52 protein-coding genes (1 of these 52 cut by a window edge) are annotated in these 56,506 nt (G+C 71.6%); 42 read left to right on the top strand and 10 right to left on the bottom strand.

Going from position 1 to position 56,506, the window contains the following annotated elements:
* From GON04_RS26800 to GON04_RS14155, 12 genes are all read left to right on the top strand, one after another.
* Positions 1–85, top strand: an 85-nt coding sequence (locus GON04_RS26800) for an NAD(P)(+) transhydrogenase (Re/Si-specific) subunit beta (RefSeq protein ID WP_232533124.1), incomplete at its 5' end; no start/stop codon positions are given.
* A 170-nt stretch (positions 86–255) separates the two neighbouring features.
* Positions 256–1,929, top strand: a complete 1,674-nt coding sequence (locus tag GON04_RS14105) for a long-chain-fatty-acid--CoA ligase (RefSeq protein WP_157398719.1) — start codon at positions 256–258, stop codon at positions 1,927–1,929.
* Between the two features lie 56 nt (positions 1,930–1,985).
* Entirely contained in the window at positions 1,986–2,681 is a 696-nt protein-coding gene (locus GON04_RS14110; protein ID WP_157398720.1) for a 5'-methylthioadenosine/adenosylhomocysteine nucleosidase, read from the top strand.
* Positions 2,682–2,801: 120 nt separating this feature from the next.
* Positions 2,802–4,049, top strand: a complete 1,248-nt coding sequence (locus GON04_RS14115) for a TolC family protein (RefSeq protein WP_157398721.1) — start codon at positions 2,802–2,804, stop codon at positions 4,047–4,049.
* 22 nt (positions 4,050–4,071) lie between these two features.
* Entirely contained in the window at positions 4,072–5,283 is a 1,212-nt protein-coding gene (locus GON04_RS14120) for an efflux RND transporter periplasmic adaptor subunit (RefSeq protein WP_338050970.1), read from the top strand.
* Positions 5,280–8,393, top strand: coding sequence for an efflux RND transporter permease subunit (locus GON04_RS14125; RefSeq protein ID WP_157398723.1), 3,114 nt, complete (start codon positions 5,280–5,282; stop codon positions 8,391–8,393). Before GON04_RS14120 ends, GON04_RS14125 begins: the two co-directional genes overlap by 4 nt.
* A 52-nt stretch (positions 8,394–8,445) precedes the next feature.
* Entirely contained in the window at positions 8,446–8,835 is a 390-nt protein-coding gene (locus tag GON04_RS14130; protein ID WP_157398724.1) for an S-adenosylmethionine decarboxylase family protein, read from the top strand.
* Between the two features lie 43 nt (positions 8,836–8,878).
* On the top strand, positions 8,879–9,925 hold the full coding sequence (locus GON04_RS14135) for an SPFH domain-containing protein (protein ID WP_157398725.1): 1,047 nt from the start codon (positions 8,879–8,881) through the stop codon (positions 9,923–9,925).
* A gap of 66 nt (positions 9,926–9,991) precedes the next feature.
* Entirely contained in the window at positions 9,992–11,491 is a 1,500-nt protein-coding gene (locus GON04_RS14140; RefSeq protein WP_157398726.1) for a DUF4178 domain-containing protein, read from the top strand.
* 37 nt (positions 11,492–11,528) lie between these two features.
* Complete coding sequence (locus tag GON04_RS14145) at positions 11,529–11,747, top strand: DUF350 domain-containing protein (RefSeq protein ID WP_157398727.1); 219 nt, start codon at positions 11,529–11,531, stop codon at positions 11,745–11,747.
* Position 11,748: 1 nt separating this feature from the next.
* The gene (locus GON04_RS14150) at positions 11,749–13,293 is read left to right on the top strand and encodes a polyamine aminopropyltransferase (protein ID WP_157398728.1); all 1,545 of its coding nucleotides are present in this window, start codon (positions 11,749–11,751) and stop codon (positions 13,291–13,293) included.
* Positions 13,290–14,855 (top strand): NAD(P)-binding protein, encoded by a 1,566-nt coding sequence (locus GON04_RS14155; protein WP_157398729.1) that lies wholly within the window; start codon positions 13,290–13,292, stop codon positions 14,853–14,855. The genes GON04_RS14150 and GON04_RS14155 overlap by 4 nt, the downstream gene beginning before the upstream one ends.
* A 9-nt stretch (positions 14,856–14,864) precedes the next feature.
* Here GON04_RS14155 and GON04_RS14160 read toward each other — a convergent pair whose 3' ends face one another.
* Complete coding sequence (locus GON04_RS14160; RefSeq protein ID WP_157398730.1) at positions 14,865–15,854, bottom strand: magnesium and cobalt transport protein CorA; 990 nt, start codon at positions 15,852–15,854, stop codon at positions 14,865–14,867.
* A 132-nt stretch (positions 15,855–15,986) separates the two neighbouring features.
* Positions 15,987–17,186 carry a patatin-like phospholipase family protein gene (locus GON04_RS14165; RefSeq protein WP_157398731.1) on the bottom strand — a complete coding sequence of 400 codons (1,200 nt, stop codon included), beginning with the start codon at positions 17,184–17,186 and terminating at the stop codon, positions 15,987–15,989.
* Between the two features lie 634 nt (positions 17,187–17,820).
* Between GON04_RS14165 and GON04_RS14170 the strand changes: the two genes are divergently transcribed.
* From GON04_RS14170 to hprK, 4 genes are all read left to right on the top strand, one after another.
* Positions 17,821–18,000 carry a hypothetical protein gene (locus GON04_RS14170; RefSeq protein WP_157398732.1) on the top strand — a complete coding sequence of 60 codons (180 nt, stop codon included), beginning with the start codon at positions 17,821–17,823 and terminating at the stop codon, positions 17,998–18,000.
* A gap of 231 nt (positions 18,001–18,231) precedes the next feature.
* Complete coding sequence (gene hpf, locus GON04_RS14175; protein WP_157398733.1) at positions 18,232–18,561, top strand: ribosome hibernation-promoting factor, HPF/YfiA family; 330 nt, start codon at positions 18,232–18,234, stop codon at positions 18,559–18,561.
* A 122-nt stretch (positions 18,562–18,683) separates the two neighbouring features.
* Complete coding sequence (locus tag GON04_RS14180) at positions 18,684–19,151, top strand: PTS sugar transporter subunit IIA (protein WP_157398734.1); 468 nt, start codon at positions 18,684–18,686, stop codon at positions 19,149–19,151.
* A gap of 1 nt (position 19,152) precedes the next feature.
* On the top strand, positions 19,153–20,103 hold the full coding sequence (gene hprK / locus GON04_RS14185) for an HPr(Ser) kinase/phosphatase (protein ID WP_181654072.1): 951 nt from the start codon (positions 19,153–19,155) through the stop codon (positions 20,101–20,103).
* A 39-nt stretch (positions 20,104–20,142) separates the two neighbouring features.
* Here the strand turns inward: hprK and fur are convergent, their stop codons facing one another.
* Positions 20,143–20,577 (bottom strand): ferric iron uptake transcriptional regulator, encoded by a 435-nt coding sequence (gene fur / locus GON04_RS14190; RefSeq protein WP_157398735.1) that lies wholly within the window; start codon positions 20,575–20,577, stop codon positions 20,143–20,145.
* A gap of 72 nt (positions 20,578–20,649) precedes the next feature.
* On the opposite strand from fur, the gene GON04_RS14195 reads away from it, so the two are divergent.
* From GON04_RS14195 to GON04_RS14250, 12 genes are all read left to right on the top strand, one after another.
* Positions 20,650–21,201: an outer membrane protein assembly factor BamE gene (locus GON04_RS14195; RefSeq protein WP_157398736.1), complete on the top strand. Its 552-nt coding sequence runs from the start codon at positions 20,650–20,652 to the stop codon at positions 21,199–21,201.
* 4 nt (positions 21,202–21,205) lie between these two features.
* Positions 21,206–22,030 carry a 4-hydroxy-tetrahydrodipicolinate reductase gene (gene dapB / locus GON04_RS14200; RefSeq protein WP_157398737.1) on the top strand — a complete coding sequence of 275 codons (825 nt, stop codon included), beginning with the start codon at positions 21,206–21,208 and terminating at the stop codon, positions 22,028–22,030.
* A gap of 44 nt (positions 22,031–22,074) precedes the next feature.
* Complete coding sequence (locus tag GON04_RS14205) at positions 22,075–22,740, top strand: MotA/TolQ/ExbB proton channel family protein (protein WP_157398738.1); 666 nt, start codon at positions 22,075–22,077, stop codon at positions 22,738–22,740.
* Positions 22,737–23,153, top strand: coding sequence for an ExbD/TolR family protein (locus GON04_RS14210; RefSeq protein WP_157398739.1), 417 nt, complete (start codon positions 22,737–22,739; stop codon positions 23,151–23,153). Before GON04_RS14205 ends, GON04_RS14210 begins: the two co-directional genes overlap by 4 nt.
* Before the next feature lie 90 nt (positions 23,154–23,243).
* Entirely contained in the window at positions 23,244–25,883 is a 2,640-nt protein-coding gene (gene leuS / locus GON04_RS14215) for a leucine--tRNA ligase (protein ID WP_157398740.1), read from the top strand.
* On the top strand, positions 25,880–26,371 hold the full coding sequence (locus GON04_RS14220) for an LPS-assembly lipoprotein LptE (RefSeq protein ID WP_370530053.1): 492 nt from the start codon (positions 25,880–25,882) through the stop codon (positions 26,369–26,371). The genes leuS and GON04_RS14220 overlap by 4 nt, the downstream gene beginning before the upstream one ends.
* A 91-nt stretch (positions 26,372–26,462) precedes the next feature.
* The gene (gene rocD / locus GON04_RS14225) at positions 26,463–27,707 is read left to right on the top strand and encodes an ornithine--oxo-acid transaminase (RefSeq protein WP_157398742.1); all 1,245 of its coding nucleotides are present in this window, start codon (positions 26,463–26,465) and stop codon (positions 27,705–27,707) included.
* 10 nt (positions 27,708–27,717) lie between these two features.
* Complete coding sequence (gene holA / locus GON04_RS14230) at positions 27,718–28,803, top strand: DNA polymerase III subunit delta (RefSeq protein WP_157398743.1); 1,086 nt, start codon at positions 27,718–27,720, stop codon at positions 28,801–28,803.
* Between the two features lie 107 nt (positions 28,804–28,910).
* Entirely contained in the window at positions 28,911–30,164 is a 1,254-nt protein-coding gene (locus GON04_RS14235) for a glutamate-5-semialdehyde dehydrogenase (RefSeq protein WP_157398792.1), read from the top strand.
* Between the two features lie 8 nt (positions 30,165–30,172).
* The gene (locus tag GON04_RS14240) at positions 30,173–31,186 is read left to right on the top strand and encodes a DUF6352 family protein (RefSeq protein ID WP_157398744.1); all 1,014 of its coding nucleotides are present in this window, start codon (positions 30,173–30,175) and stop codon (positions 31,184–31,186) included.
* Positions 31,187–31,275: 89 nt separating this feature from the next.
* Entirely contained in the window at positions 31,276–32,571 is a 1,296-nt protein-coding gene (gene gshA / locus GON04_RS14245) for a glutamate--cysteine ligase (RefSeq protein ID WP_157398745.1), read from the top strand.
* Positions 32,572–32,699: 128 nt separating this feature from the next.
* The gene (locus tag GON04_RS14250) at positions 32,700–34,568 is read left to right on the top strand and encodes a KUP/HAK/KT family potassium transporter (protein ID WP_181654073.1); all 1,869 of its coding nucleotides are present in this window, start codon (positions 32,700–32,702) and stop codon (positions 34,566–34,568) included.
* A 190-nt stretch (positions 34,569–34,758) separates the two neighbouring features.
* Here the strand turns inward: GON04_RS14250 and GON04_RS14255 are convergent, their stop codons facing one another.
* On the bottom strand, positions 34,759–35,640 hold the full coding sequence (locus GON04_RS14255; RefSeq protein ID WP_157398746.1) for a transporter substrate-binding domain-containing protein: 882 nt from the start codon (positions 35,638–35,640) through the stop codon (positions 34,759–34,761).
* A 181-nt stretch (positions 35,641–35,821) separates the two neighbouring features.
* Between GON04_RS14255 and GON04_RS14260 the strand changes: the two genes are divergently transcribed.
* The 3 genes from GON04_RS14260 (at position 35,822) to ltnD (ending at position 38,452) form a co-directional block, all read left to right on the top strand.
* On the top strand, positions 35,822–36,532 hold the full coding sequence (locus GON04_RS14260; protein ID WP_157398747.1) for a glutathione S-transferase N-terminal domain-containing protein: 711 nt from the start codon (positions 35,822–35,824) through the stop codon (positions 36,530–36,532).
* Between the two features lie 64 nt (positions 36,533–36,596).
* Positions 36,597–37,547, top strand: coding sequence for a glutathione synthase (gene gshB / locus GON04_RS14265; protein WP_157398748.1), 951 nt, complete (start codon positions 36,597–36,599; stop codon positions 37,545–37,547).
* A gap of 14 nt (positions 37,548–37,561) precedes the next feature.
* Entirely contained in the window at positions 37,562–38,452 is an 891-nt protein-coding gene (gene ltnD, locus GON04_RS14270; protein ID WP_157398749.1) for an L-threonate dehydrogenase, read from the top strand.
* A 6-nt stretch (positions 38,453–38,458) separates the two neighbouring features.
* On the opposite strand, the gene GON04_RS14275 is transcribed toward ltnD, so the two are convergent.
* From GON04_RS14275 to GON04_RS14295, 5 genes are all read right to left on the bottom strand, one after another.
* Positions 38,459–39,250: a class II glutamine amidotransferase gene (locus tag GON04_RS14275; protein WP_157398750.1), complete on the bottom strand. Its 792-nt coding sequence runs from the start codon at positions 39,248–39,250 to the stop codon at positions 38,459–38,461.
* Positions 39,251–39,254: 4 nt separating this feature from the next.
* Positions 39,255–40,727 (bottom strand): DHA2 family efflux MFS transporter permease subunit, encoded by a 1,473-nt coding sequence (locus GON04_RS14280; protein WP_338050971.1) that lies wholly within the window; start codon positions 40,725–40,727, stop codon positions 39,255–39,257.
* Positions 40,724–40,873, bottom strand: a complete 150-nt coding sequence (locus GON04_RS14285) for a cysteine-rich CWC family protein (RefSeq protein ID WP_338050972.1) — start codon at positions 40,871–40,873, stop codon at positions 40,724–40,726. Before GON04_RS14285 ends, GON04_RS14280 begins: the two co-directional genes overlap by 4 nt.
* A gap of 119 nt (positions 40,874–40,992) precedes the next feature.
* Positions 40,993–43,314, bottom strand: a complete 2,322-nt coding sequence (locus tag GON04_RS14290; RefSeq protein ID WP_157398752.1) for a DUF1631 family protein — start codon at positions 43,312–43,314, stop codon at positions 40,993–40,995.
* A 106-nt stretch (positions 43,315–43,420) separates the two neighbouring features.
* On the bottom strand, positions 43,421–45,619 hold the full coding sequence (locus GON04_RS14295; protein WP_157398753.1) for a malate synthase G: 2,199 nt from the start codon (positions 45,617–45,619) through the stop codon (positions 43,421–43,423).
* A 276-nt stretch (positions 45,620–45,895) separates the two neighbouring features.
* On the opposite strand from GON04_RS14295, the gene GON04_RS14300 reads away from it, so the two are divergent.
* The 11 genes from GON04_RS14300 to GON04_RS14350 all read left to right on the top strand — a co-directional run bounded on the left by GON04_RS14300 (position 45,896) and on the right by GON04_RS14350 (position 55,931).
* Positions 45,896–46,855: a LysR family transcriptional regulator gene (locus GON04_RS14300; protein ID WP_157398754.1), complete on the top strand. Its 960-nt coding sequence runs from the start codon at positions 45,896–45,898 to the stop codon at positions 46,853–46,855.
* Positions 46,856–46,867: 12 nt separating this feature from the next.
* Positions 46,868–47,320: a DUF2214 family protein gene (locus GON04_RS14305; protein ID WP_157398755.1), complete on the top strand. Its 453-nt coding sequence runs from the start codon at positions 46,868–46,870 to the stop codon at positions 47,318–47,320.
* A gap of 37 nt (positions 47,321–47,357) precedes the next feature.
* Positions 47,358–49,031: an arginine--tRNA ligase gene (gene argS, locus GON04_RS14310; RefSeq protein WP_157398756.1), complete on the top strand. Its 1,674-nt coding sequence runs from the start codon at positions 47,358–47,360 to the stop codon at positions 49,029–49,031.
* Positions 49,032–49,036: 5 nt separating this feature from the next.
* Positions 49,037–49,651, top strand: coding sequence for an SPOR domain-containing protein (locus GON04_RS14315; protein WP_157398757.1), 615 nt, complete (start codon positions 49,037–49,039; stop codon positions 49,649–49,651).
* A 54-nt stretch (positions 49,652–49,705) separates the two neighbouring features.
* Positions 49,706–50,353, top strand: coding sequence for a thiol:disulfide interchange protein DsbA/DsbL (locus GON04_RS14320; protein WP_157398758.1), 648 nt, complete (start codon positions 49,706–49,708; stop codon positions 50,351–50,353).
* Between the two features lie 122 nt (positions 50,354–50,475).
* The gene (lptA, locus tag GON04_RS14325) at positions 50,476–51,090 is read left to right on the top strand and encodes a lipopolysaccharide transport periplasmic protein LptA (RefSeq protein ID WP_157398759.1); all 615 of its coding nucleotides are present in this window, start codon (positions 50,476–50,478) and stop codon (positions 51,088–51,090) included.
* A gap of 44 nt (positions 51,091–51,134) precedes the next feature.
* Positions 51,135–51,881, top strand: coding sequence for an LPS export ABC transporter ATP-binding protein (gene lptB, locus GON04_RS14330; protein ID WP_157398795.1), 747 nt, complete (start codon positions 51,135–51,137; stop codon positions 51,879–51,881).
* Between the two features lie 10 nt (positions 51,882–51,891).
* Positions 51,892–53,451: an RNA polymerase factor sigma-54 gene (locus GON04_RS14335; RefSeq protein ID WP_157398760.1), complete on the top strand. Its 1,560-nt coding sequence runs from the start codon at positions 51,892–51,894 to the stop codon at positions 53,449–53,451.
* Positions 53,452–53,543: 92 nt separating this feature from the next.
* Positions 53,544–54,767, top strand: a complete 1,224-nt coding sequence (locus GON04_RS14340; RefSeq protein ID WP_157398761.1) for a THUMP domain-containing class I SAM-dependent RNA methyltransferase — start codon at positions 53,544–53,546, stop codon at positions 54,765–54,767.
* Entirely contained in the window at positions 54,760–55,173 is a 414-nt protein-coding gene (locus GON04_RS14345) for a putative toxin-antitoxin system toxin component, PIN family (protein ID WP_338050973.1), read from the top strand. The genes GON04_RS14340 and GON04_RS14345 overlap by 8 nt, the downstream gene beginning before the upstream one ends.
* Complete coding sequence (locus GON04_RS14350) at positions 55,170–55,931, top strand: YecA/YgfB family protein (protein ID WP_157398763.1); 762 nt, start codon at positions 55,170–55,172, stop codon at positions 55,929–55,931. Before GON04_RS14345 ends, GON04_RS14350 begins: the two co-directional genes overlap by 4 nt.
* Positions 55,932–55,949: 18 nt before the next feature.
* Here GON04_RS14350 and GON04_RS14355 read toward each other — a convergent pair whose 3' ends face one another.
* Positions 55,950–56,506 carry the 3' portion of an alpha/beta fold hydrolase gene (locus GON04_RS14355; protein WP_157398764.1) on the bottom strand. Its footprint extends 175 nt past the window's final position, so 557 of the gene's 732 nt are visible here — the last part of the coding sequence; its start codon lies off the right edge, out of view; its stop codon occupies positions 55,950–55,952.

A 56,506-nucleotide genomic window follows, 5' to 3' on the forward strand; every position in this document is an offset into this window, starting at 1 on the left:
GCTGTTCTACAAGGACAACAACCGCATGCTGTTCGGCGACGCCAAGAAGATGCTGGACGAGGTGCTGATCGCGCTGCACGCCTGAGCGCGGTGGCCGCGGAACCTGCGGCCACCGCAGCGGCAGCCGGTCCGGGCCGGTCCGGGCCTCGCCCCGGAACCCGCGCGCAGGACGTCCGGCCTAGGGAAAACAGAAGGCTGTCCTGATGAGTCGCGCGACACAATCGCCGTGCCACCAGGACCCCAGGAGACACCAGAATGAGTACTCGCCCCTGGCTGGGCGCCTACCCGGCCGGCGTGCCGGCCGAGGTCGATGCGTCCGCCTATGCCTCGCTGGTCCAGCTGATGGAGCAGAGCTTCGGCAGCTACGCCGACCGGCCCGCCTACAGCTTCATGGGCCAGGACGTCAGCTACCGCCAGGTCGACACGCTCAGCCGCGCGCTGGGCGCCTACCTGCAGGGGCTGGGCCTGGCCAAGGGCGACCGGGTGGCGGTCATGATGCCCAACGTGCCGCAGTACCCGGTGGCGGTGGCGGCCATCCTGCGCGCCGGCCTGGTGGTGGTGAACGTCAACCCGCTGTACACCCCGCGTGAACTCGAGCACCAGCTGCGCGACTCGGGCTCCAAGGCCATCATCATCATCGAGAACTTCGCCGCCACGCTGCAGCAGTGCATCGCCTCCACCCCCGTCAAGCACGTGGTGCTGGCGGCGATGGGCGACCTGCTCGGGCTGCTCAAGGGCACGCTGGTCAATTACGTCGTGCGCAGCGTCAAGAAGATGGTGCCGGCCTACGACCTGCCCGGCGCCGTGCGCTTCCGCGAGGCGGTGGCGCAGGGCGGGCGCGCCGCGCTGCGCCCGGTGGCGCTGGGCCCCGACGACGTCGCGGTGCTGCAATACACCGGCGGCACCACCGGGGTGTCCAAGGGCGCGGTGCTGCTGCACCGCAACGTCATCGCCAACGTGCTGCAGTCGGAGGCCTGGAACCAGCCGGTGGTCGGCCGCGTGGCGCACGAGCAGGTCACGGGCGTCTGCGCGCTGCCGCTGTACCACATCTTCGCCTTCACCTGCTCCATGATGTTGTCGCTGCGCATGGGCGGCAAGCAGATCCTGATCCCCAACCCGCGCGACCTGGCCGGCACGCTCAAGGAGCTGTCGCGCCACACCTTCCACAGCTTCCCGGCCGTCAACACGCTGTTCAACGGCCTGGCCAACCACCCCGACTTCGGCAAGGTGGACTGGAGCAACCTGAAGATCTCGATCGGCGGCGGCATGGCGGTGCAGGGCGCGGTGGCCCAGCTCTGGCTGGACCGGACCGGCTGCCCGATCTGCGAGGGCTACGGCCTGTCGGAGACCTCGCCCTCGGCCAGCTGCAACCCGGTCACGAGCACCCAGTACACCGGCACCATCGGCGTGCCGCTGCCGTCGACCGACATGAAGCTGATCGACGACGAGGGCCGCGACGTCCCGGTTGGCCAGCCCGGCGAGATCGCCATCAAGGGCCCGCAGGTGATGGCCGGCTACTGGCAGCGGCCCGACGAGACGGCCAAGGTCATGACGGCCGACGGCTACTTCAAGACCGGCGACGTCGGCCTGATGGATGAGCACGGTTATTTCAGGATCATCGACCGCAAGAAGGACATGGTGCTGGTGTCCGGCTTCAACGTGTACCCCAACGAGGTCGAGGACGTGGTGGCCCGGCTCGACGGCGTGCTGGAGTGCGCGGTGGTCGGCGTGGCCGACGAGAAGACCGGCGAGGCCGTCAAGCTGGTGGTGGTGAAGAAGGATCCGGCGCTCACCGAGGAGCAGGTACGCGACTACTGCCGCGCCAACCTCACCGGCTACAAGCAGCCGCGGGTGGTGGAGTTCCGCACCGACCTGCCCAAGACCCCGGTCGGCAAGATCCTGCGCCGCGAACTGCGCGAGCGCAGATAGCGCGGAGTAGAGTCTCCAGCACCCGCTCCGCGGGCGGCGCCGGCCGCCCCTGCACCATGCCCCGTCTCGCCATCGTCTCCGCCATGCACGAGGAACTGGCCGCCGTGCTGGCCCTCATGCCCGACGAGAGCCGGCAGGCCGTGGCCGGGCGCGAGTTCTGGGTCGGCCACCTGCACGGCCAGGAGGTGGTGGCGGTGCTGTCGCGCATCGGCAAGGTGGCGGCCGCGACCACGGCGGCGGTGCTGGTCGAGCGCTTCGGCGTCGACCGGATCGTGTTCACCGGCGTCGCCGGCGGGCTGGCGCCGGGGGTCGAGGTCGGCCACGTGGTGGTGGCCGACGCCTTCCTGCAGCACGATCTCGACGCCTCGCCCATCTTCCCGCGCTACGAGGTGCCGCTGTACGGCACCGACCGCTTCGCCACCGACGGCCCGCTGAGCGAACGGCTGGCGGCGGCCGCGCAGCGGGCGTTGCCGGGCACGCGCCTGCACCGCGGGCTGGTGATCAGCGGCGACCGGTTCGTCTCCACCGACAGCGAGAGCCGGCACCTGCAGGCGGTGTTGCCGCAGGCGCTGGCGGTCGAGATGGAGGGGGCGGCGATCGCCCAGGTCTGCCACGACTACGGGGTGCCGTTCGCCGCCGTGCGCACGGTCTCCGACCGCGCCGACGATGCGGCCCACGGCGACTTCACGCGCTTCGTGCGCGAGGTCGCCAGCCGGCACTCGGCCGCCATCGTCCAGGCACTGCTGTCCTGAGGGTGGCGGGATGCGCAGCAGCGGGCCATGTCGGCAGGACCGGGCGCTCGGCCGTTCTACGTGCTTCTACGGATTCAACGGGTCAGGGGAGGGTCAGTGCTTGCCGGTGATAAACAGAGCATGAGATTCGGACAGTGGTGGCTGGCTGCCTGCCTGGTGCTGCCGGCCTGGGCGTGGGCGCAAGCCGCCCCGCAGGTATTGACGCTTGCCCAGGCGCTGCAGGTGGCGCGCGAGAACGTCGACGTGTCGCTGGCGCGACGCGCGCTGGCGTCGGCACGCGCCGACGTGGTGGCGGCCGACCATGCGCCGATCCCGGTGGTCATCGCCAAGGCCTCGCAGCTCGACCTGGCCAACGGCATCGGCAGCGGCAGCGTGCTGGGCAGCAAGCGCATCGACAAGTCGCTCGGCGTCGACTGGACCTACGAACGCGGCAACAAGCGCGAACTGCGCACCCGCGCCGCCGAGGGCGTGGCCGGTGCGGCCCAGCACGACGTCGCCGACGTGGTCGTGCAGCAGCAGATCGCGGTCGCCTCGGCCTACTTCGACCTGCTGGCCGCGCAGGAGCGGGTCGAGCAGGTCGGCGCCATGGAGCGCGGCGCGGCCGAGCTGGCCGGCGCCTCGCAGCGCCGCCAGCGCGCCGGCGACATCTCGCTGCAGGAGAGCCTGCGCACCGAGATCGAGGCGCGCCGGGCCCAGACCGAGCTGCGCGGCGCCCAGGCCGACCGCCAGCGGGCCGCGCTGACGCTGGCTCAGCTGCTCGGCCTGCAGGGCGAGCTGCAGGTCGAGCCGGCCTGGCCACCGCTGGTGGCCGAGCAGCCCGGCCTGCCCGACATCGAGCAGCGGGCCGACGTGCTGGCGGCGCGCCGGCGGGTCGAGGCGGCCCAGGCCGCGTTCGACGCCGCCGCCGCCCTGCGCCGCAACGACCTGACCCTGGGCGCCTCGCTCGACCACTTCCCCGGCACCTCCAGCCGCCTGCTCGAGTTGCGGGTGTCGGTGCCGCTGGGCGGCATGCTCGGCGCCTACGGCTACGACGGCGAGATCGCCCGCGCGCGCGCCACGCTCGACAGCACCCAGGACCAGCTGGAGAAGGTGCGCCGCCAGGCCCGGGCCGAGAGCGGCCGGCTGGCCGAGGACCTGCGTTCCGCCGCTGCCCGTGCGGCCGAGTTCGAGCAGGCCATCGTGCCGCGCGCGCGCCAGGTCGCCGGCATGGCCGAGCTGGCCTACTCGCGCGGCGCACTGCCGCTGGTCGACCTGCTCGATGCCCGCCGCACCCTGCGCAGCGTGCTGCTCGACGACCTCGCCGCGCGCGCCGACTTCGCGCGCGCTTCCACCGCCTGGCAGCTGCGCCAGCAACCGCCGACCCCCTGACTTCCCGCCCCGGACCGCGATCGTGACCCGTTCCCTTCTCTCCCTGCTGCTGCCGGCGGCGCTCGCCCTGGCGGCCTGCCGCGAGGCCCCCGCGCCGGCGGCCGCGCCGCCGACGCCGGTGCTGCAAGGCACCCAGTTCCGCTACCCGCCCGGCCATCCGCAACTGGCCCAGCTGGGCGTGGTGGCGGCGGCCCCGGCCAAGACCCTCACCGTGGAACTGCCGGCGCGGCTGGTCTGGAACGAGGACCGCACCCAGCGCATCTACCCTGCGTTCGCCGGCCGGGTCGTGCGCATCGCCACCGACGTCGGCCAGCCGGTCAAGCCGGGCACGGTGCTGGCGCAGCTGGCCTCGCCCGACTTCGGCGTCGCCCAGGCCGACACCGCCAAGGCCGGCGTCGACGAGCGGCTGGCGCAGAAGACGCTGGCGCGCCAGCGCGAGCTGTTCGAGGCCGGCGTCATCGCCCGCAAGGACCTGGAGCAGGCCGAAGCCGATGCCGCCCGCACCCAGGCCGAGGTGCAGCGCACCGCCGCGCGCACCCGGCTGTACGGCGCCGCCGCCGGCGGCGGGGTCGACCAGCGGCTGGCGCTGGTCGCCGGCATTCCCGGCCTGGTGGTCGAACGCAACCTCACCCCGGGCCAGGAGCTGCGCCCCGACCAGATGGGCCCGGGCGTGCCGCCGCTGTTCGTGGTCAGCGACCCGACCTCGCTGTGGGTGGTGATCGATGCCCGCGAGAGCGAGGCCGGCACCCTGAAGCCGGGCGCCCACTTCGAGCTGGTCGTGCCGACGCTGCCGGGCCAGAAGTTCGAGGGCCAGGTGATCGCGGCGGCCGACTTCATCGATGCCAGCACCCGCACCATCAAGGTCCGCGGCCTGATCGCCAACCCGGAGCGCAAGCTCAAGGCCGAGATGCTGGCCACCGCCCGGATCGAGCGCACGCCGGGCGCCGGCGTGGTCGTCCCGGCCCAGGCGGTCACGCTGTCCGGCACCCGCCATTCGGTGATGGTCGAGGTGCAGCCGGGCGTGTTCGAGCAGCGCGAGGTGGTCCTGGGCTGGCAGGGCCCGACCGAGGCGCTGGTCAGCCGCGGCCTGGAGGCCGGCGAGAAGGTGGTCACCGACAACCTGCTGATGCTGATGCGCCAGTACCGCATCGCGCTCGACGACGCCCGGCCGTCCGATCCGTCGAAGATGGGCGCCGACGGGGCTGCCACCGACAAGGCGGCGGCCGCGCGATGAGGCGCCTGATCCACTTCGCGCTGCACCAGCCCCTGTTCGTGGTGCTGGGCACGCTGCTGTTCGCGCTGGCCGGCGTCATCGCCTTCAGCAACCTGTCGGTCGAGGCCTTCCCGGACGTCACCGACACCCAGGTGACGGTCATCGCCCTGTACCCCGGCCGCGCAGCCGAAGAGGTCGAGAAGCAGGTCACGCTGCCGATCGAGGTGGCGCTGTCGGGCCTGCCGAACTCGATCCGGGTGTTCTCGCACACCCAGTTCGGCCTGTCGTTCACCGTCGTCACCTACGACGACAAGGCCGACGTGCTGGCGGTGCGGGCCCAGGTCAACGAGCGGCTGCGCTCGATCGACCTGCCGCCCGGCGTCGAGGCCAACATCGCGCCCAACGCCACGCCGGTGGGCGAGATCATGCGCTACCGGGTGCGCGGCGACGGCCTGAGCACGACCGAGCTGCGCACCATCGAGGACTGGGTGGTCGAGCGGGCGCTGCGCCAGGTGCCCGGCATCGCCGACGTGGTGGCCATGGGCGGCTTCATCAAGCAGTACGAGGTGCAGCCCGACCTCGACAAGCTGCGCGCCACCAAGCTCACCTTCCAGAACCTGCTCGACGCGCTGGGGCGCGGCAACTCGAATGCCGGCGGCAGCTACGTCGCCCAGGGCTCGCAGCAGTACGCCATCCGCGGCATCGGCCTGCTGCGCTCGCCCGACGACATCGGCCGCATCGTGGTGGCCGCGCGTGGCGGCACCCCGATCCTGGTGCGCGACGTCGCCCAGGTGAACGTCGGCGCGGTGCCGCGCCTGGGCACCGTGGGCCAGGACGGCGACGACGACGTGGTCACCGGCATCGTGGTCATGCGCAAGGGCGAGAACCCGAGCGTGGTGCTCAAGGCGGTGAAGGAGAAGATCGCCCAGCTCAACGCCCGCGGCCTGCCCAAGGGCGTGCAGATCGTGCCGTACTACGACCGCACCTGGCTGATGGGCAAGACCCTGTCGACGGTGTTCCGCAACCTGGTCGAGGGCGCGCTGCTGGTCTCGCTGGTGCTGTACCTGTTCCTGGGCAACGTGCGCGCCAGCTTCGCGGTGGTGGTGGTGATCCCGCTGGCCCTGCTGGCCACCTTCATGGGCCTGAAGATCATGGGCGTGCCGGCCAACCTGCTGTCGCTCGGCGCGATGGACTTCGGCATCATCGTCGACGGTGCGGTGATCGTGATCGAGAACATCATGCACCGGCTGGCCGAGAACAAGGAGGAGCTGCGCGAGTCCGACCGCAAGGCCACCATCATCGACGCCGCCAACGAGGTCGGCCGGCCGACGCTGTTCTCGATGCTGATCATCATCGCGGCCCACATCCCGATCTTCGCGCTGCAGCGCCACGAGGGCCGGATCTTCCAGCCGATGGCGCTGTCGGTCACCACCGCGCTGATCGGCTCGCTGGTGTTCTCGCTCACGCTGGTGCCGCTGCTGGCCTTCTGGATGCTGCGCCGCAAGCTGCCGCACGGCGACAACCGGCTGGTGGCGGCCTGCAAGAACCTGTACGAGCCGCTGCTCGACTGGGCGCTGGCGCGGCGCAAGCTGGTCATGCTGATCGCGCTGGCCACCTTCGGCGCCGGCATGCTGGCGGCCTCGCGGCTGGGGTCGGAGTTCCTTCCCGAGCTGAACGAGGGCACCATCTGGGTCAACCTGCGGCTGCCTTCCAGCATCTCCAACGACGAGGCCGCGCGCGTGCTGCGCAACGTGCGCAAGGCGCTGCTCACCGTGCCCGAGGTGCGCACCACCGTCTCCAAGGCCGGCCAGCCGGAGGACGGCACCGACCCCAAGACCATCAGCATGGCCGAGGTGTTCGTCGACATCAAGCCGGCCGAGGAGTGGCGGCCCGGGCTCACCCACGAGAAGCTTCTCGAGCAGATGGACCGCGCGGTGTCGGCGGTGCCTGGCGTGCAGCCCAGCTTCTCACAGCCGATCCGCGACAACGTGCTGGAGTCGATCTCGCAGATCGACGGCCAGATCGTCATCAAGGTGGCCGGCGACGACCTGGCGGAACTGCGCCGGGTCACCCAGCAGATCGAGCGCGAGATCAAGCAGGTCGCCGGCGTCTACCGGGCCGAGATCGACCGCCAGGGCGAACTGCCGCAGCTGGTGATCGACATCGACCGCGACCGCGCCGCCCGCCTGGGCCTGAACGTGCAGGACGTGCAGGACGTGGTGGAGGCGGCGCTGGCCGGCAAGGCCGCCACCCAGATCTGGGAGGGCGAGCGCAAGTTCTCGGTGGCCGTGCGGCTGCCCGAGCCGCGCCGCGTCATCGCCTCGCTGCCGCAGACGCTGATCCCGACCCCGGACGGCGGCTACGCCCAGCTCGGCGCGGTGGCCGACATCCGCGAGCTCAGCGGCGCGATGAACATCGCCCGCGAGAGCGGCCGCCGCACCATGGCCATCGGCATCTTCATCAAGGACCGCGACATGGGCTCGGTGGTCAAGGACATGCAGGCCCGCGTGAACGGCGCAGTCAAGCTGCCCGAGAGCTACACCGTCACCTGGTCGGGCGAGTTCGAGAACCAGGAGCGGGCCATGAAGCGGCTGTCGGTGGTGGTGCCGATCTCGCTGCTGCTGATCTTCGTGCTGCTGTTCGACGCCTTCAAGTCGGTGCAGCTGGCCACGCTGATCCTGGTCAACGTGCCGCTGGCGCTGATCGGCGGCTTCGTCGCCCTGTGGGTGTTCGGCATCCCGCTGTCGGTGTCGGCGGCGATCGGCTTCATCGCGCTGTCGGGGCAGGCGGTGCTCAACGGGGTGGTGATGCTGTCGGTATTCCAGCAGCTGCGCTCCCAGGGCGCCGACGTGCTGACCGCCGCCCGCACCGGCTCCATGCAGCGCCTGCGCACCGTGCTGATGACGGCCATGCTGGCGGCGCTGGGGCTGTTGCCGATGGCGCTGTCGCACGACATCGGCTCCGAGACCCAGCGCCCGCTGGCCATCGTGGTCATCGGCGGGCTGATCACCGCCACGCTGCTCACCCTGGTGGTGCTGCCGGTGCTCTACGTCGCCTGGTTCAGCCGGCGCGGCGCGGCGGCCCGCGAGGCGGCGGCGACCCCGGCGGCGCTGCTGGAAGAACCGGTCTGACGCGGCGGCGCGGGCCCGCCGCGGCCGCGCCACCGTGGTCTACAGTGCGCCCATGGACGGGCTGCACCTCACCGCCGACCTGCACGGCTGCCGTTGCGACGCGCACTGGCTGACCGATGCGCCGCGCCTGCTGGCGTGGTGCCGGGCGGCGGTGCAGGAGGCCGGCCTGCAACCGGTGGCGGAGCTGGCGCACGCCTTCCCGGCCAGCGCCAGCGGGGCCGGCGGCGTCACCGCCACCGTCCTGCTGGCCGAGTCGCACCTGTGCCTGCACACCTGGCCCGAGCTGGGCGCGGTGACCGCCGACGTCTACGTGTGCAACTTCGGCGCCGACCACTCGGCCCGGGCGCGGGCCCTGATGGACGCCGTGCTGCACCACTTCCGGCCCGCGGCCGTCGACGAGCGCGACCTGCGGCGCGGGCGCGCACCGCGCGCGTTGCCCTGACAAACGGCGCGGGTATCATGGCCCGCACCGCCAAGGAGTGACCATGGGCCTGATGGATTTCGTCAAGAAGCAATTCATCGACGTCCTGCAGTGGACGGAGTCCGGCGACGGCACGCTCGCCTGGCGCCACCCGATGGCGGGGATGGAAATCCAGTACGGTGCCGCGCTCACCGTGCGCGAGTCGCAGATGGCGGTGTTCGTCAACGAGGGCAAGGTGGCCGACGTGTTCGGCCCCGGCCTGTACAAGCTGACGACGCAGACCATTCCGGTGCTGACCTACCTGAAGAACTGGGACAAGCTGTTCGAGTCGCCGTTCAAGAGCGACGTCTACTTCTTCAGCACGCGCCAGCAGGTCGACCAGCGCTGGGGCACGGCGCAGCCGATCACCATCCGCGACAAGGACTTCGGCGCCGTGCGGCTGCGCGCGTTCGGCAACTACAGCTTCCGCATCGCCGACCCGCGGCTGTTCCACACCGAGATCTCGGGCACCCGCGACAGCTACACCGTGGCCGACCTGGACGGCCAGCTGCGCGGGCTGGTGCTGCAGCACATGTCGGATGCCATCGCCAAGAGCGGCATCCCGTTCCTGGACCTGGCGGCCAACCAGGTCGCCTTCGCCCAGGCCCTGGCCAAGGAGCTCGGGCCTGCGTTCGCCGCCCTCGGGCTGCAGCTGGAGGGGCTGACGGTGCAGAACCTGTCGCTGCCCGAGGAGCTGCAGAAGGTCCTCGACCAGCGCATCGGCATGGGCATGGTGGGCAACGACATGGGCCGCTTCATGCAGTACCAGACCGCCCAGGCCATCCCGGAGATGGCCAAGGGCGGCGGCGGCAGCGGCATCGCCGGCGACGCCATGGGGCTGGGCGCCGGGGTGGCGCTGGGCCAGGTGCTGGCGCAGAACCTGCAGCAGGGGCTGCACGGGGGCACCGCCGCCCCGGCCGGCCAGCCGGCCGCCGGTGCCCCCGGCGCCGGCGTGCGGCCGGAGGACGTCATGGCCACGCTGGAGAAGCTGGGCGAACTCAAGGCCAAGGGCATCCTGACCCAGGACGAATTCGATGCCAAGAAGGCCGAGCTGCTGAAGAAGCTAGTCTGATCGCACCGCGCCCGGCACCGCCCGCGCCCTGCCGGCGGGCCAGCCCGGGCCCAACGGCTGAGCCACTTGCCCACCGAGACCCCCCAGCGCAGCTACCGTGCCCCGTGTCCGGGCTGCGGCGCGCCGGTGGAGTTCCGCAGCGCCCAGTCCACCCACGCGGTGTGCAGCTATTGCCGCAGCACCGTGGTGCGCGCCGGCGACACGCTGGCCCGGGTGGGCAAGATGGCCGAGCTGTTCGACGACCACAGCCCGTTGCAGCTGATGGCCAGCGGCCGCTTCGACGGCCGCGCCTTCACCCTGGTGGGGCGCCTGCAGTACCGCAGCGGCAGCGGCACCTGGTCGGAGTGGCAGGCCCTGTTCGACGACGGCGCCAGCGGCCAGCTGGCCGAGGACAACGGCGCCTACGTGTTCTCGTTCCCGGCCTCGCTGCAGCGCGAGGTGCCGCAGCCCGCGCAGTTGCGGCTGGGCGCGACGACGGCGGTGGCCAGCAAGCGCTTCACCGTCACCACCAACGACCAGGCCGTGCTGCTGGCGGCGCAGGGCGAACTGCCCAAGCTGCCGCCGCCGGGCCAGCCGTTCGCGGTGGTCGAACTGCGCAGCGACGACGGCGAGGTGCTGTCGATCGACTGGGGCGTGGCACCGCCGCCGGTCGGGCGCGGGCGCGAGGTGCGGCTGGACGACCTGCAGCTGGCCGGGCTGGCCGGCGAGAGCGCACGCGAGGAGAAGGCGCGCCAGTTCGCCTGCCCGAACTGCGGCGCGCCGGTCGAGGTGCGGCTGGAAGGCACCCGCAGCATCACCTGCGGCAGCTGCCACAGCCTGATCGACCTGTCGCAGGGCGTCGGCGGCGAGCTGCGCCATGCCCTCCAGGACGAGCCGGTGCAGCCGCTCATCCCGCTCGGCGCGCTCGGCACGCTGCAGGGGGCCGAGTGGCAGGTGGTCGGGTTCCAGCACCGCATGGGCTGGCTGGCGGGCGAGGAGGACGAGCGCTTCGGCTGGAGCGAATACCTGCTCTACAACCGCAAGCGCGGCTTCGTCTTCCTGGTCGACGCCGAGGACGGCTGGAGCCTGGTGCGGCCGGTGACGGGCGCGCCGACGCTCGCGCCGGGCGGCAGCGAGGCGACCTACCTGGGCACCCGCTACACCCTGCGCGAGAGCTACACGGCCGAGACCTTCTACGTGGCCGGCGAGTTCTACTGGCCGGTGGAACGCGGCCAGCGCACCGCCAACCGGGACTTCGCCAGCGGCAAGCGGCTGCTGTCGATGGAGCAGTCGGCGCGCGAGGTCACCTGGTCCAGCGGCGGCGCGCTGCCCAGCGCCGCGGTCGTGCAGGCGTTCGGGCTGCAGGGCAAGGGCGACCAGCTGCGGCGCGGCGACGCCGGGCCCACCAGCACCGGCGGTGGCGTGGGCTGCGGCTGCGCCACCATCCTCATCATCCTTGCCGTCATCATCCTGCTCGTGGTGCTGTTCGCGCTGCTGCGGGACGACGGCGGTTCCGGCGGCTCCGGGAGCGCGCGCAGCAGCGGCGGTTCCTGGGGCGGCTCTTCCAGCGGGGGTGGCCACAAGTGAGCCCCTGCGCCAACGCGTTCCGTTCCCGGAGGTCCCCATGGGCATCGAATGGCTGAAACCCGCCGTCGTCGTCGGCTCCATCGTCTACGCGCTGATCGGCATCGGCATCTTCTGGCTCAGCTTCCTGATCATCGACAAGCTCACCCCCTATGACCTGTGGGAGGAACTGGTCGAGAAGCAGAACCTGGCGCTGGGCGCCGTGGTCGCCGCCATGTGCCTGGGCATCTCCATCATCGTGGCCGCCGCCATCCACTGAGATGCCGGCGTCCGCGCACGCGCCGCGCCGCGCCGGCCCGCGGCCGCTCGAGGTGGCGCTGCTCGCCTCGGTGTTCACCGTCGCCGCCTGCGGGCTGGTCTACGAGCTGGCCGCCGGCGCGCTGGCGTCCTACCTGCTCGGCGACTCGGTGCTGCAGTTCTCCACCATCATCGGCACCTACCTGTTCGCGATGGGCGTGGGCTCCTGGCTGTCGAAGTACTTCGAGCGCCAGCTGCCGGCGCACTTCCTGCGCATCGAGCTGCTGGTGGCGCTGGTCGGCGGCAGCCTGCCGGCGCTGCTGTTCCTGGCCAACGCCTGGGCGCCGCACGGCTTCCGGCCGCTGCTGTACGGGCTGGTGCTGGCGGTCGGCCTGTTGGTCGGGCTGGAGATCCCGCTGGTGATGCGCATCCTGCGGCGCGACGTGGCGCTCAAGGAGCTGGTGTCGCAGGTGCTCACGTTCGACTACCTGGGCGCGCTGGCGGTGTCGATCGCCTTCCCGCTGTTCTTCGTGCCGCAGCTCGGGCTGGTGCGCACCGGGTTCGTGTTCGGCCTGCTGAACGCGGCGGTGGCGACCTGGGCGCTGTGGCTGTTCCGGCACGAGCTGCGCCGCCTGCCCGCCCACGCGCTGGCCTGCGCGGCGACGCTGCTGCTGCTGGCGGGCGGGCTGGCCGGCGCCGGCCGCATCACCTCGCTGGCCGAGGACCGCTTCTACCAGGACCGCATCGTGCTGGCCGAGAGCTCGGCCTGGCAGCGCATCGTGGTGACGCAGGGGCGCGCCGGCCTGCGCCTGTTCCTCAACGGCAACCTGCAGTTCGCCGAACGCGACGAGTACCGCTACCACGAAGCGCTGGTGCACCCGGCGATGGCGGCGCACGGCCACCCGCGCAAGGTGGCCATCCTGGGCGGCGGCGACGGCATGGCGGCGCGCGAGGTGCTGCGCCATCCGGGCGTCGAGAGCGTCACGCTGGTGGAGCTGGACCCGCACATGACACGCCTGTTCAGCCAGAACCCGGCGCTGGTGCGCCTGAACGGCGGCGCGCTGACCTCGCCCAAGCTGCGCGTGGTGCAGGCCGATGCCTTCCGCTGGCTGGAGGAGGGCGACGAGACCTACGACGTGGTGATCGTCGACTTCCCCGACCCGACCAACTTCTCCATCGGCAAGCTGTACACCGCGTCCTTCTACGCCCTGCTGGACCGGCGCCTGGCCGCCAGCGGCTACGCCGTGGTGCAGACCACCTCGCCGCTGGTGGCGCGCCAGAGCTTCTGGACCGTGGTGACCACCATCGAGTCGGTCGGCCTGCGCGCCACGCCCTACCACGCCCATGTGCCCAGCTTCGGCGAATGGGGCTACGTGCTAGCCAGCCGGCGGCCGTGGCGGATGCCCGAGGCGTTGCCGGACGGCCTGCGCTTCCTGACGCCGCCGGGCCTGGCGGCGCTGTTCGACTTCCCGCCCGACATGCAGCGGGTGCCGGCGGCGGTGAACCGGCTGTCCAACCAGACCCTGGTCACCACCTACGAGCGCGAGTGGGGCCGGGTCCAGCCATGAGCCTGCGGCGCCGTGCGCTGCTCGCCGGCGCGGCCGTGGTGCCGCTGGCCGGCTGCGGCACGCGGGCGGTCGAGGGCGGCTTCGTCGCCGGCCACCCCGAGCGTGGCCACCTGCTGCGCGATGGCGTGGCGCCCGGCGGCCCGCCGGTCGCCCGGCGGGCGCAGGTGGTGGTGGCCGGCGCCGGCGTGGCCGGCCTGGCGGCGGCGCGCGCCCTGCGGGCCCGTGGGATCGAGGACCTGGTGGTGCTCGACCTGGAGGACGAGGCCGGCGGCAACAGCCGCGCCGGCGTGCTCGGTGGCCTTGCCTGTCCCTGGGGCGCGCACTACCTGCCGCTGCCCGGCGACGACGCGCGCGAGGTGCAGGACCTGCTGGAGGAGGTCGGGCTGCGGCGCCGCGTGGCCGGCCGCTGGCGCTACGACGAGCGCCACCTGTGCCACAGCCCGCAGGAGCGGCTGTTCAGCGGCGGCGCCTGGCACGAGGGGCTGCTGCCGGTGCACGACGCCGACCCGGCCACGCTGGCCCAGTACCGGCGCTTCGCCGCCGCCGTGCGCAGCGCCGCCCGCGCGGCCCGCTACACGCTGCCGGCCGGCGAGCCGCAACCGGCCCAGCTGGCGCTGGACGCCGAGCCGTTCGCGCGCTGGCTGGACCGCGAGGGCTTCACCGCCCCCGACCTGCGCTGGTACCTCGACTACTGCTGCCGCGACGACTACGGCGCCGGCACGGCGGTGGTCTCGGCCTGGGCCGGGCTGCACTACTTCGCCAGCCGGCACGGCTTCCAGGCGCCCGGCGAGGAGGGCGAGCGCGACGCCGTGCTGACCTGGCCGGAAGGCAATGCCTGGCTGGCGCGCCGGCTGGCCGCGCCGTTGGGCGAGCGGCTGCGCACCGGCCGCGTCGTGCTGCGCGTGGCCGAGGGCCGGCACGGGGTCGAGGTCGATGCGCTCGACCTCGCCAGCGGCGCGCTGGAGCGCTGGCAGGCCGCGCACGCGGTGCTGGCGCTGCCGGCCGCGGTGGCCGCGCGCCTGCTGGCGGCTGCGCCCGGGCCGCTGCGGGCGGCCGGCGCCGCCACCCGCTCGGCGCCCTGGGTGGTGGTCAACCTGCAGCTGGATGCGCCGCTGGCCGACCGGCCGGGCGCCGCACCGGCCTGGGACAACGTGCTGCAGGACGGCGCCGGCCTGGGCTACGTCGACGCCACGCACCAGCGGCTCGACCCGCGCCCCGGGCCCACCGTGCTGACCTGGTACCACGCCCCCGGCGAGGCGGCGCGCGGCGAGCTGCTGCAACGGCCCTGGTCGCACTGGCGCGACCTCGCCCTGGCCGACCTCGCGCCCGTCCATCCCGACCTGCCGCGCCGGCTGCAGCGGGTGGCGGTGGCGCGCTACGGGCACGCGATGGCGATCCCGGTGCCGGGCGCGCGCGCCCGGCTGGCCGGCCTGCCGCTGCGCGGCCCGCGGGTCAGCCTGGCGCACGCCGACTGGGCCGGCTACTCGGTGTTCGAGGAGGCGTTCACGCTCGGCCACCGGGCCGGCGAGCACGCCGCGCGGGCGCGCGCCCGCGCGGCCTGAGCGTCGGCGTCAGCGCAACCAGCCGCGCTTGCGGAAGTACCACATGGGCACCAGCGCGCTGGCGGCCATCAGCACCAGCACGTAGGGATAGCTGGCGGTCCCGAGCAGCTCGATCTCGGGGAACTTCAGGTTCATGCCGTACAGGCTGGCCACCAAGGTCGGCGGCAGCAGGGCGACGCTGGCGACCGAGAAGATCTTGATGATCTTGTTCTGGTTGATGTTGATGAAGCCGACCGTGGCGTCCATCAGGAAGTTGATCTTGTCGAACAGGAACGCGGTGTGGTTGTCCAGCGATTCGATGTCGCGCAGGATCTGGCGCGACTCCTCGAACTGCTCCTGCGACAGCATGCGGCTGCGCATCATGAAGCTGACCGCGCGCCGGGTGTCCATGACGTTGCGGCGGATGCGGCCGTTCAGGTCCTCCTGGCGCGCGATGTCGCCCAGCACCTCGCCGGCCAGGGTGTCGGTGACCTCGCCGGCCAGCACCTGCTTGCTCACCTTCTCCAGTTCGTCGTAGATGCCCTCCAGCGCGTCGGCCGAGTACTCGGCGTCGGCGTCGAACAGCTTGAGCAGCACGTCCTTGGCGTCCTCGATCAGGCCCGGCGCCCGGCGCGCGCGCAACCGGAGCAGCCGGAACACCGGCACGTCCTCGTCGTGGATGGAGAACAGCACGCCCTTGCTGCGCAGGGTGTCGTTGACCTCGTTGAGGATGAAGGCGACGCGCACGGCGCGCGGCTCCTCGTCGTCGGCGATCAGGAAGTCGCTGCGGATGTGGAGCTCGCCGTTGTCTTCCTCGTAGAAGCGCGCCGACTCCTCGATGTCCTCGTCCATCGCATCCTCGGGGATGGACAGGCCGTAGTACTGCTTGACCCAGCGCTTTTCCTCCAGCGTGGGCGACTCGAGGTCGACCCAGATCGGCTGGAAGCGCGAGAGCTCCTCGAGCGACTCGATCTCTTCCTGGAAGAGCCGGCCGTTGGCGAGCGAGAAGATGTTGAGCATGGGATCCCTGACGTGGCGGGTTGTTCGGCGGGGCGCGTGAGGTGCTTCCGACGCCGGTCAGGGGGCATCGAAAGCTACCGACTAGGGTAGGTGTCCAAGGCTCGTGCTCGTGGGGTGTGGCGAGGGTGCGGATTATGCCGCGCGGTCCCCGACGAAGGCCAGCAGTTCCTGCTTGCGCGCGTAGGCGTCCTGCTCGCCCAGCGTGATCAGCGCACCGATGAAGCCCGGCTCGAACAGCAGGTAGCTGGCCAGCGCGCCGCCGCCCTTGGCGGCGCCGAGGCCGCCGAGGGCGCGCCGCACCGCCGCCGGCAGTTCGTGCGCATGCGCTTGCGCCAGCGCATCGACCGACTGCGAGGGCTGGATCGCCAGCACGTCGACGCTGCGGTATGGCAGCACCGAGGTCACCTCGCGCGGCAGCTGCTGCAGCGTGCGGGTGACCCGCTGCGCCTGTTCGACGTCGGCCTGCAGGGTGTCGTGGAACACGCTGGCCAGGGCATGGCCGGCGATCGCGCCCAGGCCCGGTTCGGTGCTGGCGGCGGCACCGGCGAAGCCGGCCCGCTCCGGCTGGCCGCAGCCGACCACCAGCACCTTGTCGGCGCCCAGGTGCAGGGCCGGGGACAGTGGCGAGACCTGCCGCATCGAGCCGTCGCCGAAGTACTCGCGCCGGCCGTCGACCCACAGCGGCGTGGCCGGGAACAGGAACGGGATGGCGCTGGAGGCCATCAGGTGCTCGATGGTCAGCGGCTGGAACTCGGCGCGCCGGCCGGGCCGGTTCCAGGCCTCGCGGGTCGCGCCGTCGGCGCCCTGGCAGAAGGTCCAGTGCACGCCGGAGGTGTAGCTGGAGGCGGTGACGGCGACGGTGTCCAGCACCCCGCTGGCCAGCGCCGCCTCGATGCCGGCCAGCGAGACCACCCGGTGCAGGGTGTCCACCAGCGGCATGGTGTCGAGGATGGCGCCCTCGCGCCGCGCCCGGCCCCACAGGTTGACGGCCGCCACCAGGCGCGAGAAGCGCACCCAGCGCGGCACGTGCAGCGCGTAGACCTCGCGGCTGCGCAGGCGCAGCCAGAAGGCGCACAGCGCGTCGAAGGCCGCCAGCCCCGACGCCGCATGGCCGGCCAGCGCGGCCACGTTGAGGGCGCCGGCCGAGGTCCCGACCAGCAGCCGGAACGGGAAGCCCTCGGCGCGCCCCGGCTGCAGCCGCAGCATCGAGGCCAGCGCCTTGAGCACGCCGACCTGGTAGGCCGTGCGGGCGCCGCCTCCCATCAGCACCAGCGCCGGCAGCGGCCGCGCGGCGCGATGGGGGTTCGCAGGATGCATCGTCTCCGGGCTCATCCGGCCCATGGTAGAGCAGGGCGATGGTTGCCCGGACCACCGTCACGCCGACGGCGAGCCCGGCAGGGTGTCGCACTGCGGCACCGCCGCCATGGACTGCAGCGCTTGCGTCGGGCCTCGGCGATCTCGCCAGCAGCAGGCCGTGGAAGTCGGGCCGCGGAAAGTACGCGCTGACTCTTTGGTGGCTGGGGGGCCGGCGCAGGTCGGCGTGCTGGGCAGGGGAGGGCCGGCGGCGATCCGGGGCTGCCGGCGCGGCGGCCGCGCCGGCCGCCTGCTGCCCCATCCGCAGGAGGCGTCCTACACCGCTGGGCCGACCTGTCCGACACGGCCGATGAGGTCGTCTGCCTACGATGGATTTTCCATCGGGAGCGTCACGCCTTCCATGGAGCGCAAGGAGCCCTTCCCCCCATGATCCATCTCGCGAACGATCCGAACGCCAGTCGCCTGAGCTGGCGCCCGAGCGCCGCCACGGGCGGGAAGTCGGCTCCCAGTGAACAGCCGCTGCGGCGGGCCCGTCCGGGCCATGCGTGGCCATTCCTCAGTCCGCATGCCAACCGGGCCGACCGCCCGACCGGTGCGCGCAACCCCAGCAATGACAGCGGCAGCTAGGCGCCGCACTCCCGAGGTTTCCACCATGCTGACCGAATCCAAGAGCCCGAACAAGTTCGCCGACGTGCCGAGCGACAAGCCGCAAGGCGACCGCGTCGAGCACGCCAACCTGGAGCGCCCGGGCGCCCAGGCCCATCCGCGTGCCAAGGCCCGCACCGGCGACTGGAGCCAGTCCACCCGGCGTGCTGCCTGGCAGTGGCATTGAGACGGAGCCCGCGTGCGCACCTGTGACGCACCGACCAGCGAGCGGCCCTGCGGGGCCGCTTCGTTTTGGGGCCGGCAGCGGCGCTGCTTTTTTGTTTCCGCCTGCGCGAAGCCGTTGCTTTACCCGGGACCCCCGGGCATAGTGGGTCGCAAGTAGTACGCAAGACCGTCGTCCCTCGTCCCGCCGGTCGCCCGGTGGGCTTTCCAACCCGAGTGAACCAGGAGGCTATCAATGAACCTGACGATCAGCGGTCACCATCTCGAAGTTACCCCCGCACTGCGCAGTTACGTGACCACCAAGCTCGATCGCATCACCCGCCACTTCGACCAGGTGGTGGATATCAAGGTTCTACTCTGCATCGAGAAGCAAAAGGAGAAGGAACGACGACAGCGCGCCGAGTGCCGCATCCACGTCAAGGGCAACGACATGTTCGCCGAGAGCTCCCACGAGGACCTCTACGCCGCCCTCGACGAGCTGGTCGACAAGCTCGACCGGCAGGTGGGCCGCCACAAGACCCGCATGCAGGACCACCACCACCCCGCGCCCAAGCGCGTGATGTAGGCGGCCAACCGGCGCACCAGAGGGCCCTGCGGGGCCCTTTGTCGTTTTCCCGTCGCAAAGCTCGGCGGGATCGGTGGCCGTCCGGGTTTGCCCGGGGGCCGGGTGCATAATCGCCCCGGACCATGAACCGCCTCGCCGCCATCCTGCCTCCCGCTCAGGTGCTCGTGAGCGTCGAGGCCACCAGCAAGAAGCGCGCATTCGAAGAGGCGGGCCTGCTGTTCGAGAACCTGCACGGCCTCTCGCGCGCCCTCATCACCGACAGCCTGTTCGCGCGCGAGCGCCTGGGCTCCACCGGCCTGGGCCACGGCGTCGCCATCCCGCACGGCCGCATCAAGGGCCTGAAGGCGCCGATGGCCGCGCTGTTCCAGCTGGCCAACCCGATCGGCTTCGACGCTCCCGACGAGCAGCCGGTCAACCTGCTCATCTTCCTGCTGGTGCCCGAAGCCGCCACGCAGAAGCACCTGGAAATCCTGTCCGAGATCGCCGAGCTGCTGTCGGATGCGCCGTTGCGGGAGAAGATCAAGGCCAGCAACGACGCCACGCAGCTGCACCAGCTGATCGCCACCTGGCAGTCCGCGCAGCCCGCGTGACGTGAAGCCCACCGTCGTCAGCGCCGACGTCCTGTTCGAGGACCACCGGGCACAGCTGAAGTGGGAGTGGGTGGCCGGGCTCGGCGCTTCCGAGCGCCGCTTCGACGAGGTGGCCGTGCGCGCCGCCCGTTCGGGCGCCGACCTGGTCGGCTACCTCAACTACATCCACCCGTACCGAGTCCAGATCCTGGGCGAGCGCGAGGTCGCCTACCTCACCAACGCCACCGCCGACGACTGCGCCCGCCGGATCGCGCGCATCGTCACCCTCGAGCCGCCGGTGCTGGTGCTCACCGACGGCCAGGCCGCGCCCGAGGCCCTGCTGTCGATGTGCGAGCGGGCCCAGATCCCGATGTTCGCCACCCCGGAGCCGTCGGCCTTCGTCATCGATGTGCTGCGTGCCTACCTGTCCAAGCACTTCGCCGAGCGCACCTCGATGCACGGCGTGTTCATGGACATCCTGGGCCTGGGCGTGCTGATCACCGGCGAGTCGGGGCTGGGCAAGAGCGAGCTCGGCCTGGAACTGATCACGCGCGGCAATGGCCTGGTGGCCGACGACGCGGTCGACCTGTACCGGGTGAACCAGACCACCATCGAGGGCCGCTGCCCCGAGCTGCTGCAGAACCTGCTGGAGGTGCGCGGCATCGGCCTGCTCGACATCCGGGCCATCTTCGGCGAGACCGCGGTGCGCCGGAAGATGCGGCTGCGGCTGATCGTGCACCTGGTGCGGCGCGAGACGCTGGAGCGCGACTACGAACGGCTGCCCTACGAGCCGCTCACCCAGGACGTGCTGGGCGTACCGGTGCGCAAGGCGGTGATCCAGGTGGTGGCCGGCCGCAACATCGCCGTGCTGGTCGAGGCCGCGGTGCGCAACACCATCCTGCAGCTGCGCGGGGTCGACACCTACCAGGAGTTCGTCGAGCGGCACCGCCGCGCGATGGAAAAAGGCAGTTGAGGCCAGCCCTCGACTAGAAACGCGCGAGGCGCCGGCGCCTCAGCGCCGCACCGGCCGGTTGGGGCAGTCCTGCTTGGTGCAATGGGCGTACAGCGACAGCGCGTGGTCGGCGATCGCGAAGCCCTTGGCCTGGGCGACCGCGTGCTGGCGCTTCTCGATCTCGGCGTCGTAGAACTCCTCGACCCGGCCGCAGTCGAGGCACACCATGTGGTCGTGGTGCGTGCCCTCGTTCAGCTCGTACACCGCCTTGCCGCTCTCGAAGTGGCTGCGCGAGAGGATGCCGGCCTGCTCGAACTGGGTGAGCACGCGGTACACCGTGGCCAGGCCGATGTCGGAGCGCTCCTCCAGCAGCACGCGGAACACGTCTTCCGCCGTCATGTGCCGCTGCGATCCCTTCTGGAACACCTCCAGGATCTTCAGGCGCGGCAGCGTCGCCTTCAGGCCAGTGTTCTTCAGTTCGTCGATGTTGGTCATGGGGGTCTGCCGGGACGGGCCGCGAGGGGGTCCCGCTACAATGATTCGATCATATCGCCTGCCTGTTTCCCCATGCCCCCGCGCACCTCCCGCTTCCTGCGGCCCGGTCTCGTGCTGGCCGCCTGCGCGCTGGGCGCGGGCTGTGCCAGCGTCGACAACGCGACCCGGCCGATCGCCAACGCCATCACGCCCTACAAGGTCGAGGTGGTGCAGGGCAACTTCGTGTCGAGCGAACAGGTCGAGCTGCTCAAGCCCGGCATGTCGCGCCAGCAGGTGCGCGAGCTGCTGGGCACCCCGCTGCTGACCAGCGTGTTCCACGCCGACCGCTGGGACTACGTGTTCACGCTGCGCCGCCAGGGCGTCGAGCCGCAGCGGCGCAAGCTCACCGTGTTCTTCAAGGGCGAGGGCCTGGAGCACTTCGAGGGCGACAGCATGCCCAGCGAGGCCGACTTCGTCGCCTCCATCGGCAGCAAGCGCGCGCTGGGCAAGGTGCCGGTGCTCGAGGCCACCGAGGACCAGCTCAAGCGCAACAGCAAGCCGGCCGCGCCCGAGGCGGCGCCTGCGCCTGCGCCCGAGCCGCCGCTGCCCGCCAGCTACCCGCCGCTCGAGACCACGGGGCGCTGACCGCATGGCGACCAAGACCACGACTCCCCAGCACCAGGTCGCAGTGGCCGGCGCCACCGGCCGCATGGGCCACATGCTCATCGAGGCGATCCGTGCCGCCGACGACTGCCAGCTGGCCGGCGCGCTCGACGTCCCGGCCAGCCCGGCGATCGGCAACGACGCCGCCGCCTTCCTCGGCGTCGCCAGCGGCGTGCCGGTGGTGGCCGACATCCGCACCGGCCTGGCCCGGGCCAAGGTGCTGATCGACTTCACCCGGCCCGAGGGCACGATGGCGCACCTGGCGGCCTGCCGCGAGCTGGGCCTCCATGCGGTGATCGGCACCACCGGCTTCAGCGACGACCAGAAGGCCCGCATCGCCGAGATCGCGCGCGACATCGCCATCGTCATGGCGCCCAACATGAGCGTGGGCGTCAACGTGACCATGAAGCTGCTGGAGATGGCGGCCAAGGCGCTGTCGACCGGCTACGACATCGAGGTGATCGAGTCCCACCACCGGCACAAGGTCGATGCGCCGTCCGGCACCGCCCTCAAGATGGGGGAGGTCATCGCCGGCGCCCTGGGGCGCGACCTGAAGGAATGCGCGGTCTACGCCCGCGAGGGCGTCACCGGCGAGCGCGATCCGTCCACCATCGGCTTTGCCACCATCCGTGGCGGCGACATCGTGGGCGACCACACGGTGCTGTTCGCCGGCACCGGCGAGCGCATCGAGATCACGCACCGCTCGGCCAGCCGCGCCACCTACGCCCAGGGCAGCCTGCGGGCCGTGCGCTTCCTGGCCGGCCGGACCAGCGGCCTGTACGACATGTTCGACGTCCTCGGGTTGAGGTAGGCCGGGCGCCGGCCCCGGCGCGTTGAGGGGCGAGGGAGGAAGCCATGGATGCACTGCAGCTGTTCGGCCAGGCCGACGGGATCACCCGCGTGGTGGCACTGCTGCTGCTCGGCATGTCGGTGGCCAGCTGGGTCGTCATCCTCTGGAAGGGCTGGCTGCTGCACCGCGCCGCCGCCGACGTCGGCCGCTCCACCGCCGCCTTCTGGCAGGCTCCCGCCCTGGCCGAGGCGCGCCAGCGGGTGGCCGGTTTCGACCGCGAGCAGTTCGTGCTGCCGCTGGTCGATGCCACGGTCGCCCAGCCCGGCGGTTCGCTGGCCGCCGCCGGCGACCGCAGCCAGCAGCTCACGCGGGTGCTGCGCGACGCCCTGCACGGCATCCTCGACAAGCTGACATTCGGCCAGGTCCTGCTGGCCACGGTGGGTTCGACGGCGCCGTTCGTCGGCCTGCTCGGCACCGTCTGGGGCATCTACCACGCGCTCACCGGCATCGCCGCCGCCGGCCAGATCAGCATCGACAAGGTGGCCGGTCCGGTCGGCGAGGCGCTCATCATGACCGCCGCCGGGCTGGCCGTCGCCATCCCGGCCGTGCTGGGCTACAACATCTTCGGCCGCCGCATCGGCCGCATCGAAGCCGACCTGGAAGGCTTCGCCCGCGACCTGCGCGAGCTGGTGGTGCACCACCACGTCAACGGCGGGGAGACGGCCGCATGAGCTTCGGCCGCCTCGAGCGCAGCGAGGGGCCGCGCCCCATGAGCGACATCAACGTCACCCCGCTGGTCGACGTCATGCTGGTGCTGGTGGTCATCCTCATCATCACGGCGCCGCTGATGGCCAGTTCGCTGCGCCTGGACCTGCCCAAGGCCGAGGCGGCCAAGCCGGGCGATGCGCCGCGCTTCGTCACCGTCGGCCTGGACGCCCAGGGCGGGCTGTTCCTGGACGACAAGCCGGTCGATCCGCAGCAGCTGGGCGCCCGGCTGGCCGAGGTCGCGCAGCGCGGCCCCGACACCGAGGTCCAGCTGCGCGCCGACCAGGCCGTGCCCTACGGCCGCATCGTCGACGTGATGGGCGCGGCGCAGAAGGCCGGGCTGCAGCGCATCGGCTTCGTCGCCGACCCCGCCAAGTGATGCTGCCGCGCTGATCGCCCTGCGGGCGGCCGGCATGTCACCGGCGGCAACGCCTGAGGTCCCCGGCCTGCGCCGCCTAGAATTCCGCGCATGCAAGACAAGTACAACCACCTCGAGGTCGAGCGCGCAGCCCAGGCGCACTGGACCGGGCGCGATGCCTACCGCGTCGTCGAGGACGCGAGCAAGAAGAAGTTCTACGCCTGCTCGATGCTGCCCTACCCGAGCGGCAAGCTGCACATGGGCCACGTGCGCAACTACACCATCAACGACATGTTGACGCGGTACCTGCGCATGAACGGCTACAACGTGCTCATGCCGATGGGCTGGGACGCCTTCGGCCTGCCGGCCGAGAACGCGGCGCTGAAGAACGGCGTGCCGCCGGCCCGCTGGACGTACGAGAACATCGCCTACATGAAGGGCCAGATGCAGGCCATGGGCCTGGCCATCGACTGGTCGCGCGAGGTCGCCACCTGCGACCCCAGCTACTACAAGTGGAACCAGTGGCTGTTCCTGAAGATGCTGGAAAAGGGCATCGCCTACCGCAAGACCCAGGTCGTCAACTGGGACCCGGTCGACCAGACCGTGCTGGCCAACGAGCAGGTGATCGACGGCAAGGGCTGGCGCACCGGTGCCCCGGTCGAGAAGCGCGAGATCCCCGGCTACTACCTGAAGATCACCGACTACGCGGCCGAGCTGCTCGACCATGTGCAGCACCGGCTGCCCGGCTGGCCCGAGCGGGTCAAGCTGATGCAGGAGAACTGGATCGGCCGCAGCGAGGGCGTGCGCTTCGCGTTCCCGCACACCATCCGCGATGCCGCCGGCCACCTCATCGGCGACGGCCGCCTGTACGTCTTCACCACCCGGGCCGACACCATCATGGGGGTCACCTTCTGCGCGGTCGCGCCCGAGCACCCGCTGGCCACCCACGCCGCCCGCAACAACCCCAAGCTGGCCGCGTTCATCGAGGAGAGCAAGAAGGGCGGCACCACCGAGGCCGAGCTCGCGCTGCGCGACAAGGAAGGCCAGCCCACCGGGCTGCAGGTGGCGCACCCGATCACCGGCGAGCCGGTCGACGTCTGGGTCGGCAACTACGTGCTGATGGGCTACGGCGACGGCGCCGTCATGGGCGTGCCCGGCCACGACGAGCGCGACTTCGCGTTCGCGCTCAAGTACGACCTGCCCATCATGGAGGTGGTGCACGTCGACGGCGAGACCTACGACTACCGCCACTGGCAGGACTGGTACGCCGACAAGGAGCGCGGCGTCACCATCAACTCCGACATCTTCAGCGGCTTCGGCTATGAGGAGGCGGTGAACGCGGTGGCGCACGCCCTCGAGCAGAAGGGCCTGGGCGAGAAGAAGACCACCTGGCGCCTGCGCGACTGGGGCATCAGCCGCCAGCGCTACTGGGGCACGCCCATCCCCATCATCCACTGCGCCGAGCACGGCGCGGTGCCGGTGCCCGAGAAGGACCTGCCGGTGGTGCTGCCGCAGGACTGCGTGCCCGACGGCAGCGGCAACCCGCTGAACAAGCGCGAGGACTTCCTCGCCTGCGCCTGCCCGGTGTGCGGCAAGCCGGCGCGGCGCGAGACCGACACCATGGACACCTTCGTCGACTCGTCCTGGTACTTCATGCGCTATTGCGACCCGTCCAGCGACGACGCCATGGTGGCCAGCGGCTCGCAGTACTGGATGCCGATGGACCAGTACATCGGCGGCATCGAGCACGCCATCCTGCACCTGCTGTACGCGCGCTTCTGGACCAAGGTGATGCGCGACCTCGGCCTGATCGCCATCGACGAGCCGTTCACCAAGCTGCTCACCCAGGGCATGGTGCTGAACGAGGCGTTCTCGCGCACCACGACCGGCAAGCAGTACTTCTGGGCCCACGACCTGGACATCGTGCGCGACGAGCACGCCAAGGTGGTCTCGGCCACCGCCCGGGCCGACGGCAAGCCGGTGGCCTACGAGGGCTGGACCACGATGTCCAAGTCCAAGAACAACGGCGTCGACCCGCAGGACCTGATCGAGAAGTACGGCGCCGACACCGCGCGCCTGTACACCATGTTCACCGCCCCGCCCGAGGCCACGCTGGAGTGGAACGACGCCGCGCTGGAAGGCAGCTACCGCTTCCTGCGCCGGGTCTGGGCGTTCGGCCACCGGCTGGCGCAGGGCGACGCCGTCGCCGGCCAGGCCAAGGCGCTGCGCAACCTGGCCGGCCTGGGCAAGCCGGCCAAGGCCCTGCGGCGCGAGGTGCACGCGGTGCTCAAGCAGGTCGACTACGACTACGCCCGCATGCAGTACAACACCGTGGTCTCGGGCGCGATGAAGATCCTCAACGCACTGGAGGACGACAAGGGCTCCGGCGACGCCGGCGCCGACGCCGCCCGGGCCGAGGGCTTCGGCATCCTGCTGCGGGTGCTGTACCCGGTCACGCCGCACCTGACCCACACGCTGTGGCAGCAGCTCGGCTACGAGACGCTGCACGGCGACCTGCTCGACGCGCCCTGGCCGCGCATCGACGAACAGGCGCTGGTGCAGGAGGAGGTCGAGCTGGTGCTGCAGGTCAATGGCAAGCACCGCGGCACCATCTCCGTGCCGGCCACGGCCGACAAGGCCGAGATCGAGCGGGTGGCGCTGGCCAGCGAGGGCTACCAGAAGTTCGCCGCCGGCGCGACGCCCAAGAAAGTCATCATCGTGCCGGGCCGGCTGGTCAACCTGGTCGTGTGATGCGGCGCCGCCTGCTGCTGGCCGTCGCGCCCGCCGTCCTCGCCGGCTGCGGCTTCGAGCTGCGCCGGGCGCCTGACTTCGCCTTCAAGTCCATCCTCATCACCTCCGGCTCGGCGGTGTCGACCGACCTGCGGCGCAACCTGTCCTCGGTGCCCGAGATGCAGGTGCTGCCCCTGAGCGGGCGGCCCGACCAGGCGCAGGTCATCCTCGACGTGCCGGAGGAGCGGCGCGAGCGGGTGGTGGTGGGCGTGAACGCCTCCGGCCAGGTGCGCGAGCTGCAGCTGCGCATCCGGATGAAGTTCAAGCTGCGCACGCCGCAGGGCAAGGAACTCATTCCCGAGACCGAGCTGCTGCAGCAGCGGGACATCAGCTTCAACGAAACCGCGGTGCTGGCCAAGGAGGCCGAGGAAGGCCTGCTCTACCGCGACATGCAGAACGATTTGGTGCAGCAGTTGATGCGGCGCCTGGGCGCCATCAAGTCCCTGTAAATCCGGCCGGACGAGGCGTTCTCTGACGCCGGCCCGGGCCGTGCCGGCCTAGAGTGACTCAACCGGGGCTGCGTCCCCGAGGAGAGCCGCCATGGACAGCCAGGTCGGACCCGGCAGCCAGGACTTCGTCGCCCTCGAGGCGCGGTTCGGTGCCCGCAACTACCACCCGGTGCCGGTCGTGGTCGACCGCGCCCTCGACTGCCTGGTCTGGGACGTCGAGGGGCGCGAGTACATCGACATGATGGGCGCCTATTCGGCCGTCAGCCACGGCCACCTGCACCCGCGCGTCGTCGCCGCAGCGCAGCGCCAGCTGCACAAGGTCGCCGTCACCTCGCGCGCCTACCACGGCAACACGCTCGGACCCTTCCTGGCCAAGCTGTGCACGCTGGCCGGCTTCGAGCGAGCGCTGCCGATGAACACCGGCGCCGAGGCGGTCGAGACGGCGATCAAGTGCGCCCGCCGCTGGGGCCACCGCGTCAAGGGAATCCCCGACGGCCAGGCCGAGATCCTGGTGGCGCGCAACAACTTCCACGGCCGCACCACCACCATCGTGGGCTTTTCCAGCGAGCCCGAGTACCGCGCCGGTTTCGGCCCGTTCGCACCCGGTTTCCGTCACTTCGACTTCGGCGACATGGCCAGCGTGCGGGCGGCGGCCACGCCCAACACCTGCGCCGTGCTGGTCGAGCCGATCCAGGGCGAGGCAGGCGTTGTGCTGCCGCCGCCGGGCTTCTTCGCCGAGCTGCGGGACTGGTGCACGGCCCACCGCGTGCTGCTGGTCGACGACGAGGTGCAGGCCGGCCTGGGCCGCACCGGCAAGTGGTTCGCCTTCGAGCACGAAGGCATCCGCCCGGACGCGCTGATCCTGGGCAAGGCGCTCGGCGCCGGCCTGTTGCCGGTCAGCGCCTTCCTGGCCGATGCGCCGGTGATGGACGTGTTCGATCCCGGCAGCCACGGCTCCACCTTCGGCGGCAACGCGCTGGCGGCGGCGGTCGCCCTCGAGGGCCTGCGGGTGCTGGAGGACGAGCGGCTGGTCGAGCGCGCCGCCCAGCTCGGCCCGCACCTGATGCAGCGCCTGCAGGAGGTGCAGCAGGCAGCCGGGCCGCTGATCCGCGACGTGCGCGGGCGCGGCCTGTGGGTCGGCGTCGACATCGATCCGGCGCACGGCAACGCACGCCGACTGGTCGAGCAGCTGGCGCGCAACGGCGTGCTGTCCAAGGAGACCCACGAGACGGTGATCCGGTTCGCGCCGCCGCTCACGATCAGCGCCGCGCTGATCGACCGCGCGACCGCGATCTTCCGCGACACCGTCGCGGCCTGGAGGGCCGGCCGCGACTAAACTCGCGGCCATGCAGCTTGCCGCCGCCCAGCTGAACGCCCACCTGCAGAAGGGGCTGCGCTCGCTCTACACCCTGCATGGCGACGAGCCGCTGCTGGTGCAGGAAGCGGCCGACGCCATCCGCGCGGCGGCGCGCGTGCAGGGCTACACCGAGCGCACCGTGCACACGGTGGCCGGCGCGCACTTCGACTGGAGCGAGGTGCTGGCGGCGGGCGGCTCGCTCAGCCTGTTCGCCGAGCGCCAGATCGTCGAGATCCGCATCCCGACCGGCAAGCCCGGCAAGGAGGGCAGCCCGGCGCTGCAGCAGCTGGCCCAGGACGCCCAGGGCAACGACAGCACGCTGACCCTGGTGCTGCTGCCGCGGCTGGACAAGATGACGCGCGGCGGCGCCTGGTTCGGCGCGCTGGAGAACTTCGGCGTGACCATCCAGCTCGACCCGATCGAACGCGGCGCGCTGCCGCAGTGGATCGCCCAGCGCCTGGGCCGCCAGGACCAGCGCGTGCGCGGCGGCGAGGAGGGCCAGCGCACGCTGCAGTTCTTCGCCGACCGGGTCGAGGGCAACCTGCTGGCGGCGCACCAGGAGATCCAGAAGCTGGGGCTGCTGTACCCGGGGGGCGAGCTGTCGTTCGAGCAGGTCGAGAGCGCAGTCCTCAACGTGGCCCGCTACGATGTCTTCAAGCTGTCGGAGGCCGTGCTGGGCGGCCAGGTCGCGCGCGTGCAGCGCATGCTGGACGGCCTGCAGGCCGAGGGCGAGGCCGAGGTGCTGGTGCACTACACCCTGGCCGAGGACATCCGCGCCCTCAAGCGGGTCCGGGACGCGATGGGCGAGGGCCGGCCGCTGCCGGTGGCGCTGCGCGAGCAGCGCGTGTGGGGCCTGAAGGAGCGCCTGTTCGAGCGCGTCCTGCCGCGCCTGTCGGCCACCGCGCTGGACAACCTGCTGCACGGCGCGCACGTGGTCGACGGCATCGTCAAGGGCCTGAAGGCGCCCGGCTGGCCGACCGACGGCTGGCAGGCGCTGCAGCGCCTGGCCCTGCAGCTGTGCCAGGAATGCGGGGCCCAGCAGGGGCCATCCCCGCGTGGGAAAATCCCGGCGTGAACGCAAGAACGAACGCCTCCACGCTGGCGGCCGGTGCCGCTGCGCTGCCCCCCGACGAGGCCCTCGCGGCCAGGGGCGGCCCGGCGCCGCTCGACCTGCCCGACTACATGCAGGCGCTGGGCCGGCAGGCGCGCCAGGCCAGCGCGCGCCTGTCCGCCGCCAGCGCCGCCGAGAAGAACGCGGTGCTGCGGGGCATCGCCGTCCGGCTGCGCGCCTCGGGCGAGGCGCTGGCCGCCGACAACGCCCGCGACCTCGAGCGGGCCCAGGCCGCCGGCCTCGCCGCGCCGATGGTCGATCGGCTGCGGCTCACGCCGAAGATCCTGGAGACGCTGGCGCAGGGCTGCGAGCAGCTGGCCGCGATGCCGGACATCATCGGCGAGATCCGCGGCATGACCCAGCAGCCCAGCGGCATCCGCGTCGGCCAGATGCGCGTGCCGCTCGGCGTGTTCGGCATGGTCTACGAAAGCCGCCCCAACGTGACGATCGAGGCCGCCAGCCTGTCGATCAAGAGCGGCAACGCCTGCATCCTGCGCGGCGGCTCGGAGGCGATCGACTCCAACCGGGCGCTGGCCCGCCTGGTGCGCGCCGCGCTGGCCGACGCCGGCCTGCCCGAGGACGCGGTGCAACTGGTGCAGACCACCGACCGCGAGGCGGTCGGCCAGCTGATCGCCATGCCGCAGTACGTCGACGTCATCATCCCGCGCGGCGGCAAGGGCCTGATCGAGCGCATCAGCCGCGACGCCAGGGTGCCGGTCATCAAGCACCTGGACGGCAACTGCCACGTCTACGTTGACGACCCCTGCGACGTGGCGATGGCGGTCACCATCGCCGACAACGCCAAGACCCAGAAGTACAGCCCCTGCAACGCCAGCGAGGGCCTGCTGGTGGCGCGCGCCGTCGCCGCCGACTTCCTGCCGGCCATCGGCGCGGTGTATGCGGCCAAGGGCGTCGAGATGCGCTGCGACCCCGAGGCGGCCGCCATCCTGGCCCGCGTCGGCGGCGCCGACGTGCGGCCGGCCACCGAGCAGGACTGGTCCGAGGAGTACCTGGCGCCCATCATCAGCATCAAGATGGTGGCCGGTCTGGACGAGGCCATCGCCCACATCAACCGCTACAGCAGCCACCACACCGACGCCATCGTCACGCGCGACCACGTGCACGCCCAGCGCTTCCTGCGCGAGGTCGATTCGGCCAGCGTGATGGTCAACGCGAGCACCCGCTTCGCCGACGGCTTCGAGTACGGGCTGGGCGCCGAGATCGGCATCAGCACCGACAAGTTCCACGCCCGCGGCCCGGTCGGCATCGAAGGCCTGACCTCGCTGAAGTGGGTGGTGCTCGGCCAGGGCGAAGTGCGCACCTGACCGCCCCGATGGCTGACTATTGGCCCGGCTGCGGCTGGCAGTTCCTGCGCTCCGATGCCGACGGCCAGCTGGTCGTCACCGACGACTTCCTGCGCCACCTGCTGCAGCGCCCCGAACTGGCGCCGCTGCCCGAGTCCTGCGCCGCCGAACGCGCGCTGCACCAGGAGCTGCTGGCGCAGCCGCGCCAGGCGGTCGGGACGGCGCGGCTGGCCGCCCTGGCCGACCCCGATGCGGCGGACAACTACGCCGTCTGGCTGCGCTTCCGCGAGCGCCTGCTGGCGCGGCCGACGCTCGAGGGCAGCTACCTGCAGCTGTTCCAGCGCGACGTCGACGTGCCGCCGCTGCTGGTGCACCAGCTCACGCAGGTGCTGCTGCGGCAGGTGCTGGGCGAGGACGCGACGCCGTTCCAGGCCCGCGCCGCCGAACTGCTGTTCCGGCCCCAGCGCATCGCCGTCCAGGGCGACGGCCAGGTGATGGCGGCCGACGAGGAGACGGTGGAGAGCCAGGCGCTGGCCGCCACGCCCGGCTCGCTGGTCGACCTGCTGCGGCAGGCCGGCGCGACGCCGCGCGAGGCCGAGCTCGACGTGCTGGGCGAGGCCAACGCCGGCCAGTACTGGGAGCGCAGCGAGGCGCACGACCTGGTGGTGCAGCTCAATCACGGCCAGCCGGCGCTGGCCGCCCTGTGCGAGGTGATCGAGCGCTGGATCGGGCACTTCCTGGGCGTGCGGGTGCGGGTGGAGGTGGCGCGCGAGATCGACGAGGACCAGTGGGTCTGGCACGTCGGCCTGGACGCGCAGGCCACGGCGGTGCTCAACGCCCTGTACCGCGGCGAGGACGTCGACGAGGCCCAGGGCCGGCGCATGCTGTGCCTGTTCCGGCTCGAGTTCGCCGACCCGCACGTGCTGCGGCCCGAGGTCGCCGGGCACCCGGTCTGGCTGGCGATGGCGATGGACGAGGGCCAGCGCCTGCGGCTCAAGCCGCAGAACCTGTTGCTGAACCTGCCGCTGGCACGCCAGAGCTGACGCCGCCACGGCCGCGCCTTGCAAGCGCCGGCCGCGTCCCCAGCTTCCTACAATTCACCCACGGCGCGAGGCCGTCCTCGAGGGCTCCCATGGTTCCGCATCTCATCACCGCCCTCACGGGTCCGATCAACGAACTCGAGCAGCGCATCCTGGAGTCGATGCCGGCCATCGAGCGCTGGTTCCGGCTCGAGTGGATGGAGCACACGCCGCCGTTCTACACCTCGGTCGACGTGCGCAACGCCGGCTTCAAGCTGGCCCCGGTCGACACCAACCTGTTCCCGGGCGGCTGGAACAACCTCACCACCGAGATGCTGCCGCTGGCGGTGCAGTCGGCGATGGCGGCCATCGAGAAGATCTGCCCCGAGGCCAAGAACCTGCTGGTGATCCCGGAGAACCACACCCGCAACACGTTCTACCTGTCCAACGTGCTGCAGTTGAAGCGCATCTTCCACATGGCGGGCCTGAACGTGCGCATCGGCTCGATCAGCCCGGAGATCAAGGAGCCGACCACCTTCAACCTGCCCACCGGCGAGTCGGTCGTGCTCGAACCGGTGGTGCGCAGCCGGCACCGCCTGGGGCTGAAGGACTTCGATCCCTGCACCATCCTGCTCAACAACGACCTGTCGGCCGGCGCCCCCGGCATCCTGGAGGACCTGCACGAGCAGTACCTGCTGCCGCCGCTGCACGCCGGCTGGTCGGTGCGGCGCAAGAGCCGCCACTTCCAGAGCTACGAGGAGGTGTCCAAGCGCTTCGGCAAGCTGCTGGGCATCGACCCGTGGCTGATCAACCCGATGTTCAACAAGTGCGGCGAGATCGATTTCGCCTCCGGTGCGGGCATGGACTGCCTGACCACCAACGTCGATGCCCTGCTCACGCGGGTGCGCAAGAAGTACAAGGAATACGGCATCAACGAGAAGCCGTTCGTCATCGTCAAGGCCGACAACGGCACCTACGGCATGGGCATCATGACCGTGCGCGACGTGAAGGACCTGGACCAGCTCAACCGTCGCACCAAGAACAAGATGGCGGTCGCCAAGGACGGCCAGGAGGTGCACGACGTCATCATCCAGGAAGGGGTGCAGACGTACGAGCGCATCCACGACGCGGTGGCCGAACCGGTGGTCTACATGATGGACCGCTACGTGGTCGGCGGCTTCTATCGCGTGCACCCCGAGCGCGGCATCGACGAGAACCTCAATGCGCCGGGCGCCGGCTACGTGCCACTGGCGTTCGCCGAGAGTACGCGCTTACCTCAGCCGGGTGAGAAGCCGGGTGCCAGCGCGCCCAACCGGTTCTACATGTACGGCGTGATCGGCCGGCTGGCGATGCTAGCGGCGAGCTACGAACTCGAGGCCACCGACCCCGAGGCAGAGACCTACGACTGATCGGCCGGCGCCAGTTGCTGCGCTGCAACAAAAGGCGCGACGGGCGCAGGTGAGCGGCGCACAATAGCGTCCCCAAAGGAACCGGAACCCCCGCCGCCGCACCCGCGGCCCGAAGACGGGGGACCTTAGTGCAGAGCTCGAAATCCTCGCTCGCGGCGCTGACCCTCGCCGCCATCGGCGTCGTCTACGGCGACATCGGCACCAGCGTCCTGTACGCCGTCAAGGAGGTCTTCGGCTCCGGCCACGTGCCGTTCACGATGGCCAACGTGTACGGCATCCTGTCGATCTTCTTCTGGACGCTGACGGTCATCGTCTCGCTCAAGTACGTGGTGCTGGTGCTGCGCGCCGATAACCACGGCGAGGGCGGCCTGATCGCGATGCTGGCGCTGGCATCGCAGGCGGTGAAGGAAAAGCCCAAGCTGCGCAGGGTGCTGCTGGCGGTCGGCATCTTCGGCAGCTCGCTGTTCTACGGCGACGGCGTCATCACGCCGGCGATCTCGGTGCTGTCGGCGGTCGAGGGCCTGGAGGTGGTGTCGCCGCGCTTCAAGGAGGGCGTGATCCCGATCACGCTGGTGATCCTGTTCGGCCTGTTCGCGGTGCAAAAGCGCGGCACCGCCGGCATCGGCAAGTTCTTCGGCCCGATCACCGTCGTCTGGTTCGTCGTGATCGCCGTGCTGGGCGTCTCCAACATCGTGCGCCATCCCGAGATCCTGGTGGCCCTGAGCCCGCACCACGCGGTGCTGTTCATGTGGCACCACCCGGGCACCACCTTCGTCATCCTCGGGGCGGTGGTGCTGTGCGTGACCGGCGCCGAGGCGCTCTACGCCGACCTGGGCCACTTCGGCAAGCAGCCGATCCGGCTGGCCTGGTTCTCCGTCGTCATGCCGGCGCTGACCATGAACTACTTCGGCCAGGGCGCGCTGCTGCTCGAGAATCCCGACGCGGTGAAGAACCCGTTCTACATGATGGCGCCCGACTGGGCGCTGCTGCCGCTGGTGGTGCTGGCCACTGCCGCCACGGTGATCGCGTCGCAGGCCCTGATCACCGGGGCGTTCAGCGTCACCAAGCAGGTGGTGCAGCTGGGCTACCTGCCGCGGCTGCAGGTGCAGCACACCAGCGTGCGCGAGACCGGCCAGATCTACATCCCGTTCGTCAACTGGGGCCTGTTCGTGGCCATCGTGCTGGCGGTGGTGCTGTTCCGCTCGTCGAGCGCGCTGGCCTCGGCCTACGGCATCGCCGTCACGCTGGACATGCTGATCACCACGACGCTGACGTTCTTCGTCATCCGCTACAGCTGGAAGTACCCGCTGTGGCTGTGCGTGGCGGCGACCGGCTGGTTCTTCGTGGTCGACATCACCTTCTTCAGCTCCAACATGCTCAAGCTGCTGCACGGCGGCTGGTTCCCGCTGGCCATCGGTGGCTGCGTCTTCACGCTGATGATGACGTGGAAGGAGGGCCGCGGCATCCTGAACGAGAAACTGCGCGCCGACGCCATCGACCTCAAGAGCTTCCTGGAGTCGGTCTTCGTCAGCCCGCCCACGCGCGTCGAGGGCACGGCGATCTTCCTGACGGCCGAGCCCGGCACCGTTCCCAACGCGATGCTGCACAACCTCAAGCACAACAAGGTGCTGCACGAGCACAACCTGTTCGTCACGGTGCGCAGCCACGAGGTGCCCTGGATCGGCCTGGGCAAGCGGCTGGAGGTCGAGCCGCTCGGCCACAACTGCTGGCAGGTCGTCATCCACTACGGCTTCAAGAACGACTTCGACGTGCCGCGCGCGCTGGACCACATGCGCAACCGCGGCTGCGAGATCCAGGCCATGACCACCAGCTACTTCCTGTCGCGCGACGTGGTGGTGCCCACCATCGGCGGCGGCATGGCCACCTGGCGCGAGAAGCTGTTCGCCCAGATGCACCTGAACGCCAGCGCGGCCGCCGACTTCCTCAAGCTGCCGAACAACGCGGTGGTGGAGCTGGGCTCGAAGATCGAGATCTAGGACCACCCCGAAGCGCCTTCGGCGCCTCCCCTCGAGGGGCGCCACCAGCGGCCCGGCGAAGCCGGTTCCGCGGTGGCACGGGCCTGGTCTGCTGCGGCTTCATCGCCGCAAGAAAAAAGGGCACCCCGCGGCGCCCTTGTAGGGGCCCCGGCCTGCGCCGGGGCGGCGACCTTGCGGCCGCTGCGCGGCCTCAGGTCGCCGGCTTGTCGCTCTGGGCCTTCAGGTTGTCCTTCAGTTCGGGCGCCATCGGGAAGCCCAGGTTCATGTTGTTGGGCGGGATGGGCGAGGTGAACCACTTCGCGTACAGCTTCTCGAACTCGCCGCTCTTCATCATGTTGCCGATCACGCGGTCGACCAGCTGCTTGAACTGCGGGTCGTCCTTGCGCAGCATGCAGGCGTAGGGCTCGACCTGCAGCGGCTCGCCCACCACGTCCCAGTCGGCCGGGTTCTTGTCGTTGGCCTTCAGCCCGAACAGCAGTATGTCGTCCATGCCGAACGCCACCGAGCGGCCGCTCTCCACCAGCAGCTTGGAGTCGTCGTGGTCCTTGCCGGTCAGGATGTTCATGTCCAGGCCCTTGTCCTGGTTGTACTTGCGCAGCACCTGGAAGTTGGTGGTGCCGGCGGTGGTGGAGATGGTCTTGCCCTTCAGGTCGGCGTAGCTCTTGATGCCCGAGTTCTTCTTCACCAGCAGGCGGGTGCCGGTGTAGAAGTGGTTGATGGCGAACGCCACTTCCTTGCCGCGGGTGGAGTTGTTGGTGGTGGAGCCGCATTCCACGTCGATCGTGCCGTTGCTCAGCAGCGGGATGCGGTTCTGCGACGTGACCGCCTGCCAGGCGACCTCGAGGTTGGGTTTGTTGGTGACCTTCTTGACCTCGGCGGCGATGGCCTCGGACACCTCCACCATCATCCCCACCGGCTTGCCGGGGCCGGCCAGGTAGCTGAAGGGAACCGATGACTCGCGGTAGGCGAGCGTGAGCTTGTTGGTGTCGGCCACCTTCTTGAGCGTCTCCTGGGCCGACACGCCGGTGGCGGCCAGGGCGAGCACGAGGGGCAGCAGCGTCATGCGCTTCATCGGGAACTCCTCACGGGGATGGATTGGAGCCGCCGAGTGTAGACAGCCGAGCCGCACGCGGCATTGCCGTAAACCACGACGTCCGGCCGCCCGCCGCCGGCGGCGCGGCGTGCCGGCGCTAGCACGCCGCCAGTGCCCGCGCCGGCGCGGGCCCACTGCCCGCCGTGCTACGGTGACGGCCATGACCGACCTGTCCGCCTTCCCCATCACCCGCAAGTGGCCGGCCCGCCACCCCGAGCGCCTGCAGCTGTACTCGCTGCCCACCCCGAACGGCGTCAAGGTCTCGATCCTGCTGGAGGAGACCGGCCTGCCTTACGAGGTGCACCGGGTCGATTTCCAGGCCCACGACCAGCTGTCGTCCGAGTTCCTGTCGCTCAACCCGAACAACAAGATCCCGGCCATCCTGGATCCGGACGGCCCCGGCGGCCGGCCGCTGGCCCTGTTCGAGTCGGGCGCCATCCTGCTGTACCTGGCCGAGAAGACCGGCCGCTTCCTGCCCGCCGATCCGGCCGCCCGCTGGCAGGCCGTCCAGTGGCTGATGTTCCAGATGGGGGGCGTCGGGCCCATGTTCGGCCAGGTCGGCTTCTTCCACAAGTTCGCCGGCAAGGACTACGAGGACAAGCGGCCGCGCGACCGCTACGCCGCCGAAGCGAAGCGGCTGCTGGGCGTGCTGGAGGGCCAGCTGGGCCGGCACGCCTGGATCGCCGGCGACGAGTACACGGTGGCCGACATCGCCACCTTCCCCTGGGTACGCAACCTGGTCGGCTTCTACGGCGCCGCCGACCTGGTGGGCTTCGCCGACTTCCCGCAGGTGCAGCGCGCGCTCGACGCCTTCCTGGCCCGCCCGGCCGTGCAGCGCGGGCTGGCGATCCCGCCGGCACCGGCCAGGTGAGGCCGGCGCAGTCCCGCTCTTTTGTGCCACAGTGGCCCCGTTCCGCCCTACCTTTTCGCATGCGATGAACCTGCTCTTCGTGGCCGACCCGCTCGAGGTGTTCAAGATCTACAAGGACACCACCTTCTCGATGATGCGCGAGGCGCAGCGGCGCGGCCACCGCATCGCCGCCTGCGAACCGCGCCACCTGTCCTGGCGCTCGGGCGGGGTGGTGCAGGCCAGCGTGCGCGAGATCCGCCTGACCGGCGCGCCCGATGCCTGGTTCGAGCAGAGCGAGTCGGAGCTGGTGCGGCCGCTCAAGGAGTTCGACGCGGTGGTGATGCGCAAGGACCCGCCGTTCGACCCGGAGTACTTCTACGCCACCCACCTGCTGGAGCAGGCCGAGCGCGAGGGCGCCCGCGTGTTCAACAAGCCGGCGGCGCTGCGCGACCATCCCGAGAAGCTGGCCATCATGGAGTTCCCGCAGTTCCTCAGCCCGACGCTGGTGACGCGCGACCCGGCCGAGGTGCGCAGCTTCCACGCCGAACACCAGGACATCATCCTCAAGCCGCTCGACGGCATGGGCGGCACCGGCATCTTCCGGGTCCGTGCCGACGGCCTCAACCTCGGCGCCATCGTCGAAACCCTCAATGCCCAGGGCGCGACCACGCTGATGGTGCAGCGCTTCGTGCCGGCCATCGCGCAGGGCGACAAGCGGGTGCTGGTGATCGGCGGCAAGCCGGTGCCCTACAGCCTGGCGCGCATCCCGCAGGGCAGCGAGGTGCGCGGCAACCTGGCGGCCGGCGGCAAGGGCGTGGCCCAGCCGCTGTCGGCGCGCGACCTCGAGATCGCCCAGGCGCTGGGGCCGACGCTGGCCGCGCGCGGGCTGCTGCTGGTGGGGCTGGACGTCATCGGCGACGTGCTGACCGAGATCAACGTCACCAGCCCGACCTGCTTCCAGGAAATCACCGAGCAGACCGGCTTCGACGTGCCGGCGATGTTCGTCGACGCACTCGAGGCCGCGCTGGCGGGCTGACAAGGAGAGATCGCATGCGACAGATCGGACTGGTCGGGTTGGGCGCCATGGGCCTGGGCATGGCGCAGTCGCTGCGCCGCGCCGGGCACCACGTGCACGTGTACGACCTGCGCGCCGAGGCCTGCCGGGCCTTCGCGGCCGACGGCGGGACGGCCTGCGCCAGCCCGGCGCAGGTCGCGGCCGGCTGCGACGTGCTGGTCAGCGTGGTGGTGAACGCGGCCCAGACCGAGCAGGTGCTGTTCGGTCCCGACGGCGCCGCGGCGGCGCTCAAGCCCGGCAGCCTGGTCGCGATGTGCTCGACCGTGCCGCCCGAGTGGTCGGCCGCGCTGGAAGGCCGGCTGGCCGAGCGCGGCCTGCTGTACCTCGACGCCCCGATCTCGGGCGGCGCCGCCAAGGCGGCGACCGGCCAGATGACCATGATGACGGCCGGCCGGCCCGAGGCCTACGACAAGGCCGGCGGCGTGCTGGAGGCGATGGCGGCCAAGGTCTACCGGCTGGGCGAGCGGGCCGGCAACGGCAGCAAGGTCAAGATCATCAACCAGCTGCTGGCCGGCGTGCACATCGCGGCCGCCGCCGAGGCGATGGCGCTGGGGCTGCGCGAAGGGGTGGACGCCGCCGCCCTGTACGAGGTCATCACGCACAGCGCCGGCAACAGCTGGATGTTCGAGAACCGCATGAACCACGTGCTGGCCGGCGACTACACGCCGCTGTCGGCGGTCGACATCTTCGTCAAGGACCTCGGGCTGGTGCTGGACACCGCGCGCGCCAGCAAGTTTCCGCTGCCGCTGTCGGCGACGGCGCACCAGATGTTCCTGCAGGCCTCGGCGGCCGGCCACGGGCGCGAGGACGACAGCGCGGTGATCAAGATCTTCCCGGGCATCGAGCTGCCCGCCGGCAAGTCCTAGCGGCGCTCAGACCGAGCGCCGCGCCTGGGCCGGCAGGTCGGCGCCGGCGCCGTCGACGAACACCCGCAGCTCGCCCGGCTGCATCTGCACCCACTCTTCGTTCACCGTCAGCGGCGAAGTGACCACCACCGCCACCCGGTCGTCGGGCGAGGTGTTGCGCGAGAAGTCGACCGACAGGTCCTCGTCCTTCAGCTGCGCGTGCGCGAACGGATGGCGCCGCTCGACGTGGAACAGGTTGGTGGCGCAGTGCGCCCACAGCGCGTCGCCGTTGGACAGCAGGAAGTTGAACGGGCCGTGGCGGGCGATGCGCGGCGCCAGCTCGCCCAGCGTGAGCGTCAGCTCGGCGACGCTGGGCACGCCGGCGTGCGACTTCCACAGCTCCTGCATGATCCAGCAGAAGGCGCGCTCGCTGTCGGTGCTGCCGACCGGGCGGAAGTTGGCGTGCAGCCGCGGCTCGAAGTCCTTCAGGTCGCCGTTGTGGGCGAACACCCAGTAGCGGCCCCACAGCTCGCGCACGAACGGGTGGCAGTTCTCCAGCGCCACCTCGCCCTGGGTGGCCTTGCGGATGTGGGCGACGACGTTGCGGCTGCGGATGGGGTAGCGCTGGATCAGCTGGGCCACCGGCGACTGCGAGGCCGGCTGGTGGTCGACGAAGTGGCGCAGCCCGCGCCCCTCGAAGAAGGCGATGCCCCAGCCGTCGGCGTGGTGGTCGGTGCGGCCGCCGCGCTGGGCGAAGCCGGTGAAGCTGAACGTGACGTCGGTCGGCGTGTTGCAGTTCATCCCGAGCAGCTGGCACATGCGGTCATTCTCCGCCAGCGGGCCCGCTGCGTGGCGGGTCGCGCAGCTGCCAGGCGGCCAGGATCGCCAGCCCGCACACGGCCGCCAGCAGCAGGAACGATTCGTCGAACGCGGCCAGCCGCGCCGGGCTGGTCTGCGGGTTGGCCAGCGAGTCGCCGTGGGCCCCGATGCGCCACTCGAGCACGATGGCGCACAGGCTCACGCCGGCCGCGCCGCCGACCATGCGCAGGAAGTTGATCGTGCTGGCGCCCTGCGGGATCAGGTCCTTGTGCAGCGGTCGCATCGCGCCCAGGTTGAGCGAGGGCAGGATGAAGCCCAGCCCGATGCGGCCCAGGACGGCGAAGGTCACCAGCAGCACCAGCGGGGCGGTCGCGTCCACCGTGACCATCAGCCCGAACGAGGCCGTCAGCAGCACCAGCCCGATGGTCACCAGGATGCGGGTGGGCACCCGGTGGGTGAGGCGGCCGACGCCGCCGATGGTGAATGCCAGCACGATGCCGGCCGGCAGCAGGATGGTGCCCACGTGCGAGGCCGGCAGGTGCAGCGCCAGTTGCATGTAGACCGGCAGCAGGTAGGTCGAGCCGAACAGGGCGGTGCCGTAGATGAAGGCGACGATGCTGCCCATGGCGAAGGTGCGGTAGCCGAACAGCGCCAGGTTCATCAGTGGCGCGCGCCCGCTGGCGGCGGCGCGGCGCTGCCAGCCGACGAAGCCCACCAGCGCGGCCGCGGACAGGGCCAGCAGCGCGATGGCGCGGCCGTGGGCCTGGCCGTGCAGCTCCACCAGGCCGTTCAGCAGCGACAGGGTGCCGATCGTGGCCAGCACCAGCCCGCGCCAGTCCAGGCCGGCGCCGCGCGAGGCCTCGGCGCCGCCGGGTGCGCTGGTCGGCACGTAGCGGTACGCCAGCACCAGCGAGGCCAGGCAGAACGGCACCACCATGAAGAAGATCGAGCGCCAGCCGAACAGATCGACCAGCACGCCGCCGATGCTGGGCCCCAGGGCCGGCGCCAGCACCACGCCCATGCCGAACAGGCCGGACGCCCGGCCCTGTTCGTGCGGCTCGAACGCGCGCAGCATGATGATGGCGGGGATGGGCTGCACCACGCCGGCGGCCAGCCCTTCGGCAACCCGGGCCAGCAGCACGATCGGGAAATGCGCCGCCAGCCCGCCGGCCATGCCGCCGGCCAGCAGCACGAGCATGGTGCCGACGTAGGTGGCGCGGTAGCCGAAGCGGCCCAGCAGCCAGGGCGTGGTCAGCATCGAGACCGTCATCGCCACCATGAAGCCGGAGCTGACCCACTGGGCGCGGTCCTGGCCGAGCAGGAAGTGCCGGCTCATGTCGGGGATGGCGACGTTGACAATGGTCGACGACATCACCGAGGCCATGGTGCCGACCATGACCGACAGCAGCAGGAGCCAGCGGTAGCGCGGCCCGTAGCGGGCGCTGAGCTCGGCGAGGTTCGAGCCCCGGCCGCTCACGGCACAGTCGGCGCGGCGCAGGCGGCGCAGATGCAGGCCCGGCCGCGGTCGGCGGCGGGGATGCGGTCGAGCAGGTCGGGCGGGAAGCTCGCGCCCGTGCACCAGCAGGGCGGCTGGACCTGGCCGGTCAGCCGTTGCAGTTCCATCGCGCAGCCATTTCGGCCCGCGCACAGGGGGCAGCGGCCAGCGTCGGGCGCCGGCGAATCGGTATCCGGGGGCATGCGAAGCAGTCTACCGCCGTGCCGCCGCACGGTGGCCGGTGCCGTCAGGCAGCCAGCGGTTGCGGTTGCGGCTTCGACAGCGCGTCGATCGCGTGCTGGACCACCGCGTGGGCCTCGATCGGGCGCAGCAGCCGGCCGGCCACCAGCCGCTGCAGGCTGCGGCGCGTCATCGAATGCGGCTGGCCGCCCTCGCCGACGAACATGAACAGGGTGCGCCGGGTGCCGGTCCACACCAGGCGGGCCCGCCGCCATTGTTGGCGCGCGTGCAGGTCGACCCAGGTGCCTTCGGCCAGCTGCTCGATCACCGCCTCGGCCTCGGCCGCGGACAGCAGGTGGCCGGCCGCCGGCGCGGCGTCGGGCACCGGGGGCTCGTCGACCAGCACGGTGTCGCCGAAGCCGCAGGCCTGCGACTCGCCCGGGGCCAGCCAGAGCGCCGGCGCCTCCTGCGGCTTGCGCGCCGCCGCCGGCTGCAGCTGGGCCTCGTCGGCGACGGCCGCCGTCGGTGCCTCGAAGGCCTGCTGGCGGTGGCGCGCGCGCAGCTTGAGCACCGGCCGATGCAGCTGTTCGAGCGCGGCAAAGAAGCTCTGGGTGTCTTCCGGCGGCTGGCCGAGCAGGGCCATGCCTTCGCGCAGCTTGCCCAGTACGCGCGGGATGGCCACGAAGGCACGGGCCGGGTCGCGCAGCGCGGTCTCGCGCTTGACGCTCCACAGCAGGTCGCTGACCACGCCCAGGTAGCCTCCGGGGTCGACGCCGCCGGCGCCCTGCAGGCGTGCCTGCGCCACCACCAGCGCCCATTGCGTGAACAGGAAGTCCTGCACCAGCGCCGGCGCGCCGGCGAGGTCGCTGCGCTGGCTCAGGTCCCAGGCGATGCGCTCGGCTTCCTGCTGGCGCACCTCGGCCTGCCGCACCGCCTCCAGCATGCGCTGGCGCGCCGCCTCGTCGTCGCGGTCCTGCCGGCTCCAGCCGTCCTCCAGCGTGGCCAGGGCGGCCGCGAACGGCTGCGGATCCTGCAGCGGCTCGAGCCGGATCAGGGCATTGAAGCCGTCACGCACCGGGCCGAAGAACTGCTGGAACGGCTCGGCGAATTCGTCGTTGAAGCGGAAGCTGCGCTCGGCCACCCGCTCCAGCAGGCGGCGGGCCGGATGGGCGGCGTCGCCGAAGAACTGCGGAGAGTGCAGGGCCAGGCGCGCCAGCGCCGGCTCGAGCGCGACGATGGCCTCGCGCACCGGCGCCAGCAGGCGCGGGTCCTGCGCCACCTCGTCGAGCAGCTGCCGCACCACCTCCAGGCCGACCGCCTGGCCGACCTGGCGGGCCTGCTGCTTCAGGCGCGTGCGCACCAGCGAGCGCTGGCGTGGGGCACCGTACTCGCCCCATTGGGCGTCGTCCAGCGGCAGCCGGGTGCCGACCGCGCGCGCCGGCCGCTCCACCGGCGGCAGGTGGGCGTGGCGGGCCGCGGCGCCGGCGTCGTAGCGGTCCTCCTCGGGGCCCGACTCCAGCGAGGCCAGCTCGGCGTCGACCCGGGCATACCAGCCGGCATCGAGCGGTTGCTGCAGCGGCAGCTGGCCCGACGACAGGGCCTGGCCGCCGAGGAAATCGCGCAGCAGCGGCCCGCGCAGGGCCTGCAGCGCCGTCCCGACCCAGGCGCCGAAGCCGGTGGCCGGACGCGCCGCCGCCAGCGCCGCCGCACGCGACGGCGTCTCCAGCGGCGCGGCGCGCGAGGCGCGGGCCAGCGGGGCGGCGGCGGTCAGCAGCCGGTAGCCGGCGGTGGTGACGCCGGCCTGCTGCAGCAGCTTGCTGGCCGCCTGATAGATGCGCACCAGGTCGTGCGCCACCGGCTCGGCCATGTGGCGCATCCACAGCGCCGGCCAGCCCGGCTGCTCCGGGGCCGGGTCGGCCAGCACCGCGCGCAGGGTGGTCGTGAACACCTCGACGCGCAGCGGGTTGTGTTCGGGCTGGATGCCGTCCAGGCCGAGCGCCGCGCTCATCAGGCCGTCGAGTTCGGCGCGCGCGCCGTCGACCGGCCCGGACACGGCCTGTGCCAGGCGGGCCGATTCGATCGACTGCATCAGTTCGGCGTCGTCGACCAGCGTCAGCGAGGACGGCCGCATGCCGCCGCCGCTGCCCGCGGCCGGCGCCGGATGCTCGAGCGCGGCCCGCAGCTGGCGCGGGAAGCGGTCGAGCAGGGCGGCCCGGCGGCCGGCCAGCGCCCGGGCGGCTGCCTGGTGGTCACGCCAGTTGGCGCCGGCGCGGCGCGCCGCCTCCGCTTCCAGGGCGGCCACCGCCTCGTCGATCGCCCGTTCCATCAGCCGCGGGGCGCGGGCAACGGCTTCGTTCAGGCAGGGGCGGACGAGGTTGGGAACCGGCATGGCCGGACCAGTTTAAAGCTCATCCGTGGGGATGAATTGGCCGGTGCGGCGCGGCGACACCACACGGATTCAAATAGTCACAAAGGTTACCTTTAAACCTTGTTTCTTATGCCGCGGCTGCCGCCTTCACCCGCAGGCGCCAGGCGTGCAGCAGCGGCTCGGTGTAGCCGGACGGCTGCTCCTTGCCCTGGAACACCAGGTCCTGGGCGGCGCGGAAGGCCGACGACGTGTCCCAGTTGCCGGCCATCGGCCGGTAGGCCGGGTCGCCCGCGTTCTGCTGGTCGACCACCGCCGCCATGCGGCGGAAGGTCTCGCGCACCTGCTCCTCGGTGACCACGCCGTGCTGCAGCCAGTTGGCGATGTGCTGGCTGGAAATGCGCAGGGTGGCGCGGTCCTCCATCAGGCCCACGTTGTGGATGTCGGGCACCTTGGAGCAGCCCACGCCCTGGTCGATCCAGCGCACCACGTAGCCCAGGATGCCCTGCACGTTGTTGTCCAGTTCCTGCTGGCGCTCCTGCGCCGACCAGTTGGCCTGCGCCGCCACCGGCACCTGCAGCAGGCCGGCCAGCAGCGTGTCGCGCTCGGCGTCGGCGTCGATCGCCTCGAGCTCCTGCTGCACGGCGGCGACATCGACCTGGTGGTAGTGCAGCGCGTGCAGTGTGGCCGCGGTGGGCGAGGGCACCCAGGCGGTGTTGGCGCCGGCGCGCGGGTGGGCGATCTTCTGCTCCAGCATCGCGGCCATCAGGTCGGGCATGGCCCACATGCCCTTGCCGATCTGGGCCCGCCCGCGCAGCCCGCAGGCCAGGCCGACCAGCACGTTGTTGCGCTCGTAGGCCTGGATCCAGGGCGTGGTCTTCATTTCGCCCTTGCGGATCATGGGACCGGCCAGCATCGCGGTGTGCATCTCGTCGCCGGTGCGATCGAGGAAGCCGGTGTTGATGAAGGCCACCCGCGCCGGCGCGGCCGCGATGCAGGCCTGCAGGTTGACGCTGGTGCGGCGCTCCTCGTCCATGATGCCCAGCTTGACCGTGTTGGCCGCCAGCCCGAGCACCTGCTCGACGCGGGTGAACAGCTCGTCGGCGAAGGCCACCTCGGCCGGACCGTGCATCTTGGGCTTGACGATGTAGACCGAGCCCGTGCGCGAGTTGCGGATCCCGTTGGCGCCGTGGCCCTTCAGGTCGTGGATGGCGATCATGGTGGTCACCATGGCGTCCAGGATGCCCTCCGGGATCTCCTTGCCGCCGTCCCACAGGATGGCCGGGTTGTTCATCAGGTGGCCGACGTTGCGCACGAACAGCAGCGAACGGCCATGCAGCCGGACCTCGCCGCCGGCCGGCGCCGTGTACACCCGGTCGGGGTTGAGGCCGCGGGTGAAGCTGCGTCCGCCCTTGCTCACCTGCTCGGTCAGCGTGCCCTTCAGGATGCCCAGCCAGTTGGCGTACGCCAGCACCTTGTCCTGGGCGTCGACTACGGCCACCGAGTCCTCGAGGTCGAGGATGGTCGACAGCGCCGCCTCCAGCACCACGTCGGCGACGCCGGCCGCGTCGGTGCGGCCGATCGGGCTGCTGCGGTCGATGACCACGTCGAGGTGGATGCCGTGGTTGACCAGCAGCACCGACGCCGGGTTGGCGGCCTCGCCGCGGTAGCCGACGAACTGCGCCGGGTTGCGCAGGCCGCTGCTGGCGCCCCCGCGCAGCGCCACCAGCAGCCGGCCGGCCTGGACGCTGTAGCCGGTGGCGTCCCGGTGCGAGCCGCTGGCCAGCGGCACGGCCTGGTCGAGCACCTCGCGGGCGCGGGCGATCACCTTGGCGCCGCGCACCTCGTTGTAGCCGGGGCCCTTGTCGGCGCCGCCGGTCTCGGGGATGGCGTCGGTGCCGTACAGCGCGTCGTACAGCGAGCCCCAGCGCGCATTGGCGGCGTTGAGGGCATAGCGCGCATTCAGGATGGGCACCACCAGCTGCGGGCCGGCCTGCAGGGCGAGTTCGGCGTCGACCCGGGTGGTGGTGGCGCGGGCACCGCGGGGATGGGGCGCCAGGTAGCCGATCTGTTCGAGGAAGCCGCGGTAGGCGGCCATGTCGCGGATCGGCCCGGGGTGGGCGCGGTGCCAGCGGTCCATCTCGGCCTGCAGGCGATCCCGCTCGGCCAGCAGCGCGGCATTCTTGGGCGCCAGGTCGTGGACGACGGCATCGAAGCCCTTCCAGAACGTGGCGCTGTCCACGCCGGTGCCCGGCAAGGCCTGGTCTTCGATGAAGCGATACAGCTCGGTGGCGACTTCGAGGCGGTGGACGGTGGTGCGGGCGGTCATGCAGGGCTCCTGGAACAACGGAAAGCAGGCGGCGTGCCGCGGCACGTCGCTGCGGACAGGCCGGAACTGTATTCCGACCTTGAGCTTCTGTTTAGGCGACGGAAAGTGATTTGATTCGGGATCGAAATCGATGGAATCCGGATCGCTGCCCACGGCGTCGTACTGTCGCCGACGCGTGCGACGGAGCACAGCCGGCGGTGTTGCCTCTCGACTCAGCAGTAAAGACGGCGTCATTGCCCCCAATTGCGAACCTCCATGCCCATAATCTGCGGCAGCATGGACAAGCTCAAGCAACTCGAGTCCTTCGTCTCCGTTGCCACCCGGGGCAGCCTGACGGCGGCGGCCAAGGCCGAGGGCGTGGCGCCCGCGATCATGGGGCGGCGGCTCGACGCCCTGGAAGAGCGTCTCGGCGTCAAGCTGCTGGTGCGCACCACCCGCCGGCTGACCCTCACCCACGAAGGCAGCGCCTTCCTGGAAGACTGCCAGCGGCTGCTGGCCGATGTCGCCAACGCCGAGGCGAGCGTCAGCGCCGGCGGGGTCAAGGCCAGCGGCCACCTGCGCATCACGGCGCCGGCCGGCTTCGGCCGCCGCCACGTGGCGCCGCTGGTGCCGCGCTTTCGCGAGCAGCACAAGGACGTGACCATCTCGCTCAACCTGAGCGACCGCGTGGTCGACCTGGCCGGCGAGGGCTACGACTGCGCGGTGCGGGTCGGCGACCTGCCCGACTCGTCGCTGGTGACGGTGCGCATGGCCGACAACCGCCGGCTCTGCGTGGCCACGCCGGAGTACCTGCGCCGCCACGGCACGCCGCAGCACCCCAACGACCTGGCGCGCTTCGACTGCCTGACGCTGTCGAGCGACGCCTCCCAGGTGCGCGGCTGGGCCTTCCGGGTGCCGCGCGGCGCCCCCGGGGCCGCCGATGGCGCCGAGGCCGGGCGCAGCGAAGGCCACGAGCTGGTGCACCTCAAGCCGGCCGGGCCGCTCGATTGCTCGGATGGGCAGGTGCTGCACGACTGGTGCCTGCAGGGCTACGGCATCGCCTGGCGCAGCACCTGGGAGGTGGAGGGCGAGATTGCGTCCGGCCGCCTGGTGGAGGTGCTGGCCGGGTACGCCGCACCGCCGAACGGCATCTACGCCGTCTTTCCCCAGCGCAAGCACCTGCCGGTGCGGCTGCGGCTGTGGATCGACTTCCTCAAGCAGCACTTCGGCCAGCCCGAGTTCTGGAACGTTGCCTGAGCGCGCTCGCCCATGGCCACCGAAGCCCTGCTCGCCTACGCCCACCTGCTGGCCATCCTGACCCTGGTGGTGTTCATCGCCAGCGAGGCGGCGCTGTGCCGGCCCGAGTGGCTCAATGCCCGGGTGGTCGAGCGGCTGGTCACCGTCGACCGGGTCTACGGCATCGCGGCCGGCGCGGTGCTGCTGACCGGTGCGGCCCGGGTCCTGCTGGGCGCCAAGGGCGCCGGCTGGTACGGCCACAACTGGCTGCTGTGGCTCAAGCTGGCGCTGTTCGTCGCCGTCGGCCTGCTGTCGATCCGGCCGACGCGGCGCTTCCTCGGCTGGCGCCGGGCCTTGCGCGCGAGTGGCGCCCTGCCCGGGCCGGACGAGGTGCGCCAGGTGCGCCGCTGGGTCATGCAGCAGGCCCACATCATCCCGCTGATCCCGCTGGCGGCGGCCTTCCTTGCCAGGGGCTTCGGCGCCTAGCCGGGGGCGGCCGGGCCCGCCTCTTTAGAATCCCTCGATGCTCCTCGTGAAAGAAGAACTCCTGGGCGCGCTCGCGTCCGGGCTGGACCAGCTGTCGCCCGGTGCCGGCGCCAGGGCCGCATTCGAGTCGCCCAAGGTGGCGGCCCACGGCGACCTGGCCTGCACCGCCGCCATGCAGCTGGCCAAGCCGCTCAAGGCCAATCCGCGCCAGGTGGCCCAGACCCTGAAGGACCAGCTGCTGCAGGCGCCGGCGTTCCAGCGCTGGGTCGACGCCGTCGAGATCGCCGGCCCCGGCTTCCTGAACATCCGCCTGAAGCCGGCCGCCAAGCAGCAGGTGGTGCGCGAGGTGCTGCAGGCCGGCGACCGCTTCGGCACCCAGCCGGCCAACGGCCAGCGGGTGCTGGTGGAATTCGTCTCGGCCAACCCGACCGGGCCGCTGCACGTCGGCCACGGCCGCCAGGCGGCGCTGGGCGACGCGATCTGCAACCTGTACGCAAGCCAGGGCTGGGACGTCTGGCGCGAGTTCTACTACAACGACGCCGGCGTGCAGATCGCCACCCTGGCCACCTCGACCCAGCTGCGCGCCCAGGGCGTCCAGCCGGGCGATGCGGGCTGGCCCGCGGCGGCCTACAACGGCGACTACATTGCCGACATCGCGCGCGACTTCCTGGCCCGCCAGACCGTCAAGGCCGACGACCGCGAGTTCACCGCCTCCGGCGACCCCGCCGACCTGGACGGCATCCGCCAGTTCGCCGTCGCCTACCTGCGCCATGAGCAGGACCTGGACCTGCAGGCGTTCGCGGTCCGGTTCGACAACTACTACCTCGAGTCCAGCCTGTACACCAGCGGCAAGGTCGACGCCGCGGTGCGCCGGCTGCAGGAGGCCGGCAAGACCTACGAGCAGGACGGCGCGCTGTGGCTGAAGTCGACCGACTACGGCGACGACAAGGACCGCGTGATGCGCAAGTCCGACGGCACGTACACCTACTTCGTGCCCGACGTGGCCTACCACATCACCAAGTGGGAGCGCGGCTTCCACAAGGTGGTGAACATCCAGGGCACCGACCACCACGGCACCATCGCGCGGGTGCGCGCCGGCCTGCAGGCGGCCGGCGTCGGCATCCCGGCCGGCTACCCCGACTACGTGCTGCACACCATGGTGCGGGTGATGCGCGGCGGCGAGGAGGTCAAGATCTCCAAGCGGGCCGGCAGCTACGTGACGCTGCGCGACCTGGTCGAGTGGACCAGCAAGGACGCGGTGCGCTTCTTCCTGCTGTCGCGCAAGCCGGACACCGAGTACGTGTTCGACATCGACCTGGCGCTGGCGCAGAACAACGACAACCCGGTGTACTACGTGCAGTACGCCCACGCGCGCATCCAGTCGGTGCTGGCGGCCTGGGGCGGCGACCCGGCGACGCTGCCCGACGCGCAGCTGTCCGTGCTGGACAGCCCGGCCGCCCTGGCGCTGATGCTGCAGTTGGCCAGGTACCCGGAGATGCTGTCCGCCGCGACCGCCGACTTCGCGCCGCACGACGTCACCTTCTACCTGCGCGAGCTCGCCGCCACCTACCACTCCTACTATGATGCCGAGCGCATCCTGGTGGACGACGAGGCGCTGAAGCGGGCGCGGCTGGCGCTGGTCGCGGCCACCGCCCGGGTGCTGCGCAACGGCCTGGCCGTCCTGGGCGTGGGCGCACCGGACAAGATGTGAGCAACATGAACAGACAGCGCGGCAACGTCCTCGTGGGCATCATCATCGGCGTGGTGCTCGGGCTCGCGGCGGCCCTGGCGGTCGCCGTCTACGTCACCAAGGTCCCGGTCCCGTTCATGAGCAAGAACCCGGGCCGCACGCCCGAGCAGGACGCGGCCGAGTCCCGCAAGAACAAGGACTGGGATCCCAACGCGCCCCTGTACGGCAAGAATCCCGCCCGGCCGCTGCCACCGGCGCCGGCCGTGGCGCCCTCCGGCCCGGCGTCGGCACCGGTTGCCGCCACGCCCGAGCGGCCCGCCGCCGCGGCCGCCTCGGCACCCCGACCGGCTGGCGACCCGCTGGGCGAGTTCGCCGCCGCGCGGGCCGGCAGCGGCGCGCCGGATCCCTTCCTCTACTTCGTGCAGACCGGCGCCTTCCGCACCGTCGACGACGCCGAGGCGCAGCGCGCCAAGCTGTCGCTCATGGGCATCGAGGCCAAGGTCACCGAGCGCGAGCAGTCCGGCCGCACCGTGTTCCGGGTCCGGGTGGGGCCGTTCGAGAAGAAGGACGACGCGGACCGCAGCAAGGAAAAGCTCGAGGCCGGCGGCATCGAGACCGCCCTGGTGCGCGTGCAGAGGTAGGGAACCAACGCCTGCTGTCCGGCTCAGAGCTGAACTCAAGGAGTGAAAGAGAGCATGAATCGACGTGAGTTTGCCGGCGTGTCCGGCGCGGCGGCCCTGGCCGGCCTGGGCCTGCCGCAGGTGGCCCAGGCCCAGAAGAAGCCCGAGGACGGCCGCGAGTTCAAGACCCTCGACAAGCAGGTCCCGGTCGAGGTGGCGGCCGGCAAGGTCGAGGTGATCGAGTTCTTCTGGTACAGCTGCCCGCACTGCAACGCCTTCGAGCCGCAGCTGGAAGCCTGGACCAAGAAGCTGCCGCCCGACGTGGTGCTGCGGCGCGTGCCGGTCGCCTTCCGCGACGACTTCGTGCCCCAGCAGCGCCTGTTCTACACGCTGGAGGCGATGGGCAAGCTGGACGACCTGCACCGCAAGGTGTTCAACGCCATCCACGTCGACAAGCAGCCCACCGCCAAGGAAGACCAGATCGTGGCCTGGGCCGAGAAGAACGGCCTGGACAAGGCCAAGTTCCAGGAGATCTACAACTCGTTCTCGGTCCAGACCAAGGCCCGCAAGGCCACCCAGCTGCAGAACGCGTTCCAGGTCGAGGGCGTGCCGGCCCTGGGCGTGGCCGGCAAGTGGTACACCGACGGGTCGATGGCCGGCACCATGCCGCGCGCGCTGCAGGTGGTGGAATTCCTGGTGGGCGAAGCCCGCAAGGCCCGCTGACCCCCTTCCGAGGCCGCCTTGCAGGCGGCTGTCGAGAGGCCCCGCAAGCCCGCCCCGGCGGGCTTTTTCCATGGGGCACCCGGAGCGGGCCGCTACAATGGGCCAGCAAGATTCATGCCTTTATGAGATCCACCCTTGTCGCCGTCCTGCTGGCCTTCGCGGCCGCCGCACCCGGGCTGCTGCACGCCGAAAAAGCCGATCGCGACAAGCCGATGAACATCGAGTCCGACGCGCTGCGCTACGACGACCTGCGCCAGGCCAGCGTGTTCACCGGCCGGGTGGTCCTGACCAAGGGCACCATCCTCATCCGCGGCGCGCGGCTCGATGTCCGCCAGGACCCCGAGGGCTACCAGTACGGCGTGGTCACCGCCGCCCCGGGCCAGCGCGCCTTCTACCGCCAGAAACGCGAGGGGCTCGACGAGTTCATCGAGGGCGAGGGCGAGGTCATCGAGTACGACGGCAAGGCCGACCGGGTGAAGTTCATCCGCCGCGCCGAGATGCGCCGCTACCGCGGCGCCACCCTGGCCGACGAGATGGCCGGCAGCCTGATCACCTACGAGAACACCACCGACGTCTTCACCGTCGACGGCGGCCCGGCCTCGCCGACGCCGGGCGGCCGGGTGCGGGCGGTGCTGGCCCCGCGCGAGAGCGCCTCGGCCCCGGCGGCGCCGCGCACGCCGGCCACGCCGCCGGCGCAGTTGCGCTCCAGCCCCGGGCTGCGCGGAGAGGCCCAGTGAGGGTCGACGCCCACGGGGCGGCCGAGCCGGCCGCCGCACCCGCCATGGAACGCAGCCGGCTGGAGGCGCGCCACCTGCAGAAGACCTACGGCAGCCGCAAGGTGGTCAAGGACGTCTCGCTCGGGGTCGACAAGGGCGAGGTGGTGGGGCTGCTCGGGCCCAACGGCGCCGGCAAGACCACCTCGTTCTACATGATCGTCGGGCTGGTGCGCGCCGATGCCGGCGAGATCACCATCGACGGCCAGCCGGTCGCCCACATGCCCATCCACCGCCGCTCGCGGCTGGGGCTGTCGTACCTGCCGCAGGAAGCGTCGATCTTCCGCAAGCTGAACGTTGCCGAGAACGTGCGCGCGGTGCTGGAACTGCAGCACGGCCCGGACGGCCGCGCGCTGCCGCGCGAGACCATCGAGGAGCGCCTGAGCGCCCTGCTGGCCGACCTGCGGGTCGACCACCTGCGCGACTCGCCCGCCGTGGCGCTGTCCGGCGGCGAGCGGCGCCGGGTCGAGATCGCGCGTGCGCTGGCCACCCAGCCGCGCTTCATCCTGCTGGACGAGCCGTTCGCCGGCATCGACCCGATCGCCGTCATCGAGATCCAGCGCATCATCGGCTTCCTCAAGGCGCGCGGCATCGGGGTGCTGATCACCGACCACAACGTGCGCGAGACGCTGGGCATCTGCGACCACGCCTACATCATCAGCGACGGGGAGGTGCTGGCGCAGGGCACGCCGGCCGAGATCGTCAACAACGTCGACGTGCGCCGGGTCTACCTCGGCGAACACTTCCGAATGTGACGGTGGCGCCATGAAGCAGGGACTGTCGCTACGCGTCTCGCAGCACCTGGCACTCACGCCGCAGCTGCAGCAGTCCATCCGCCTGCTCCAGCTGTCGACGCTGGAGCTGTCGCAGGAAGTCGAGCAGATGCTCGGGGACAACCCGTTCCTGGAAGTGACCCAGGAGGAGGCCCCGCGCGAGGAATTCGGCGTCGACCGCGCCGACCTGCCGGCGCCCGAGGGCGACCGCGATGGCGACGGGCCGACCGAGTTCGCGGCCTACGAGGGCAGCAGCGGCACGGCGGCGCCCGGCGAGGCCGACACGCCGGCGGTCGACGCCGGCCCGCAGGACTGGGAGGGCGACGGCAGCACCGAGGTCATTCCCGACGACGGCGAATGGGGCGGCGAGTCGCAGGCCCGGCGCAACAACCTGGGCGGCGACGAGGAGGTCGACGCCGCCGACCTGGCCCGGCCGCACGAGTCGCTGCAGGCGCACCTGCACCGGCAGGCACTGTCGCTGCGGCTGGCCGAGGAGGACCGGGCGGCGCTGCGCTTCCTGATCGAGTCGCTCAACGACGACGGCTACCTCGAGGAGTCGCTGGAGGAGCTGGCCGCCGGGCTGGCGCCCGACGACCTCGAGCAGCAGGAGGAGCTGGTGCACCGCTTCACGGTGGCCCTGCGGCTGCTGCACCACCTGGATCCGCCGGGCGTCGGTGCCCGCTCGCTGGCCGAGTGCCTGACGCTGCAGCTGCGGGTCCTGCTGGCCGACGACGGCGACGCCGAGGGTTGCGAGACCGCGCTGGCGATCTGCCGCCATCCGATGGACCTGCTGGCGCGGCGCGACGTCAAGCGGCTGGCCCAGCTGTGCGCCGAACCCGAGGCCCGCATCAAGGCCGCCATGGCCCTCATCACGCGGCTGGAGCCCAAGCCCGGGCGCCGCTTCGTCGACGTCGAACGCAACATCGTGGTGCCCGACGTGCTGGTCACCAAGGTCGGGCGCGGCAACCAGTTCCGCTTCCGGGTCCAGCTCAACCCCGACGTGATGCCGCGCCTGCGCGTGCACGACGTCTATGCCGGCGCGCTCAAGGCCCACAAGGGCGAGGGCCACCAGGCGCTGCAGCAGCGGCTGCAGGAGGCGCGCTGGTTCATCAAGAACATCCAGCAGCGCTTCGACACCATCCTGCGGGTGTCCAACGCCATCGTCGAGCGGCAGAAGAACTTCTTCGTCCACGGCGAGCTCGCCATGCGGCCGCTGGTGCTGCGCGAGATCGCCGACGAGCTGGGGCTGCACGAGTCCACCATCTCGCGCGTCACCACCGCCAAGTACATGAGCACGCCCTACGGCACCTTCGAGCTGAAGTACTTCTTCGGCTCGGCGCTGGGCACCGAGACCGGCGGCAACGCCTCCTCGACGGCGGTGCGGGCGCTGATCCGCCAGTTCGTCGCCTCCGAGGACGCCCGCAAGCCGCTGTCGGACAGCCAGATCTCCGACATGCTCAAGGAGCAGGGCATCGAGTGCGCGCGCCGCACCGTGGCCAAGTACCGCGAGGCCCTGCGCATCGCGCCCGCCAACCTGCGCAAGGCGCTTTGAATGAATGACCCCCACGCTTGTCCCTGCGTGTCCTGCGCTGCCCCCCGAGGGGGCCCTCGCGCCTTGGGGCGGCCCGGTGGCGCTCACCTCCCATGACTGACCTGCAGCTGTTCCTGCCCTGCGCGGCGGGGGTCGAGGACCTCCTGGCCGACGAGGTGCACCGGCTCACCGGCCTGGCCGGCGACGACCTGCTGGTCGGGCGCGCCGGCGTGCTGCTGCGCGCCGGCTGGCGCGACGCCCTGCGCCTGAACCTGCACAGCCGGCTGGCGCAGCGCGTGCTGGTGCAGCTGTCGCACACGCCCTACCGCGGCGAGGACGACCTGTACCAGGCCGCCGGTGCGGTGGCCTGGGAAGCCTGGTTCACGCCGCGGCAGCGCTTCAAGGTCGAGGTCACCGCCCAGCACAGCCCGCTCAAGAGCCTGAACTTCGCCACCCTGCGCATCAAGGACGCCGTCGCCGACCGCTTCCGCCAGCGCGCCGGCGCCCGGCCCGACGTCGACACCCAGCGGCCCGAGGTGCGCGTCTACGGCCACCTCACCTCGACCCACTGCACGCTGTACATCGACACCTCGGGCGAGCCGCTGTTCAAGCGCGGCTGGCGCGAGGACACCGGCGAGGCGCCGCTGAAGGAGACCCTGGCCGCGGCCATGCTGGCGGCCAGCGGCTGGGACGGCACGCGGCCGCTGTACGACCCCTGCTGCGGCAGCGGCACCATCGCCATCGAGGCGGCGCAGGTCGCCTGCGGCATCGCGCCCGGGGTCGGCCGGCGCTTCGCCTTCGAACGCATGCTGCCGCACCAGCCGCATGTCTGGACCCAGCTCAAGGACGAGGCGGTCGCCGGCCAGCACGCCCCGGCGGCGCCGGTGTTCGGCAGCGACGTCGCCTTCCGCATGGTCGACTTCGCGCAGCGCAACGCCGAGCGCGCCGGCGTCGCCCAGGCCGTGCAGTTCCGCGGCGGCGACGCCCTGCAGCGGCAGCCGCCGGCCGACGCGCCCGGCCTGCTGCTGGTCAACCCGCCCTATGGCGAGCGGATCGAGACTGCCGGGGTGGCCGGGCGCACGCGCGGCGGCCGCGAACGCGCCGAGACCGACGCCGGCCAGGACTTCTTCGTCCAGCTGGCGGCGCACTGGAAGCGCCACTACGCCGGCTGGACGGCCTGGGTGCTGACGCCCGACCTCAAGCTGCCCGGCCGCATGCGGCTGAAGGAGTCGCGCCGGGTGCCGCTGTGGAACGGACCGATCGAGTGCCGGCTGTTCCGGTTCGACATGGTGGCGGGCTCGGCCCGCGCGCGCGATGCCGCAGCCCCTGGTGCTTGACACCAACGTGGTGCTCGACGCCTTCGTCTTCGACGACCTGGCGGTGCGCCCGCTGCTGCCGGCCCTGGACGCGGGGCTGGTGCGCTGGCTGGCCACGGCCGCCATGCGCGACGAGCTGGCCCGCGTGCTCGACTATCCCAAGCTGCAGCCGCGGCTGGCCCGGCGCGGGCTGGCGGCGGCCGACGTGCTGGCCCGCTTCGACCGTCACGCCACCGTCGTCGGCGCGCCGGCCAAGGCGGCGGTCACCTGCGGCGATCCCGACGACCAGAAATTCATCGACCTCGCGGTCGCCAGCGCCGCCCTGCTGCTGAGCAAGGACGCCGAGGTGCTGGCGCTGCGCCGGCGCCTGGCCGGCCTGGCCGTCACCGCCCGCGCCCCGCTGCCGACCGAACCCCTCGTGCCATGACCCCTGCCACCCCCGATCCGGCGCCGCTGGCGGCCGACGACTACGACGCGCTCGACGCCGAGCTGGACCTGCTGCGCGAGCACGATCCCGAGACACCCGACTGGGAGTTCTGCGAGGGCTTCCTGGCCGCCCTGGTGTGCTGCCGGCGCGAGATCCCGCCCGAGGAGTACTGGCCGGCCCTGTTCGGCGACGCCTTCCGTCCCATGGCGCACATGGAACTCGTCTGGCGCTGGCACCGGCGGCGCCAGGAGATCGCCCAGGCGCTCGACGCCGAGGTCGACACGCTGGAGGACGAGCGCGCCCTGCAGCCCGAGGTGCTGGACGTACGCGGCGCCGTGCTGGCGCTGCCCGAGGGCGAGCGCGGCGACGCCGACCCGGCGCAGCTGCCGTCGTTCGGCCAGGCCTGGGCCGAGGGCTTCCTGCACGCGGTGCGCACCTGGCCGGCCGACTGGACGCCTCCGCGCGACAAGGAGGTGGCCGCGATGCTGGAGGAGGCGCTCGACGACGTCGCCGCCCTGGCCGGACCCGACAGCGGCGAGCCGGCCCTCAACATGCACACCGAGGGCGGCGCGCCGAGCGTGAGCGAGCATCGCCTGGACGTCTTCGGCGAGGCGATCTGGGCGGTGTACGACCTGCGCCAGCTCTGGAAGAGCCTGGGCCCGCGGGTGGAGCCGCTGCGCCAGGCGCCGCAGCCGGGCCGCAACGACCCCTGCCCGTGCGGCAGCGGCAAGAAATACAAGAAGTGCCACGGCGCCTGAGCCGCGCCGGGGTGCCCGTCAGCCGGCCAGGAAGCGCACCAGCTCCTGCAGCTGCTCGCCCACGATGCGCACGTGCCCGCCCGGGTAAGCGTGCAGCCGCTTGTCCGGCGTGCCCAGCGCGTCGAACAGGGCCAGCTGGCCCTCGCGGGTGAACAGCTCGTCGTCCCACTTCTGCTGGAACAGCACCGGGCAGCGCACCCGGGCCGCGTCGTCCAGCAGGCGGGCCGAGTTCACGAAGCTGGTGCCCCACATGCCGAGCACGGCGCGGCCGATGCGCGGCTCCACGGCCAGCAGCGGCAGGCCGTAGGCGGTGCCCATCGAGACGCCGAACCAGCGCAGCGGCGCGGCCGGCCAGGCCGCCGCGAGCTCGTCGACCAGGCCGCGCCAGCACGCCACGTGCTGCGCGACATGGCCGGGGTCGTGCTCCCAGGCATGGAAGAAGCGGGCCCGGTTGGCGGGGCCGTCGGCCGGCGTGCCGGCGGCCAGGCGGGCCCCGTGCACCGGGCCGTCGAGCGCCACCACCCGCCAGCCCAGGCGGCCGGCGAACGCGCCGGCGGCGTCCCAGATGTCCTGGC

The sequence above is a fragment of the Ramlibacter pinisoli genome (genome assembly GCF_009758015.1).
GTDB lineage: Bacteria > Pseudomonadota > Gammaproteobacteria > Burkholderiales > Burkholderiaceae_C > Ramlibacter > Ramlibacter pinisoli.

Excerpts from the sequence above, each read along its gene's own strand:
- GON04_RS14110 (WP_157398720.1), top strand. The coding sequence starts at position 1,986 with ATGCCCCGTCTCGCCATCGTCTCCGCCATGCACGAGGAACTGGCCGCC.
- GON04_RS14195 (WP_157398736.1), top strand. The coding sequence starts at position 20,650 with ATGCCCCCGCGCACCTCCCGCTTCCTGCGGCCCGGTCTCGTGCTGGCC.
- GON04_RS14210 (WP_157398739.1), top strand. The coding sequence starts at position 22,737 with ATGAGCTTCGGCCGCCTCGAGCGCAGCGAGGGGCCGCGCCCCATGAGC.
- GON04_RS14125 (WP_157398723.1), top strand. The coding sequence starts at position 5,280 with ATGAGGCGCCTGATCCACTTCGCGCTGCACCAGCCCCTGTTCGTGGTG.
- GON04_RS14315 (WP_157398757.1), top strand. The coding sequence starts at position 49,037 with ATGAACAGACAGCGCGGCAACGTCCTCGTGGGCATCATCATCGGCGTG.
- argS (WP_157398756.1), top strand. The coding sequence starts at position 47,358 with ATGCTCCTCGTGAAAGAAGAACTCCTGGGCGCGCTCGCGTCCGGGCTG.
- GON04_RS14300 (WP_157398754.1), top strand. The coding sequence starts at position 45,896 with ATGGACAAGCTCAAGCAACTCGAGTCCTTCGTCTCCGTTGCCACCCGG.
- GON04_RS14235 (WP_157398792.1), top strand. The coding sequence starts at position 28,911 with ATGCAGGCGCTGGGCCGGCAGGCGCGCCAGGCCAGCGCGCGCCTGTCC.
- dapB (WP_157398737.1), top strand. The coding sequence starts at position 21,206 with ATGGCGACCAAGACCACGACTCCCCAGCACCAGGTCGCAGTGGCCGGC.
- GON04_RS14150 (WP_157398728.1), top strand. The coding sequence starts at position 11,749 with ATGCCGGCGTCCGCGCACGCGCCGCGCCGCGCCGGCCCGCGGCCGCTC.
- leuS (WP_157398740.1), top strand. The coding sequence starts at position 23,244 with ATGCAAGACAAGTACAACCACCTCGAGGTCGAGCGCGCAGCCCAGGCG.
- lptB (WP_157398795.1), top strand. The coding sequence starts at position 51,135 with ATGGAACGCAGCCGGCTGGAGGCGCGCCACCTGCAGAAGACCTACGGC.
- lptA (WP_157398759.1), top strand. The coding sequence starts at position 50,476 with ATGAGATCCACCCTTGTCGCCGTCCTGCTGGCCTTCGCGGCCGCCGCA.
- GON04_RS14275 (WP_157398750.1), bottom strand. The coding sequence starts at position 39,250 with ATGTGCCAGCTGCTCGGGATGAACTGCAACACGCCGACCGACGTCACG.
- GON04_RS14205 (WP_157398738.1), top strand. The coding sequence starts at position 22,075 with ATGGATGCACTGCAGCTGTTCGGCCAGGCCGACGGGATCACCCGCGTG.
- GON04_RS14105 (WP_157398719.1), top strand. The coding sequence starts at position 256 with ATGAGTACTCGCCCCTGGCTGGGCGCCTACCCGGCCGGCGTGCCGGCC.
- GON04_RS14165 (WP_157398731.1), bottom strand. The coding sequence starts at position 17,186 with ATGAGCCCGGAGACGATGCATCCTGCGAACCCCCATCGCGCCGCGCGG.
- rocD (WP_157398742.1), top strand. The coding sequence starts at position 26,463 with ATGGACAGCCAGGTCGGACCCGGCAGCCAGGACTTCGTCGCCCTCGAG.
- fur (WP_157398735.1), bottom strand. The coding sequence starts at position 20,577 with ATGACCAACATCGACGAACTGAAGAACACTGGCCTGAAGGCGACGCTG.
- GON04_RS14130 (WP_157398724.1), top strand. The coding sequence starts at position 8,446 with ATGGACGGGCTGCACCTCACCGCCGACCTGCACGGCTGCCGTTGCGAC.
- GON04_RS14135 (WP_157398725.1), top strand. The coding sequence starts at position 8,879 with ATGGGCCTGATGGATTTCGTCAAGAAGCAATTCATCGACGTCCTGCAG.
- GON04_RS14145 (WP_157398727.1), top strand. The coding sequence starts at position 11,529 with ATGGGCATCGAATGGCTGAAACCCGCCGTCGTCGTCGGCTCCATCGTC.
- GON04_RS14115 (WP_157398721.1), top strand. The coding sequence starts at position 2,802 with ATGAGATTCGGACAGTGGTGGCTGGCTGCCTGCCTGGTGCTGCCGGCC.
- GON04_RS14335 (WP_157398760.1), top strand. The coding sequence starts at position 51,892 with ATGAAGCAGGGACTGTCGCTACGCGTCTCGCAGCACCTGGCACTCACG.
- GON04_RS14350 (WP_157398763.1), top strand. The coding sequence starts at position 55,170 with ATGACCCCTGCCACCCCCGATCCGGCGCCGCTGGCGGCCGACGACTAC.
- GON04_RS14340 (WP_157398761.1), top strand. The coding sequence starts at position 53,544 with ATGACTGACCTGCAGCTGTTCCTGCCCTGCGCGGCGGGGGTCGAGGAC.
- GON04_RS14260 (WP_157398747.1), top strand. The coding sequence starts at position 35,822 with ATGACCGACCTGTCCGCCTTCCCCATCACCCGCAAGTGGCCGGCCCGC.
- GON04_RS14155 (WP_157398729.1), top strand. The coding sequence starts at position 13,290 with ATGAGCCTGCGGCGCCGTGCGCTGCTCGCCGGCGCGGCCGTGGTGCCG.
- GON04_RS14160 (WP_157398730.1), bottom strand. The coding sequence starts at position 15,854 with ATGCTCAACATCTTCTCGCTCGCCAACGGCCGGCTCTTCCAGGAAGAG.
- GON04_RS14240 (WP_157398744.1), top strand. The coding sequence starts at position 30,173 with ATGGCTGACTATTGGCCCGGCTGCGGCTGGCAGTTCCTGCGCTCCGAT.
- GON04_RS14320 (WP_157398758.1), top strand. The coding sequence starts at position 49,706 with ATGAATCGACGTGAGTTTGCCGGCGTGTCCGGCGCGGCGGCCCTGGCC.
- ltnD (WP_157398749.1), top strand. The coding sequence starts at position 37,562 with ATGCGACAGATCGGACTGGTCGGGTTGGGCGCCATGGGCCTGGGCATG.
- GON04_RS14295 (WP_157398753.1), bottom strand. The coding sequence starts at position 45,619 with ATGACCGCCCGCACCACCGTCCACCGCCTCGAAGTCGCCACCGAGCTG.
- GON04_RS14285 (WP_338050972.1), bottom strand. The coding sequence starts at position 40,873 with ATGGAACTGCAACGGCTGACCGGCCAGGTCCAGCCGCCCTGCTGGTGC.
- hpf (WP_157398733.1), top strand. The coding sequence starts at position 18,232 with ATGAACCTGACGATCAGCGGTCACCATCTCGAAGTTACCCCCGCACTG.
- gshA (WP_157398745.1), top strand. The coding sequence starts at position 31,276 with ATGGTTCCGCATCTCATCACCGCCCTCACGGGTCCGATCAACGAACTC.
- GON04_RS14290 (WP_157398752.1), bottom strand. The coding sequence starts at position 43,314 with ATGCCGGTTCCCAACCTCGTCCGCCCCTGCCTGAACGAAGCCGTTGCC.
- GON04_RS14305 (WP_157398755.1), top strand. The coding sequence starts at position 46,868 with ATGGCCACCGAAGCCCTGCTCGCCTACGCCCACCTGCTGGCCATCCTG.
- gshB (WP_157398748.1), top strand. The coding sequence starts at position 36,597 with ATGAACCTGCTCTTCGTGGCCGACCCGCTCGAGGTGTTCAAGATCTAC.
- holA (WP_157398743.1), top strand. The coding sequence starts at position 27,718 with ATGCAGCTTGCCGCCGCCCAGCTGAACGCCCACCTGCAGAAGGGGCTG.
- GON04_RS14255 (WP_157398746.1), bottom strand. The coding sequence starts at position 35,640 with ATGAAGCGCATGACGCTGCTGCCCCTCGTGCTCGCCCTGGCCGCCACC.
- GON04_RS14170 (WP_157398732.1), top strand. The coding sequence starts at position 17,821 with ATGCTGACCGAATCCAAGAGCCCGAACAAGTTCGCCGACGTGCCGAGC.
- GON04_RS14180 (WP_157398734.1), top strand. The coding sequence starts at position 18,684 with ATGAACCGCCTCGCCGCCATCCTGCCTCCCGCTCAGGTGCTCGTGAGC.